This window comes from Streptomyces sp. NRRL F-4489 (genome assembly GCF_001509485.1).
Lineage (GTDB): Bacteria > Actinomycetota > Actinomycetes > Streptomycetales > Streptomycetaceae > Streptomyces.
Genome location: NZ_LLZI01000226.1, coordinates 1 through 56014, shown reverse-complemented (window position 1 = coordinate 56014; position 56014 = coordinate 1). Strand labels below are relative to the sequence as shown.

At 73.5% G+C, this 56014-nt stretch carries 52 protein-coding genes and 1 pseudogene (1 of these 53 cut by a window edge); 26 read left to right on the top strand and 27 right to left on the bottom strand.

Annotated features, from left to right (window positions below; genetic code table 11):
- Positions 1-41: the 5' portion of an Acg family FMN-binding oxidoreductase gene (locus ADL22_RS18480; RefSeq protein ID WP_066980462.1), read on the bottom strand. The gene continues 964 nt to the left of window position 1, outside the view; the window shows 41 of its 1005 coding nt (coding positions 1-41); the start codon lies at positions 39-41; the stop codon falls past the left edge of the window.
- 403 nt (positions 42-444) lie between these two features.
- Here ADL22_RS18480 and ADL22_RS18475 point away from each other — a divergent pair, with 403 nt between their 5' ends.
- Positions 445-1155, top strand: coding sequence for a helix-turn-helix domain-containing protein (locus tag ADL22_RS18475; RefSeq protein WP_066980460.1), 711 nt, complete (start codon positions 445-447; stop codon positions 1153-1155).
- A gap of 156 nt (positions 1156-1311) precedes the next feature.
- Here ADL22_RS18475 and ADL22_RS18470 read toward each other — a convergent pair whose 3' ends face one another.
- A complete protein-coding gene (locus ADL22_RS18470) occupies positions 1312-2175 on the bottom strand; it encodes an LLM class flavin-dependent oxidoreductase (RefSeq protein WP_066980457.1) in 864 nt (287 codons plus the stop codon).
- Between the two features lie 205 nt (positions 2176-2380).
- Between ADL22_RS18470 and ADL22_RS18465 the strand changes: the two genes are divergently transcribed.
- Positions 2381-2926 (top strand): archease, encoded by a 546-nt coding sequence (locus ADL22_RS18465; RefSeq protein WP_079064245.1) that lies wholly within the window; start codon positions 2381-2383, stop codon positions 2924-2926.
- Positions 2927-3062: 136 nt separating this feature from the next.
- Here the strand turns inward: ADL22_RS18465 and ADL22_RS18460 are convergent, their stop codons facing one another.
- From ADL22_RS18460 to tsaD, 6 genes are all read right to left on the bottom strand, one after another.
- Positions 3063-4511, bottom strand: a complete 1449-nt coding sequence (locus tag ADL22_RS18460; RefSeq protein ID WP_079064248.1) for an RtcB family protein — start codon at positions 4509-4511, stop codon at positions 3063-3065.
- Between the two features lie 73 nt (positions 4512-4584).
- Positions 4585-5262 (bottom strand): HdeD family acid-resistance protein, encoded by a 678-nt coding sequence (locus tag ADL22_RS18455; protein WP_066980452.1) that lies wholly within the window; start codon positions 5260-5262, stop codon positions 4585-4587.
- A gap of 229 nt (positions 5263-5491) precedes the next feature.
- On the bottom strand, positions 5492-5839 hold the full coding sequence (locus tag ADL22_RS18450) for a DUF5134 domain-containing protein (protein WP_066980449.1): 348 nt from the start codon (positions 5837-5839) through the stop codon (positions 5492-5494).
- Positions 5836-7254 (bottom strand): PepSY-associated TM helix domain-containing protein, encoded by a 1419-nt coding sequence (locus tag ADL22_RS18445; RefSeq protein ID WP_066980446.1) that lies wholly within the window; start codon positions 7252-7254, stop codon positions 5836-5838. Before ADL22_RS18445 ends, ADL22_RS18450 begins: the two co-directional genes overlap by 4 nt.
- Positions 7255-7497: 243 nt before the next feature.
- Complete coding sequence (gene alaS, locus ADL22_RS18440; protein WP_066980443.1) at positions 7498-10143, bottom strand: alanine--tRNA ligase; 2646 nt, start codon at positions 10141-10143, stop codon at positions 7498-7500.
- Between the two features lie 54 nt (positions 10144-10197).
- Positions 10198-11262: a tRNA (adenosine(37)-N6)-threonylcarbamoyltransferase complex transferase subunit TsaD gene (gene tsaD / locus ADL22_RS18435; protein ID WP_066980440.1), complete on the bottom strand. Its 1065-nt coding sequence runs from the start codon at positions 11260-11262 to the stop codon at positions 10198-10200.
- A gap of 243 nt (positions 11263-11505) precedes the next feature.
- Between tsaD and ADL22_RS18430 the strand changes: the two genes are divergently transcribed.
- On the top strand, positions 11506-12924 hold the full coding sequence (locus tag ADL22_RS18430) for an amino acid permease (RefSeq protein ID WP_066980437.1): 1419 nt from the start codon (positions 11506-11508) through the stop codon (positions 12922-12924).
- A gap of 67 nt (positions 12925-12991) precedes the next feature.
- Here the strand turns inward: ADL22_RS18430 and ADL22_RS18425 are convergent, their stop codons facing one another.
- Together ADL22_RS18425 and ADL22_RS36295 are read right to left on the bottom strand one after the other, a co-directional pair.
- Positions 12992-14047, bottom strand: coding sequence for a hypothetical protein (locus ADL22_RS18425; RefSeq protein WP_079064244.1), 1056 nt, complete (start codon positions 14045-14047; stop codon positions 12992-12994).
- A 303-nt stretch (positions 14048-14350) separates the two neighbouring features.
- The gene (locus tag ADL22_RS36295; protein ID WP_420711573.1) at positions 14351-14632 is read right to left on the bottom strand and encodes a winged helix-turn-helix transcriptional regulator; all 282 of its coding nucleotides are present in this window, start codon (positions 14630-14632) and stop codon (positions 14351-14353) included.
- Between ADL22_RS36295 and ADL22_RS36290 the strand changes: the two are divergent.
- Positions 14546-14890 (top strand): annotated as a pseudogene (locus tag ADL22_RS36290) (NADP oxidoreductase); the annotation flags it as partial. The gene ADL22_RS36295 and the pseudogene ADL22_RS36290 sit on opposite strands and share 87 nt — an antisense overlap.
- Positions 14891-14958: 68 nt before the next feature.
- On the opposite strand, the gene sufU reads toward ADL22_RS36290, so the two are convergent.
- Genes sufU through ADL22_RS36285 form a run of 3 tightly spaced genes read right to left on the bottom strand, consistent with a single transcriptional unit; the run spans position 14959 to position 17410 of the window.
- Positions 14959-15396 (bottom strand): Fe-S cluster assembly sulfur transfer protein SufU, encoded by a 438-nt coding sequence (gene sufU / locus ADL22_RS18410; protein WP_066980431.1) that lies wholly within the window; start codon positions 15394-15396, stop codon positions 14959-14961.
- Positions 15387-16724 (bottom strand): cysteine desulfurase, encoded by a 1338-nt coding sequence (locus ADL22_RS18405; protein ID WP_234430760.1) that lies wholly within the window; start codon positions 16722-16724, stop codon positions 15387-15389. Before ADL22_RS18405 ends, sufU begins: the two co-directional genes overlap by 10 nt.
- Complete coding sequence (locus ADL22_RS36285; RefSeq protein ID WP_234430759.1) at positions 16721-17410, bottom strand: hypothetical protein; 690 nt, start codon at positions 17408-17410, stop codon at positions 16721-16723. Before ADL22_RS36285 ends, ADL22_RS18405 begins: the two co-directional genes overlap by 4 nt.
- A gap of 388 nt (positions 17411-17798) precedes the next feature.
- Between ADL22_RS36285 and ADL22_RS18395 the strand changes: the two genes are divergently transcribed.
- A complete protein-coding gene (locus ADL22_RS18395; protein WP_066980426.1) occupies positions 17799-18404 on the top strand; it encodes an HD domain-containing protein in 606 nt (201 codons plus the stop codon).
- A gap of 86 nt (positions 18405-18490) precedes the next feature.
- Entirely contained in the window at positions 18491-19351 is an 861-nt protein-coding gene (locus tag ADL22_RS18390; RefSeq protein ID WP_066980423.1) for a PhzF family phenazine biosynthesis protein, read from the top strand.
- Positions 19352-19436: 85 nt separating this feature from the next.
- Here the strand turns inward: ADL22_RS18390 and ADL22_RS18385 are convergent, their stop codons facing one another.
- Positions 19437-20681: an adenosine deaminase gene (locus tag ADL22_RS18385; RefSeq protein WP_079064247.1), complete on the bottom strand. Its 1245-nt coding sequence runs from the start codon at positions 20679-20681 to the stop codon at positions 19437-19439.
- Positions 20682-20979: 298 nt separating this feature from the next.
- On the opposite strand from ADL22_RS18385, the gene ADL22_RS18380 reads away from it, so the two are divergent.
- Positions 20980-22470: an MFS transporter gene (locus ADL22_RS18380; protein WP_234430758.1), complete on the top strand. Its 1491-nt coding sequence runs from the start codon at positions 20980-20982 to the stop codon at positions 22468-22470.
- 262 nt (positions 22471-22732) lie between these two features.
- A complete protein-coding gene (locus ADL22_RS18375) occupies positions 22733-24265 on the top strand; it encodes a chitinase (protein WP_066980418.1) in 1533 nt (510 codons plus the stop codon).
- Between the two features lie 159 nt (positions 24266-24424).
- On the opposite strand, the gene ADL22_RS18370 is transcribed toward ADL22_RS18375, so the two are convergent.
- Positions 24425-25006: a TetR family transcriptional regulator gene (locus tag ADL22_RS18370; protein ID WP_066980416.1), complete on the bottom strand. Its 582-nt coding sequence runs from the start codon at positions 25004-25006 to the stop codon at positions 24425-24427.
- Positions 25007-25172: 166 nt separating this feature from the next.
- Here ADL22_RS18370 and ADL22_RS18365 point away from each other — a divergent pair, with 166 nt between their 5' ends.
- Positions 25173-25523 carry an antibiotic biosynthesis monooxygenase family protein gene (locus tag ADL22_RS18365; protein ID WP_066980413.1) on the top strand — a complete coding sequence of 117 codons (351 nt, stop codon included), beginning with the start codon at positions 25173-25175 and terminating at the stop codon, positions 25521-25523.
- Positions 25524-25646: 123 nt separating this feature from the next.
- Positions 25647-26078 carry a DUF4267 domain-containing protein gene (locus ADL22_RS18360; RefSeq protein ID WP_066980411.1) on the top strand — a complete coding sequence of 144 codons (432 nt, stop codon included), beginning with the start codon at positions 25647-25649 and terminating at the stop codon, positions 26076-26078.
- On the opposite strand, the gene ADL22_RS18355 is transcribed toward ADL22_RS18360, so the two are convergent.
- Both ADL22_RS18355 and ADL22_RS18350 read right to left on the bottom strand, forming a co-directional pair.
- Positions 26075-27232, bottom strand: a complete 1158-nt coding sequence (locus tag ADL22_RS18355; RefSeq protein WP_267890187.1) for a Gfo/Idh/MocA family protein — start codon at positions 27230-27232, stop codon at positions 26075-26077. The genes ADL22_RS18360 and ADL22_RS18355 overlap by 4 nt on opposite strands.
- 233 nt (positions 27233-27465) lie before the next feature.
- Positions 27466-28296: a GntR family transcriptional regulator gene (locus ADL22_RS18350; protein ID WP_066980405.1), complete on the bottom strand. Its 831-nt coding sequence runs from the start codon at positions 28294-28296 to the stop codon at positions 27466-27468.
- Between the two features lie 368 nt (positions 28297-28664).
- Between ADL22_RS18350 and ADL22_RS18345 the strand changes: the two genes are divergently transcribed.
- The 3 genes from ADL22_RS18345 (at position 28665) to ADL22_RS18335 (ending at position 32547) form a co-directional block, all read left to right on the top strand.
- Complete coding sequence (locus ADL22_RS18345) at positions 28665-29681, top strand: nucleoside hydrolase (RefSeq protein ID WP_066980403.1); 1017 nt, start codon at positions 28665-28667, stop codon at positions 29679-29681.
- Complete coding sequence (locus ADL22_RS18340; RefSeq protein ID WP_066980400.1) at positions 29681-31153, top strand: MFS transporter; 1473 nt, start codon at positions 29681-29683, stop codon at positions 31151-31153. The genes ADL22_RS18345 and ADL22_RS18340 overlap by 1 nt, the downstream gene beginning before the upstream one ends.
- 281 nt (positions 31154-31434) lie before the next feature.
- A complete protein-coding gene (locus ADL22_RS18335; RefSeq protein ID WP_079064240.1) occupies positions 31435-32547 on the top strand; it encodes a methyltransferase in 1113 nt (370 codons plus the stop codon).
- A gap of 75 nt (positions 32548-32622) precedes the next feature.
- On the opposite strand, the gene ADL22_RS35785 is transcribed toward ADL22_RS18335, so the two are convergent.
- Positions 32623-32919, bottom strand: a complete 297-nt coding sequence (locus ADL22_RS35785) for a hypothetical protein (protein ID WP_066980398.1) — start codon at positions 32917-32919, stop codon at positions 32623-32625.
- 300 nt (positions 32920-33219) lie between these two features.
- On the opposite strand from ADL22_RS35785, the gene ADL22_RS18325 reads away from it, so the two are divergent.
- Entirely contained in the window at positions 33220-34113 is an 894-nt protein-coding gene (locus tag ADL22_RS18325; protein ID WP_066980396.1) for an RNA polymerase sigma factor SigF, read from the top strand.
- A gap of 100 nt (positions 34114-34213) precedes the next feature.
- Here ADL22_RS18325 and ADL22_RS18320 read toward each other — a convergent pair whose 3' ends face one another.
- Positions 34214-35581 (bottom strand): cryptochrome/photolyase family protein, encoded by a 1368-nt coding sequence (locus ADL22_RS18320; RefSeq protein ID WP_066980393.1) that lies wholly within the window; start codon positions 35579-35581, stop codon positions 34214-34216.
- Positions 35582-35609: 28 nt separating this feature from the next.
- Positions 35610-37136, bottom strand: coding sequence for an SDR family oxidoreductase (locus ADL22_RS18315; RefSeq protein WP_066980390.1), 1527 nt, complete (start codon positions 37134-37136; stop codon positions 35610-35612).
- A 365-nt stretch (positions 37137-37501) separates the two neighbouring features.
- On the opposite strand from ADL22_RS18315, the gene ADL22_RS18310 reads away from it, so the two are divergent.
- The 6 genes from ADL22_RS18310 to ADL22_RS18285 are packed head-to-tail and all read left to right on the top strand — an operon-like array spanning position 37502 to position 41395.
- On the top strand, positions 37502-37693 hold the full coding sequence (locus tag ADL22_RS18310; RefSeq protein ID WP_066980388.1) for a hypothetical protein: 192 nt from the start codon (positions 37502-37504) through the stop codon (positions 37691-37693).
- Entirely contained in the window at positions 37690-38163 is a 474-nt protein-coding gene (locus tag ADL22_RS18305; RefSeq protein ID WP_066980385.1) for a monovalent cation/H+ antiporter complex subunit F, read from the top strand. The genes ADL22_RS18310 and ADL22_RS18305 overlap by 4 nt, the downstream gene beginning before the upstream one ends.
- Before the next feature lie 16 nt (positions 38164-38179).
- Positions 38180-38446 (top strand): hydrogenase subunit MbhD domain-containing protein, encoded by a 267-nt coding sequence (locus tag ADL22_RS18300; protein WP_066980382.1) that lies wholly within the window; start codon positions 38180-38182, stop codon positions 38444-38446.
- Positions 38443-39201: an MnhB domain-containing protein gene (locus ADL22_RS18295; RefSeq protein WP_066980380.1), complete on the top strand. Its 759-nt coding sequence runs from the start codon at positions 38443-38445 to the stop codon at positions 39199-39201. The genes ADL22_RS18300 and ADL22_RS18295 overlap by 4 nt, the downstream gene beginning before the upstream one ends.
- 20 nt (positions 39202-39221) lie before the next feature.
- Entirely contained in the window at positions 39222-39569 is a 348-nt protein-coding gene (locus tag ADL22_RS18290) for a sodium:proton antiporter (RefSeq protein WP_066980473.1), read from the top strand.
- Positions 39566-41395 (top strand): complex I subunit 5 family protein, encoded by a 1830-nt coding sequence (locus tag ADL22_RS18285; RefSeq protein WP_066980377.1) that lies wholly within the window; start codon positions 39566-39568, stop codon positions 41393-41395. The genes ADL22_RS18290 and ADL22_RS18285 overlap by 4 nt, the downstream gene beginning before the upstream one ends.
- An 18-nt stretch (positions 41396-41413) precedes the next feature.
- Here ADL22_RS18285 and ADL22_RS18280 read toward each other — a convergent pair whose 3' ends face one another.
- A complete protein-coding gene (locus ADL22_RS18280; protein ID WP_066980374.1) occupies positions 41414-42034 on the bottom strand; it encodes an L-threonylcarbamoyladenylate synthase in 621 nt (206 codons plus the stop codon).
- Positions 42035-42103: 69 nt separating this feature from the next.
- Entirely contained in the window at positions 42104-42976 is an 873-nt protein-coding gene (locus ADL22_RS18275) for an endo alpha-1,4 polygalactosaminidase (RefSeq protein WP_066980371.1), read from the bottom strand.
- Between the two features lie 188 nt (positions 42977-43164).
- Between ADL22_RS18275 and ADL22_RS18270 the strand changes: the two genes are divergently transcribed.
- The 5 genes from ADL22_RS18270 to ADL22_RS18250 all read left to right on the top strand — a co-directional run bounded on the left by ADL22_RS18270 (position 43165) and on the right by ADL22_RS18250 (position 50663).
- Positions 43165-44418 (top strand): chitinase, encoded by a 1254-nt coding sequence (locus tag ADL22_RS18270; RefSeq protein WP_066980369.1) that lies wholly within the window; start codon positions 43165-43167, stop codon positions 44416-44418.
- Between the two features lie 111 nt (positions 44419-44529).
- Positions 44530-45471 carry an ornithine cyclodeaminase family protein gene (locus tag ADL22_RS18265; RefSeq protein WP_066980367.1) on the top strand — a complete coding sequence of 314 codons (942 nt, stop codon included), beginning with the start codon at positions 44530-44532 and terminating at the stop codon, positions 45469-45471.
- Positions 45472-45653: 182 nt separating this feature from the next.
- Positions 45654-47843 (top strand): FUSC family protein, encoded by a 2190-nt coding sequence (locus ADL22_RS18260; RefSeq protein ID WP_234430762.1) that lies wholly within the window; start codon positions 45654-45656, stop codon positions 47841-47843.
- A gap of 473 nt (positions 47844-48316) precedes the next feature.
- Complete coding sequence (gene asnB / locus ADL22_RS18255) at positions 48317-50161, top strand: asparagine synthase (glutamine-hydrolyzing) (RefSeq protein WP_066980362.1); 1845 nt, start codon at positions 48317-48319, stop codon at positions 50159-50161.
- Positions 50162-50234: 73 nt separating this feature from the next.
- On the top strand, positions 50235-50663 hold the full coding sequence (locus ADL22_RS18250) for a MarR family winged helix-turn-helix transcriptional regulator (RefSeq protein ID WP_066980359.1): 429 nt from the start codon (positions 50235-50237) through the stop codon (positions 50661-50663).
- 72 nt (positions 50664-50735) lie between these two features.
- Here the strand turns inward: ADL22_RS18250 and ADL22_RS18245 are convergent, their stop codons facing one another.
- Together ADL22_RS18245 and ADL22_RS18240 are read right to left on the bottom strand one after the other, a co-directional pair.
- Positions 50736-51302: a cupin domain-containing protein gene (locus ADL22_RS18245; RefSeq protein ID WP_066980355.1), complete on the bottom strand. Its 567-nt coding sequence runs from the start codon at positions 51300-51302 to the stop codon at positions 50736-50738.
- Between the two features lie 26 nt (positions 51303-51328).
- Complete coding sequence (locus ADL22_RS18240) at positions 51329-52012, bottom strand: TetR/AcrR family transcriptional regulator (protein WP_079064239.1); 684 nt, start codon at positions 52010-52012, stop codon at positions 51329-51331.
- 249 nt (positions 52013-52261) lie between these two features.
- Between ADL22_RS18240 and ADL22_RS18235 the strand changes: the two genes are divergently transcribed.
- Positions 52262-52678, top strand: coding sequence for a CBS domain-containing protein (locus ADL22_RS18235; protein WP_066980352.1), 417 nt, complete (start codon positions 52262-52264; stop codon positions 52676-52678).
- A 337-nt stretch (positions 52679-53015) separates the two neighbouring features.
- Here ADL22_RS18235 and ADL22_RS18230 read toward each other — a convergent pair whose 3' ends face one another.
- From ADL22_RS18230 to ADL22_RS18220, 3 genes are all read right to left on the bottom strand, one after another.
- Positions 53016-53387 carry a hypothetical protein gene (locus tag ADL22_RS18230; RefSeq protein ID WP_066980348.1) on the bottom strand — a complete coding sequence of 124 codons (372 nt, stop codon included), beginning with the start codon at positions 53385-53387 and terminating at the stop codon, positions 53016-53018.
- A gap of 76 nt (positions 53388-53463) precedes the next feature.
- The gene (locus ADL22_RS18225) at positions 53464-54105 is read right to left on the bottom strand and encodes a DUF6313 family protein (RefSeq protein ID WP_107116331.1); all 642 of its coding nucleotides are present in this window, start codon (positions 54103-54105) and stop codon (positions 53464-53466) included.
- A 285-nt stretch (positions 54106-54390) separates the two neighbouring features.
- A complete protein-coding gene (locus ADL22_RS18220; RefSeq protein ID WP_199836331.1) occupies positions 54391-55791 on the bottom strand; it encodes a DUF7507 domain-containing protein in 1401 nt (466 codons plus the stop codon).
- Between the last annotated feature and the right edge of the window lie 223 nt (positions 55792-56014).

Genomic DNA, 56014 nt, shown 5'->3' with positions numbered 1-56014 from the left:
ACGGCGGTGTCGTCGAGGGTGGCGTGGGCGTGGGTGAGCACCGGGACCTCCCGGGCGGATCGGACCGTCCACGGGCCCGGTCGCGAGCGCGGATACGGGCGCGGACGGCGGTCGGCAGGGTCCTTCCAGCGTGGCGGGGCGGGCGGTGCCGCGGCAGGGCCATCGGTCCCGGCCGGGCGGGCCTGGCGGGCGGGCTGTTCGGCCCTGTCGGCCTCCCGGGGCGGTCGCCCGGCGGCGGGGCCGGGAGCCAGGCGGCGCATGCCCCGACGCCTCCGGGCGAGCATGCTGGAGGGAGGCGGCCGTGACGGCGTACGAGGTGGGGGTGGCCGGGGCGGCGTACGGGACCGCGGCCCGGCCGGGAGGCGGAACCGGGGCGCGGGGCCAGGGAGCGGAGGAACGGCCGGCGGGCGGATGGCCCGTAGTACCGGAAGGACGGACCACGCGATGACCACCGACAAGCCCGCCGGAAACGGCGGCGACCCGGCGCCGCGGCTCAGCGGCGATCTCGGCCGGCGCGCCGCGCTGCGCCGGCAGCAGCTCGGCCTGACCCGCGAGGAGGTCGCGGCCCGGGCCGCCGCCTCGCCGGGCTACGTCCAGTACGTCGAGGAGAACCCCGCCCGCCCCGGCATCGGCTTCCTGCTGCGGCTGGCCGGTGCGCTGGACACCACGGTCGCCGAACTGGTCGGGAGCACCGCCGACCTGCCGCCCGGGTTGGGCGCCGCCGCCGTGCGGCCCGAGGTGCTGGCCCTGGGGCCGGGCGAGTGCCGGGAACTGCTCGGCAGCCACGGCGTGGGCCGGGTGGCGGTCGTCCTCGACGGCGTCCCCGCGGTCTTCCCCGTCAACTACACGGTGGACGGCGAGGTGATCGCCTACCGCACCCACACCGGTTCCGGCCCGGCCGCGGCGGCCGGCCGCGCGGCGGCCCTGGAGGTGGACCACCTCGACGAGGCGTTCAGCCAGGGCTGGAGCGTACTGGCCACCGGGCCCGCCGAGGCCGTCACCGCCTTCGACCGGATCCGGCGGCTGGAGGAGAACGCGTTCTCCGCCCCCTGGGTCGGCGGCGGCCACTACCAGTGGATCGCCATCCGGCCGACGCGCCTGACCGGCCGCCGGATCCGCGTCCCGGGCGCACCGGGGGCTCCGGCCGGGGGGTGACTGGGCGTTGAACGGGCGCCCGAGGGCCGGAATCGGGGCAGGGACCGGGGCAGGGACCGGGTCAGGGACCGCGTCCGGAAAGCGTCAAGGCGGCGGACACGGCGAGGAAGTAGCAGACGACGCCCGCGTTGGGGGCCGCACCGCCCTAGTCGGCGATCAGAGGCTGGGCGGCCCCGCCTCGATGCGGGACAGTACCGGCGCCAGGCGGTCCACGTCGGGGCCGTCCTCGATCTGCCGTTCGTCCCACCAGGTGGCGCCGGCGTCGTGCAGCGGGCCGATGACATCCCTGGCCTTGGCCGCGTCCGCAGGCGTGACACCGCCGAGTACGAGCTCGAAGGGCCGCCCGGACTCGGCCGGCCGGTGCTTGCGTACGTACCCGATCAGGTCGCGCACCTCCGCGGCGTCGGGTGGGTAGCCATGCCCGGCCGTCTCGAACAGCGGAACCGCGCCGTCCCACCGCGCGGCCCGCCGCATGGGCGCGCGACGCGGCCAGAACCCGCCGATCCACACCGGCGGCCCGGGCCGCTGCACGGTCGCGGGCACCAGCGTCACGTCCTGGACCTCGTAGTGCCGGCCGCGGTGGTCGACCGGCTCGCCGGACCAGAAGCGCCTGAGCAGGTCCAGCCCCTCGTCCAACCGCTCGGCGAGGACGCGGGGTTCGGCGGTGTCGCCGAAGCTGCGGTACTCGTCCTTGAGGGGACCGCCCAGGCCGGCGCCGAAGGTCACCCGGCCGTTGCTGAGGTTGTCCAGGGTGGCGACTTGGCGGGCGAGTTGCGGCAGGCGATAGCGCGGGACGGGCGTCAGCAGGGTGCCCAGCCGGATCCGGGATGTCGCCAGCGCGGCAGCGGTCAGCGCCATCCACGGGTCTCCGAACGGGCGGCCCTGATGCCCCCGGTACAGCACGTGGTCCCAGATGAAGAGCCCGTCCCAGCCTGCCTGTTCGGCGGCGGCCGCCACCGTCGCGACGTGGCGGGGGCCGGCGAAGTCACCGAAGTTCGGAATGTTGATGGAGAAACGCATCCCAGCAGAATGCGCGGCTGGTGGGGAGCGGGCAATGGTTTTGACGCCGGACGCGGATGCGGATACCGAGTCCGCGACGACAAGGGCGCGGCCGGTGCTGCGCGCTGCACGGTCCGCGCAACCTGCGGTACACAGCGGGTAAAAGCCGCATACTGGGAGCCTGGGTGGTGTGGCCGTGTAGGGCAGGGAAAGGCGGGCAGACGCGATGCGTTCGGACGACTCCAGGGGGCCTGATTCCCCGCGTCGCGGCGGGCCCGAACACAGCAGGCCCGAACCCTGCGGGCCCGAACCCGGCAGGTCGGACCCCGGCGGACCCCTTCCCGGTGAGCCGCCGCCCGGGGGGCACCGCGGGGTTCCGCACACCGCGGATCTGCGGGTGGAGGCGTGGGGGCCGACCCGGGAGGCGTGTCTGGCACACGCCGTGCGGGGCGCCTGCGAGTCCTTCGCGGACCTCGCGGCCGCGGCGAGCGCACCGCGCCGGGACGAGGAGGTCGTGGTGCGGGCGGACACGGACGAGGACCTGCTGGTGGCCCTGCTGGACGAGGTCGTCTACCGGCTCGACGCACAGGGCGAGGTGCCGGTGGAGGTGGAGGTGAGCGCCGTCCCCGGTGGCCTGCGGGCGCTGTTGGGGATGGCGGACATCGGGTCGCTTCCGGTGACGGGCGCCGCGCCGAAAGCGGTCACCCTGCACGGCCTGGCCTGCGCTCACGGACCGGACGGTTGGCGCTGCGCGGTCACGCTCGACGTGTGAGCGCCCCGATGGCCGCCCGATGCCCGATGGCCGCCCGGTGGCTGATGGCCGCCCGGTGGCTGCGGCTGGGCGCCCCAGCGCCATCACCCTTTGACGCCCCCAGCGCCCAGGCACCCTTTGGCCCTCCAGCGCCCCCTCACCCTTTGACGACGCCGAGCGGTATCAGGCGGGCGACCAGGCGGGCCAGTCCGGCCCCTTCGGTGGCGGCGGCGACCGCGTCGATGTCCTTGTACGCGGTGGGGGCCTCCTCCGCCAGGCCGCGCCAAGAGGAGGGCCGGACGGCGATGCCGCGCGACTCCAGCACATCCCGCAACTCCTCGCCGCGCACCTCGCGCAGCGCCCGGTGGCGGCTCCACACCCGTCCCGCACCGTGGCAGGTGGAGAAGAAAGCGTCGTTGCCGGGCAGCCCGACCATGACGTACGAGGCGGTGCCCATGGTGCCGGGGACGAGGACGGGCTGACCGGCCTCGGCGAGGTCGTCGGGCAGGTCCGCGTGGCCGGGCGGCAGCGCGAGCGTCGCCCCCTTGCGGTGGACGCACAGCCGGCGCGGCACCCCGTCCACCTCATGCGTCTCGATCTTGGCCATGTTGTGGGAGACGTCGTACACCAGGTCCACGTCCACACCGACGGCGGTGGCGAAGGCGCGGCGCGTGGAACGGGTGAGCAGTTGGCGGTTGGCGCGGCCGTAGTTGGCGGCGGCGGCCATCGCGCCCAGGTAGTCGCGGCCGGGTGGCGACACAACGGGCGCGCAGGCCAGTTGGCGGTCCGGGAGGTCGATGCCGTAGGCGCGCAGTGAACTGTCCATGACCCGGACGTGATCGGTGCACACCTGGTGGCCCAGCCCGCGCGAACCGCAGTGGATCATCACGCAGACCTGGCCGCCGCGCAGCCCGAACGCGCTCGCGGCGCGCTCGTCGTACACCCGGTCCACCGCCTGGACCTCCAGGAAGTGGTTGCCCGAACCGAGGCTGCCCACCTGCTGGAGTCCGCGCTCCACCGCCCGCTGCCCGACCTGCGCCGGGTCCGCTTCCGGCAGCGCCCCCTGGTCCTCGCAGCGGTCCAGGTCGCGCTGGACGCCGTGGCCGCTTTCGACGGCGTAGCGGGCGCCGCGGGTGAGCAGCTTCTCCATCTGCGTGCGTCCGGAGACCTTCCACAGGCCGCCGCGTCCGGCGCCGCGCGGGGTGGTGTCCCCCAGGATGTCCATCAACGCCCGCAGACGGGGCGCCAGTTCCTCCCGCTCGATGTCCGCGGCCAGCAGCCGGACGCCGCAGGAGATGTCGAAGCCGACACCGCCCGGTGAGACCACCCCGCCCGCCTCGATGTCCGTGGCGGCGACCCCGCCGATGGGGAAGCCGTACCCCCAGTGCACGTCCGGCATCGCGTAGGAGGCGCGGACGATACCGGGCAGCGTGGCGACGTTGACGACCTGTTCCAACGCGCCGTCACCGGATGCCTGGGGCAGCAGCTCCCGGCTGGCGTAGATGATGCCGGGGACCCGCATCGCACCGTGCGGCTCGATACGGAACCGGAACGGGCTCTCCTCCCGCACCTCGACATCCATGCCTCGGGCCCTGTCTGCGTCCATGCCCATGGCTGCGTCCCTGTCGGCGTCTGTGGAGTCCGCGCCCGGAGCCGGAAGGCCGTTGGAGGCGCGGCGGTCAGTGCTGCGGGTGCGGGTGGCCGTGGAACATCGACCACCGCTGCCCGGTGGTCGTTCCCTTGGCGTGGCGGCCGGCCGCGATACGCAGCTGAACGGCGTGGAACACCTCCGCGGCGCCCAGGACGATGGCCATGATGCCCGCGACGAGCGTGAGCACGGCTATCGAGCCGAACGGGAAGACGATCAGCACGATGCCGGCGAGCAGGGTCACGATCCCCAGGAACAATTGTCCGCCCCGGGCGGGTACATGGGGAGCCGAACCCGCGGCCGCCGTCATCATGATGCCGCGCATCAGCCAGCCGAAACCGATCCAGAGCGCGAGCAGCAGCAGCGATTGCAGAATGCCCCGGAAGCAGATGAGTCCGAGCAGGATGCTCACCGCGCCCGCGATGAAGTGCAGCGCCCGCAGGTGACCGGGAACGTGCGTACCGAACGCGGCGACGAGCTGGAAAACACCGCTGACCAGCAGATAGACGCCGAAAGCGATGCCGGTGACCCGCAGCGTCTCGCCCGGCCACGCCAGGACGACGACGCCCAGCGCGATCGAGGCCAGGCCGATGGTGATCAGGGCCTGCCAGCCGCGGTTCGCCAGGGCGCCCAGGGCTTGGCCCTCCGGCGAGGTGTCGTGGGGTTGCGGCGGCGGGGTGCCGCCCGGATACGCGGAGGACGAGGTCATGCCTCCCACCTCTCTCAACCTCTCTCAGGGAGCAGGCCGCTCCCGTGGAACAGCACGGTCGGAACGTGAGGGATCCGTCGCCTTCCATCGTCAGCCATCCCGCGCCTTCCTGCCTCCCGCCTCCCTCCTGCCTGCCGCGCCGACTCCATCACGCTCAGAGAGGGAACGGACACGTACCGCACAGAGTTCCCGCCGGCGCGGCCAACTCCTCATACCGGCAAGCAACTCCTCATACCGACAAGGCGCACATCACGGCCATGCCCAGCCCCATGGCCGCATGGCACGCCAGGCCGAGCGCGCCGTCCCCCTCCTTGCCCCGTACGGCAGCTTCCCCGTTCCGCACGGCGGCTCCTGATCCCCCGTCAGCCGCCGACCGGGCCGCGTCGAAGGCGCGCGCCAGCCCCATAACCCAGGGCCAGACCATCGCGACCATCAGCAGCCCCATCGCGGCGTGCAGTGCGTGGCCGACCCGGTCGGCGGCCGCCGTACCGCGCGCCACGGCCGCCCGCAGCGCGTAGAGGGCCGGCAGCTCGCAGAGCGCGGTGAGGAGCCAGCGCAGTCCGGGCGCGGCGATCATCCGGCCACCCGCTCCCGGCGCCGCCGTACGGCGCCCACCGCCGCGTCCACGGCGAGGAACGCCAGCAGCGGCAGCCCGAACAGCGGGAGGTAGCAGCCGACGACGGCGAGCAGGACCGCGGCCGGGGCCAGTACGCGGCCCGGCAGCCGGCGCCAGGCGCCGCGCGCGGGCGCCCGCCCGAAGGCGCCGCCGGACCTGGTGGGCCGGCGCAGCCACCACATCCGGTAGCCCCACAGGATCATGGCGATCAGGGCGAGCGCGAGGAGCGCCAGCGCGATCTGGTTGGCCAGCCCGAACAGCAGGCCCATATGGGCGTCGACGCCCCAGCGGGTGAGCTTGGCCAGGAGCGGGTAGTCGGCGAACGCCTGCTTCGCGGTCACCTTCCCGGTGGCGGGATCGACGGCCACCGCGTCCTGCCGCTCCGGCCAGGACCGGGTGTTCTCCTTCACCACGTACGCGGTTCCGGCCTTGGCGGGCGGGGTGATGACGACGAGTCCGCGCAGACCGGCGTCGTGCGCGGCGGCCGCGACGGCGTCGATGCCGACGTCCTTCGTACGGGCGCGCCCGGAGGGGGCGCCACCGGCGGCGGGCAGCGCGGTGGAGACGGCCGGGGTGGTGCCGCCGAGGGCGTCCTTGAGTTCGCCGATGCTCGCGCCGGCGTGCGCGGACCAGGTCAGGCCCGTGGCGGACAGCCCGAGCAGCCCGAGGGACGCCCACAGGCCCACCGCGCCGTGCCAGGACAGGGTGCGCCGCCGCCCCTCGGTCCCGCGGCGCGGCAGGAGGAGGCGGCGCAGCCGGCGCCGCGTACGGGGTGCGCCGATCCACAGGGCGAGTCCGCCCAGGACCTCCACCCACAGCCAACTCGCCGCCAGCTCACTGTAGTTGCGGCCGACATCGCCCAGGTGCAGGGTGCGGTGCAGGGTGTCGAGCCAGGCACGGACCGGCAGCCACTGGCCGTTGGTGCGCAGGGCGCCGAGCACCTTGTGGCCGTAGGGGTCGACGAACGCGGTGAGATTGGTGTCGGCGGGGAGTCCGGGCTTGCTGAAGACGACCCGGGTGCTGTCGGTGGGGCCGGGTCCCGGGCTGACCGACACCACCGTGCCGTCGGGCACCGCCCGGCGGGCCGCGGCGAGCTGGGCGGCGAGCGGGTCGGCGGAGCCCCTCGGGGTGACCTTCAGCTCGTGCTGGTAGAGGACCGACTCCAGTTGCGGGGCGGCCGTGTAGGCGAGGCCGGTCAGGGCCGCGACGAGGAGGAACGGGCCGATGAGGACGCCCGCGTAGAAGTGGAGCCGCAGCAGCAGGGGGCGCAGCCTGCTCCAGGTGCCTGGCGCGGCCGCCGGCCCCTCGTCCGGCGGCGCCTCCTGGGATGGCTCCGCTCCCTCCGGCGCGACGGGCGTACTGCGGCTTTCGGCCATGGTGACTCTTCTTCCTGCGGGTGCGTCGACCGGTGTCTGCGGTCCGTACGACCGGTGTCTACGGTCCGCGGGAGAAGTCGGGCCGCTGGTGAGGGCAGTTCCCGCCACCGCGACGTGACCCTCGCCACACCTCCGTCCCGCCGGGCAAGCAGGACGGCCGCAGGTCAGCCCTTGTCCGGAAATCGCCGCCCGCCGGGCCGGGCAACGGCCCAGGCATCACCCGTCAGGTCCGGCCCCGGCTCCTCAGCCCTCCCCCACCACCCGGGGCAGCTCCGCCAGCACCTCCCGCAGCCGCTCCCCCGGCACGCCCCCGCCCTGGGCCACCTCCGCCGCCCCGCCCCCGCGCCCGTTCAGCAGCCGCTTGACCAGCGCGGACGCGTTCCGACCAGCCTCCCGGGCCGCGGAGTTGACGGCGACGACGAGTACGCCGCCCTCGGCCGCGACCGCCACCACGCCGGGCCGTCCCGCCGGGAGCCGGTCGCGGACGGCCAGGGCCAGGGCGCGGGCGTCCCCGGCCGGGCCGTCCGCGGTCGCGGTGACGACCAGGGTGCCGTGGGCGTCGGCTCCGGTGGCCGCCAGCCGTTCGGCCCGCGCCGCGACCGCCTGGGCCTTGAGCCGGGCGTTCTCCCGGTCGGCGGCCTTCAGCCGGTCCAGCAGCCCGGCGATCCTCTCGGGCAACTCGGCACGCGGTGCGCCGAGTTGTTCGGCGATCCGGGTGACCAGGTCCCGTTCCCGGGCGAGATAGCCGAAGCCCTCGATACCCACCGCCGCCTCCAGCCGGCGCATTCCGGCGCCGACCGAGGACTCGCCGGTCAGGGCGAGGGTGCCGATCTGGGCGGCGTGTTCGACGTGGGTGCCGCCGCACAGCTCCCGCGACCAGGCCCCGCCGATCTCGACGACCCGCACCCGCTCCCCGTACGTCTCGTCGAAGAGCGCGAGCGCGCCGAGCTGCCGGGCCTCGGGCAGCGTCATCCAGCGCACGCCGACCGGCAGGTCCCGGCGCAGGGCGCGGTTGGCGGCCTCCTCGATCTCGCTGCGGACGGCGGGGCTCAGCGCGCCGCGCCAGGGGAAGTCCAGGCGCAGGTGGCCGGGCCGGTTGTAGGAGCCGGACTGGAGGGCGGTCGGGCCGAGGATCTCGCGCAGGGCCGCGTGCAGGACGTGGGTGCCGGAGTGTGCCTGGCGTGCGCCCAGCCGCCATTCGGGATCGACCGCCGCGACCACCGCGTCATCGACGGCCAACTCCCCTGCGGTGACGCGTACTTGGTGGGTGACGAGTCCGGGGAGCGGCCGCTGCACATCGAGCACCTCGGCCTCCGCGCCGGCGCCGGAAAGGCGGCCGGCGTCGCTTTCCTGGCCGCCGGACTCGGCGTAGAACGGCGAGCGGTCCAGGACGACGGTGACGATCTGCCCCTCGCGGGCGACGGCTACCGGCCCGGCCGCGCCCACCATCCCCAGCACCCGGGACTCGGTGGTCAGGGTGTCCCAGGCCCGCCAGTCGGTGGGCCCGTGCGCGTCCAGCAGGGCGCGGAGCGCGGAGGTGTCGGCGGTGCCGCCGGACTTGCGGGCGCGGGCGTCGGCGCGGGCCCGTTCGCGCTGCTCGTTCATCAGCGCGGTGAAGCCCTCCCGGTCGACCTCGACGCCCTGTTCGGCCGCCATCTCCAGGGTGAGGTCGAGGGGGAAGCCGTAGGTGTCGTGCAGCAGGAACGCCTGCGCGCCCGGCAGCGTGCGCGCGCCGTCCTTCTTCGCCCGGGCGACGGCGGTGTCCAGCACGGTGGTGCCCTGCCGCAGGGTGGCCCGGAAGGCGTCCTCCTCGCCCTGCGCCCGGTCGGCGATCCGCGGGTAGGCGTCCGCGACCTCGGGATAGCCGGGCGCCATGCAGTCCCGGGCCACCGCGAGGAGTTCCGGCAGGACGGGGTCCTCGTGGCCGAGGCTGCGCATCGAGCGGACGGCCCGGCGGATGATGCGGCGCAGGACGTACCCGCGGCCCTCGTTGCCGGGTGTCGTACCGTCCGCGAGCAGCATCAGCGCGGTGCGGACGTGGTCGGCGACGACCCGCAGCCGGACGTCGGACCGCGGGTCGGCGCCGTAGCGGACGCCGGCGAGTGCGGCGGCGCGGTCCAGGACGGGGCGGGTCTGGTCGATCTCGTAGAGGTTGTCCTTGCCCTGGAGGAGGGTGGCCATCCGTTCCAGGCCCAGGCCGGTGTCGATATGGGGCCGGGGCAGTTCGCCGGTGAGCGGGTAGCCGGACTTGCCGGGGCCCTCGCCGCGTTCGTACTGCATGAAGACGAGGTTCCAGAACTCCATGTAGCGGTCCTCGTCGACCGCCGGACCGCCCTCGCGGCCGAGCGCCGGGCCCCGGTCGTAGTACAGCTCCGAGCACGGGCCGCACGGGCCGGGCACGCCCATCGACCAGAAGTTGTCCTCGTCGCCGCGCGCCACGATCCGCTCGTGCGGCAGCCCGGCGACCGCGCGCCAGAGGCTGCGCGCCTCGCTGTCGGAGTGGTGGACCGTCACCCAGATCCGTTCCGGGTCCAGGCCGTAACCGCCGTCCGCGACCGGCGTCGTGGACAGCTCCCAGGCGAACGCGATGGCCTCCTCCTTGAAGTAGTCCCCGAAGGAGAAGTTGCCGTTCATCTGGAAGAACGAGCCGTGCCGGGTGGTCTTGCCCACCTCCTCGATGTCCAGCGTGCGGACGCACTTCTGCACGCTGGCCGCGCGCGGCCACGGCGCCTCCTGCTCGCCGGTCAGATACGGCTTGAACGGCACCATTCCGGCGTTGACGAAGAGCAGCGTCGGGTCCGGGGTGGGCAGCGGCGCGCTGGGCACCACGGTGTGGCCGCGGGCGGCGAAGAAGGAGAGGAAGCGGTCGCGGATCTCGGCGGTACGCACGGTGGGCTCCGAATCGTCGGCTCAGGGGGCATGCGGCCCAGGGGCGGGACCGGCTCAGGCGGCTCGGGCGGCGGCCGGGTGCAGGGCGGCGTACTCCAGCGGCGCGGACGGGTCGATGGACAGGTCGAGTGGGGCGGGGGCGGCTCCGGCGCGTACGAGGAGGTCCCCGACCGCGGCGATCATCGCCCCGTTGTCGGTGCACAGCGTCAGCGGCGGCACCCGCAGCGCCACCCCCGCGGCGGCGCACCGCTCCTCGGCCAGCGCCCGGATCCGGGAGTTGGCCGCGACGCCGCCCACCACCACCAGCGTCCGCACCTCGTACTCCGCGCAGGCGGCCAGCGCCTTGCGGGTCAGGACGTCGGCCACCGCCTCCTGGAGCGACGCGGCGCCGTCGGCCAGCGGAAGCGCGTCCCCGCGCAGGCGGTAGCCCTCGGCCCAGCGCGCCGCGGCGGTCTTCAGCCCGGAGAACGAGAACGCGTACGGATCGCTGCGCGCGCCGGTCAGCGGGCGGGGGAAGGCGACGGCGCACGGATTCCCGCCGCGCGCCGCCCGGTCGATCGCCGGGCCGCCCGGATAGGGCAGGCCCAGCACCCGGGCCACCTTGTCGAAGCACTCCCCCGCGGCGTCGTCGACGGTGTCGCCGAGGTGGACGATGGGGTCCCGCACGAGATCGCGCACCAGCAGCAGCGAGGTGTGGCCGCCGGAGACGATCAGCACCATGCAGGGGTCGGGCAGGGGGCCGTGCTCCAGGGTGTCGGCCGCCACATGCCCGGCCAGGTGGTGGACCCCGTACAGCGGCACCCCGGCCGCGTACGCCAGGCTCTTGGCGCCGGCGAGCCCCACCTGGAGCGCGCCCGACAGTCCCGGCCCGGTGGTGACGGCGACGGCGTCGAGGTCGCCCACCCGCAGCCCCGCCTGCTCCAGCGCCTCGCGCACCACCGGCTGGAGGGCGTGCACATGCGCCCGGGCGGCGATCTCCGGCACCACTCCGCCGAACCGCGCGTGCTCGTCCATGCTCGACGCCACCACATGCGCCAGCAGCCGCCCGTCGGACACGATCCCGGCCCCGGTCTCATCGCACGACGACTCGATCCCGAGCACGATCCGCCCTTGCGCCATGGCCACTCCTCGCTCACCCGCCACGCGGCCTCATCACGGCCTTCTTGCTCACCAATCCTAGTTGCAAATAACTCGCAATAAGCTCGCCGCCCCTCGCTCCGCACCGAAGAAGGGCGCACCGCCGCGTAGGCACCCTCCCACCCTCCGTGAGCACCGCGTCCGCATAACGGGCGTTCACGTCCTGTCAGCGGAATGGGTCGCAGACTCGACGGGCTCACTGATCGTCAAATGAACAGGCACGACATGACTCGGACCGTCCACCGGGCACCCCAGGGCTCCCCGCCGGCCGTGCAGGACGCGGCACCCGTGCTGTCTCACGGCCTCAAACGGCGCCATCTGTCGATGATCGCGCTCGGCGGGGTCATCGGCGCGGGCCTCTTCGTCGGCTCCGGCGTCGGCATCGCCGCCGCGGGCCCGGCCATCGTCCTGCTCTTCGCCGGCACCGGCGCGCTGGTCATGCTGATCATGCGGATGCTCGGCGAGATGTCCGCGGCCCGCCCCTCCACCGGCTCGTTCTCGGTGCACGCGGAGGAAGAGCTCGGCTCCTGGGCCGGCACGACCTCGGGCTGGATGTACTGGCTGATGCTCTGCGCGGGCGTGGCCGCCGAGGCCACCGCGGCGGGCACGATCATGCACACCTGGGTGCCGTTCCTCCCGGCGTACGGCTGGGTGGCGGTCTTCATGGTGTTCTTCTGCGCCAGCAATCTGACCGCGGTCAAGAATTTCGGCGAGTTCGAGTTCTGGTTCTCCGCGATCAAGGTCACCGTGATCGTCGCGTTCCTGGTACTGGGCGTGCTCGGCATCCTCGGGGTGTTCGGCGACCCGCCCGGCACCCGCCATCTGACCGGCCACGGCGGCTTCTTCCCGACCGGGGCGGCCGGTCTCGCCGCCGGACTGCTGACCACCATTTCCGGCTTCGCCGGCCTGGAGACCGTCACCATCGCCGCGGCCGAGTCCGACCGGCCGAGCCGCAACGTGGCGCGCGCCGTGCGCACCGCCGTCTGGCGCATCGCCGTCTTCTACATCGGCTCCATGGCCGTGGTCGTCACCCTCGTCCCGTGGAACGACCCGAAGGTCGCCACCGCCGGCCCGTACGTCGCCGTGCTGGACCGGCTCGGCATCCCGGCCGCCGGCACGATCATGCAGGCCGTGGTGCTGATCGCGCTGCTCTCCGCGATGAACGCCAATATCTACGGCTCGTCGCGGATGGCGTACTCCCTGGTCAGCCGGGGGCAGGGCCCGCGGTTCCTGAGCAAGGTCACCCGCGGTGTCCCGGCGGCGGCGGTGCTGGCGTCCTGCGTCTTCGGCTTCGCCGCCGTGGTCGCCGGGATCGTCTGGCCGACCACCGTCTTCGCCTGGCTGCTGAACATCGCCGGCTGCTCGGTGCTGGTCGTCTGGACCATCGTCTGCCTCACCCAGCTGCGGATGCGCCGCCGCCTGGAGCGCTCGGCGCCCGAGCTGCTGATGGTCCGCATGTGGGGCTTCCCGTACCTGACCTGGCTGGCCCTGGCCGCCATCCTCGGCGTCTTCGCCGTCATGGCCACCAGCCACGACGGCCGCCAGCAGCTCGCCGGCACGGCCGTCGCGGTGGCGGCGCTGATCGCCGCGGACCGGATCAGGCGGCGGAGGAGCCGGGGGGCGGAGGAACGGGCGCAGGGGTAGCCCCCACGGCGAGCCGGTCGGCCGGCCCCTGGGTGCGCCGGCCGTGGCCCGCGCACCCGCCCGGCCGTCAGCGGCGGGCCGGCCGGGAGAAATGCGGTGTCCGCTCCGGGCCGGCGTAGCGCAGCAGCGCCCCCAGGCCGTCCGCCAGCGCCAGTCGCTGCCGCGGTACGACGACCAGTCCCGCGCCGGTGCACACCGCGGCCCGGAGCACCGCGGCCCCGACCGGCCCCTCCCGGAAGCCGAGCAGGCCGTACGGCTCCGGCGCCGACTCCGGCAGCCCCTTCCCGGTCACCCAGGCACTCACGTGGTGGTGGGCCGGGAAGCGGAGCGGGACGTTGAGCAGCAGGGTGGCGACCTGCGAACGCTGGAGCGCGGCCACCACGCCGGCGATGCCCTCGACGGCGCCGTGCCCGCTGGGACGGCGTGCCTGGAACAGCTCCAGGCGCGCCTCGTCGGCGGTGCCGAGCCCGTCCCGGAAGACCTCGGCCAGTTCCCGTTCCATCAAGGCGCGGTCCGGGGCGGGGGCTGCCGCGGCCTGCGCGTGCGCATCCGGCATCCCGGCCGGGGCCGGTGCCGCCTGACCGTCGCCGCGCCCGTCGTCGTACCCCTCGCCGCAGCCGTCCCCGCCCCCGTCTCCGCCTCCGCTCAGCACGAGGCGCTTGCGCCAGCGTTCGACCAGCTGGTCGGCGAGCGCGTCGCGGGCCGGCTCGGCACCGCCGAGCACGATGACCTCGGCGCCGCTGCCCCGCGCCAGTGCGGTGACGCTGTCCGCGATCGGCCCGGCCGCGCTCAGCCGGCCCACGGCGGGACCGCGCATCCGGTAGCGGTCACCCGGCGCGACCGCACTGCTCGGCCACGTCCCGGCCTGGAACGCCACCTCGACCAGGTCCGGGGACTCGCCCGGCGCGCCGGTCAGGCCGTACGCACAGGCCGCCACATAGCGGATACCGGGCGCGTGCTGCACCGCCAGCGGCACCAGATCGGGCAGCGCGGTGACCGTGGCCTCATCGCGGGCCGGCGGCTCGGGCAGCTCCTCGGCGAGGAGGACCTGCCCGCGACTGGCGACGATCATCCGCCCGTGCCGCCCGGCGACCGCCCGCTCACCGTCCGCTGCCTGGCGCACGGCGTCGACCGTGGCCGCGTCGGCACCCTGTGCGGCGAGTGCCTGGCAGATCCGCTGACTGCGCGGCGCCCCCGGGCCGCCCGGCCCGCCGTCCGCACCGGTCGATACCGGACCCCGCGGCCTGCCGTCCTCACCCGACGTGTCGAGACAGGCACAGGCATAGGGTCCCCCGCTCGTGTACACCGCGTTGAGGAAGGCCAGCTCCACGATGCCTCCACGCACTACGAGGTTGTCCTGACATGGGTCCTGTCCATCCCTCCCAGTAGAGCCCGGTCACCACCGGCGCGCGCGCCGGGCGCCCGGTCACCACCCGGTGGCGGACCGCCCGTCGCCGCGCTCCTGCGCCGCCATCACCGCATCGCCGTGCGCGAAGGCCCAGGCACCGAACGCCTCGATATGCGGCAGCAGCGTCCGGCCCAACGCGGTGAGTTCGTAGTCGACACGGGGCGGTGCCCCGGTACGGGCCTGGCGTTCGAGCAGCCCGTTGAATTCCAGTCGGAGACCCGGGGCGGGCCCTCGGCCGCCGAGCGTCTGGCCGATGCCGCGCCCGGAGCCCGGGTGGTCAAGGCGTTCAACCTCTGCCACGAGAGTGTCTGGCGCCGCACCCCGCCCGTCTTCGACGGCCGCCCCCTGGCGGTCCCGCTGTGCGGGGAGCACGCCCCGGCGCTCGCCACCGTACGCCGCCTGGTACGGGACCTCGGCTGCCGGCCCCTCGACGCCGGCGGCCTCGACCGCGCCGCTCTGCTGGAAGCCACCGCCGCCCTGCTGATCGGCCTATGGGTCGGCGAATCCGCCGACGCCCAGGCCATCGCCCCCCCGCCGGCGTACGCCGGTGGGGGCTGACGGCACCCCGCGTCCCGGCCGCAGCCGGGGCCCGGACCGCTGGCGCGCGGACCGGGCCCCGGCCCGGCTCACGCCAGGGCCTTGCGCAGGGCCGTCCAGCCGAGCAGGACGCACTTGATGCGGGCCGGGTGGTGGGAGACGTCGCGGAAGGCGGCGGCGTCGCCCAGGCGGTCCGGCCAGGGGGCGGTCGCCTGGTCGCGGTCGCGGAGCAACGCGGCCAGGCTGTCGTGCAGTTCGGCGGCCCGCTCCACGGGGGCGCCGATGACCAGGTCCGCCATGACCGAGACGGATGCCTGGCTGATCGAGCAGCCGCGGACCTCGTAGGAGACGTCGTCCACGACGGTGCCGCCGTCACCGCTCAACACCCGTACGCGCAGGGTGAGTTCGTCCCCGCAGGTGGCGTTGGCGTGCCGGACCTCCGCGTCGTACGGGTCGCGCAGGCCGCTGTGGTGCGGGGAGCGGTAGTGGGCCAGGACGATCTCCTGGTTGGCCGGTGTCAGGCGCATGTGGCCGGCTCCTCCCGTGCCCCGCCGTCCGCCCGTCCGGCGGGCAGGCGGAAGACCCGCTGGGCCTCCTGGATGCCGGCCGTCAGGGCGCCGATCTCGGTGGCGTCGTTGTAGAGGTAGAAGCTGGCGCGCACGCTGGCCTGCACGCCGAGCCGGCGGTGCAGCGGCCAGGCGCAGTGGTGGCCGACCCGCACCGCCACGCCCCGCGCGTCCAGCACCTGCCCCACGTCGTGCGGGTGGACGCCGTCGACGACGAACGCCACGGTGCCGCCCCGGTCCACCGTGGTGGCGGGCCCCAGGACGCGCACCCCGTCGAGGCCGGCCAGCGCGGTGAGCGCGGTCTCGGTGAGGGCCCGCTCGTGGGCCGCGATCCGGTCCATGCCCACCGCCGAGAGGTAGCGCACCGCCGCGGCCAAGCCGACCGCCTGGGACGCCATCGGGACGCCCGCCTCGAACCGCTGGGGCGGCGGCGCGTAGGTGGACTCCGTCATCCGGACGGTCTCGATCATCGAGCCGCCGGTCAGGAACGGCGGCATCGCGGCCAGCAGGTCCGCCCGGCCGTACAGGACGCCGATCCCGAACGGGCCGAGCATCTTGTGCCCGCTGAAGACCGCGAAGTCCACACCGCAGCGGTGGAAGTCGACGGCGAAGTGCGGTACGGACTGGCAGGCGTCGAGGAGGGTGAGCGCCCCGACCTGCGCCGCGCGGGCGACGATCTCGCGTACGGGGTTGACGGTGCCGAGCACGTTCGACTGGTGGGCGAAGGCGACCAGCCGGGTGCGCGGGGTCACCACGGTGTCCAGTTGGGACAGGTCGAGCCGGCCGTCGTCGGTGAGGTCGAGCCAGCGCAGCGTCGCGCCCGTACGGCGGCACAGCTCCTGCCAGGGCACCAGGTTGGCGTGGTGCTCCATCGCGGTCACGGCGATCTCGTCGCCCGGGCCGATCCGGAACCGGGCCGCTTCCGGGCCGCTCGTGGCCGCGTTGCTCAGGGCGTACGCGACGAGGTTGATGCCCTCGGTGGCGTTCTTGGTGAAGACCACCTCCCCGGCGTCCGCGCCGATGAACTCCGCGACCTCGGCGCGGGCCCGCTCGTAGGCGTCGGTGGCCTCCTCGGAGAGCTGGTGCGCGCCCCGGTGGACGGCGGCGTGGCAGGTCTCCGAGAAGGCGCGTTCGGCGTCGAGGACGCCCGCGGGGCGCTGGGCGGTGGCGCCGGAGTCCAGGTAGACGAGGGGCCGGCCCTCCCCGACGGTGCGGCGCAGGATCGGGAAGTCGCGGCGGATCAGGGCCGGGTCGAGGGGCGGGTCCAGGGGCGGCGGCGCCCCGGTCACGCCCCGGCTCCCGCCGCGCCGGCGCCGAGGTCCGCCAGGACCTTGTGCGTCGTCTGCAGGCACAGGCCGCGGGCGCACACGGTGACGCGGTCGCTGTCCGCGCTGTCCGCCAGGTCCAGGAACTTCGGGTTGAAGCTCTCGATGCGCTTGGTGCGGACGCCCTCGGCGTAGTCCGCGGGCGCGGTCCAGCACAGGTCCTTGTAGGAGGAGGTGTGTTCGGGGATGACGGCGGGGTCCTTGAGCTCCAGGATGCCGCCGAACATCAGCAGAGGTTCGAAGAGCGGCTCGGGTGCCTCGGGGTCGTCGGTGGGCCGGTCGGCGACGTAGCTGAAGCCGGCCCCGATCATCGAGAACCGGCATTCGCCCAGCGGCTTCTCCCGGGTGGCGGCCTCCATGGCGGCCTCGCACCCCAGTTTGCGGGCCAGCAGGTCGCCGACCAGGTAGGGCAGCGCGGACGACGGGTCGGGGACGACCGCCCGGCGCTGCCGGTCCTCCGGGAAGCGGGCGACGGTCCGCAGGTCGTCCGCCCGCAGCTCGGTGAGGTGGACGGGTATGAGGTCCGCGGCCGCCTCCTGGACGCTCTCGGCATAACATCGGGCGAATTCCAGCGGCAGCATGCTGGTGGGCGTGCTGATGACATTCGGGTGGGTGGGGTTGCTGTCCGCGCGGCGGGTGCCGGTTAACACGCTCGGGCCGTTTTCGGTGTTCGCCAGGATCGTCAGCTGGAATACCGGCTGCCAGAGCGTTCCGGGGGCCAGGCATTCACGCAGCGTCGCCGGGCCGCGCGAGCGAAATCCCGTCAGAACGCCGTCCAGTTCCGATTCCGCATAGAATTTGGCCACAAGTTCCTCCTGAGTCGCCAGTTACGGGCGAGACGAAGCTACCTCCTTACGGTGAGTGAGTAAACGATCGTTTCCAGACCCCTGGTGACGCTGCGGAATGCTCCCTTCCAGCGAGAACGGCCGGGGCGTTCTGGCTGAAACCAGCGGTCCGGGAACGCGCCGGGCGTTAGGGTCCACGCGGCCCATCAGTCAACCGGTGGCGATATTTCACCAATAAACCAGGAGAGTCGGCATGAATGACCACCTTCGCGACAAATTGGATTTCATCTTCTTTACCGCCCGACTTCGGGAGGTGGAGCGCCACAACAACGCCACCGCCACCCGCAAGGAGAGCGTCGCCGAACACTCCTGGCATCTCGCGCTGATTACCTGGATCCTGCACCGCGATTTCGAACAGGAATATGGGTGCGCGCTGGATCTGGAGAAGATGCTCAAAATGTGCCTCATGCACGACCTGGTGGAAATCGAGGCGGGCGATCCGTCCGCCTGGAACGCCCATCAGCACGGCCAGGACAAGGCCCGGATCGAGGAAGAGGTCGCCCAGCGCCGCTTCGCACCGCTCCCCGGCGGCCTGGGCGCCGAGTTCCTCGCCCTCTGGCACGAATACGAGGCCGGCGAGACCAACGAGGCCCGGATCGTCCGGGGCGTCGACCGCCTCAACCCCGCCCTGATGCGCTTCCTGACCGGCCAGGGCTGGCAGGACGTCAACGCCGACGCCGACGCCCTCGACCGCCTCCAACTCCCCCGCGTCCAGGCCAGCGAGACCCTCACCGCCGTGTACGAGGAGATCCGCGACGCGGCCGTCAGGCAGGGGCTGCTGGCGGCGGCCACGTCGTAAGGCCGGTCCGGGTCCACGCCCGGACCGGGCCAGTCCTGACGGATTGGCCTTGGCGTCGGCCGGGACGCCTTCTCTACCGTGCTGACGTGCGTATTCATATCGTTGATGCCTTCACCGACCGTCCGTTCGCCGGGAATCCGGCGGCCGTCTGCCTGCTGCCGGCCGGGGCGTGGCCGGACGATGCCTGGATGCTGCGGGTCGCGGCCGAGATGAGGCACTCGGAGACGGCGTTCGCGCTGCCGCTGCCCGCCTCGGCGGAGGCCGACTGGGCCATCCGGTGGTTCACCCCGGTCGTCGAGGCGGCCTTGTGCGGTCACGGCACACTGGCCACGGCCCATGTGCTGCGCACGGAACACCAACTGACCGGCACCGTACGGTTTCTGAGCCGCTTTCATGGTGTGCTCACCACGACCGCGGACGCGGCGGGCGCCATCAGCCTGGACTTCCCGGCGACGGCCGCCGCGACCGCGCCCGCCCCGGAGGGGCTGTTGGCCGCGCTGGGGGCGGAGCCGGTGCGCACGCTGCGGTCCGAGGGGTTGAACGACCTCCTGGCGGTCCTGCCCGACGAGGCCGCCGTACGGGACCTGGCGCCCGATATGGCGGCGGTGGCCGCGCTGACGGAACGGGAGGGCCTGCGCAGTCTCATCGTCACGGCGCCGGCGACCGGGCCCGGCCCGGAATACGACTTCGTCTCGCGGTTCTTCGCGCCGGCCCGGGGCATTCCCGAGGACCCGGTCACCGGCAGCGCCCACACCGTGCTCGCCCCGTACTGGTCGGCGCGACTGGGCCGCGCCGAACTCACCGGACTGCAGGCATCCGCGCGCACCGGCCTGATCCGCACGGCCGTGCGCGGTGACCGGGTGCACCTCACCGGACGCGCTGTCACCGTGCTGGATGGGACCTTGCGTATTCCCGTGGCAGGTGACGGCTCGGGCGCGGGCTCGTAACCGAGTCCCGCGAGCGGGGCCGGGACCGGGGCCGGCAAGCCCGGTCCCGGCCCCGGTCGCGGATGCCGTCCGCCGTACGGGAGGGTTACGCCGCGGCCGCGGCGCCACCTCCGCGTACCGGCACCCGGCTCAGGTCCCCGGCGCGCAGCCGCGCGTAGCCGGGGCGGATCACCTCGTTGATGAGCGCGGTGCGCTCGTCGTAGGGGAGGAAGGCGGCCTTGGCCGCGTTGAGGGTGAGGGCCTCCAGCTCGTTGGCGCCGTAGCCGAACGTGTCGGCCAGGTGCTGGAATTCCTGGGTCATCGTGGTGCCGCTGACCAGGCGGTTGTCGGTGTTCAGGCAGACCCGGAAGCCCAGTCGGCGCAGCAGGTCGATGGGGTGGTCCGGGTAGCTGGTGGCGGCGCCGGTCTGGAGGTTGGAGGTGGGGCAGACCTCCAGGGCGATGCGCATATCGCGGACGTAGGACGCCAGCCGGCCCAGGCGGACGGTGCCGTCGGGCTCGATGGTGAGGTCGTCGGTGATGCGGACGCCGTGGCCGATGCGGTGCGCGCCGCAGCGCAGGACCGCCTGGTGGATGGATTCCATGCCCACCGCCTCACCGGCGTGGATGGTGATCCGGGCGCCCTGGCTGCGCAGGTAGTCGAAGGCGTCGGCGTGCCGGGAGGCGGGGTTGCCGATCTCGCCGCCGGCGATGTCGAAGCCGGCCACGCCGCGGTCCCGGTGGGCGACGGCCAGTTCGGCGATCTCGCGGGCCCGGTCGGCGTGGCGCATGGCGCACAGCAGGGTGCCCACGCGGATGCGGTGGCCGGCGGCCGCGGCCCGGCGTTCGCCCGCCCGGAAGCCGGCGTTGACCGTCTCCACGACCTCGTCCAGGCTCAGCCCGCCCGACAGGTGCTGCTCGGGCGCGTAGCGGACCTCGGCGTAGACGACGCCGTCGGCGGCCAGGTCCTCGGCGCACTCCGAGGCGATCCGGAACAGCGCCTCGCCGGTCTGCATCACGGCGCAGGTGTGCGCGAACGTCTCGAGGTACCGCTCCAGCGAACCGGAATCGGCGGCCTGGCGGAACCACACCGCCAGCTCGGCCGGGTCGGTGGACGGCAGCTGCCGGTATCCGATGGCCTCGGCCAGCTCGATGATCGTCTGCGGCCGCAGCCCGCCGTCGAGGTGGTCGTGCAGCAGGACCTTGGGCGCCCGGCGGACCTCCTCCCGGTCCAGCAGGCGAGCGGCCCCGGCAACGGCGGCTCCCGGAGCGGGAGTCGGCGCGGCCTGCGGGGTGGCGGGCGAGGGGGAGGACGAGGGGGTGGGGTGCGGAAGCTTGTCTGACAAGGTCATGGAGCCGGAGTATGGCACGTCCCCGGACCGGCGGGCGACCGGGTCCCAGTCGCTGGACGGGCGGGACACCGGGACGCGAGGGGCACTCGTCAGGCCGACCTCCAACCCAACCACCGGCACACCCCCTCCAAGGATCGGCAAAGGACCATTGACAGTTTGTTGAGCGCCATATAGACCGGTGCGAACGGCGCGAGCTTGTCCGACAAGCCAGACCGTTCGTTCGTGATGCGCCGAACGCCCCTGGCGTTGCCGCCGCCAGTACCCCTTCCCCTTCTCAGCCGGAGGAGCCGTCATGCCCATGACGAGCCGTGAGCGCCCCCGTACGGCGCGGAGCACCAATCCGCGCTTCATGCTGCCGGCCCTGGTACTGGCCGTACTCGGGTATCAGATCAACGCCACCATGCTCAGCCCCGCCCTGCCGGACGTCGTCCACCGGCTGCACACCACCAGCGGGCTGGTCGGCCTCTCCCAGACACTGTTCTTCCTGCTCGCGGCGGTCGGTCAGGTCACCCTGGCGCGGCTGAGCGACTACCGCGGCCGCAAGCCGATGATCCTGGTGTGCCTGGGCCTGCTGATCATCGGCAGCCTGGCCTGCGCCCTGGCGCCGAACATCGCCGTCTTCGTCGCCGGACGCGTCCTGCAAGGCATCTCGGCCGCGACGTTCTCGCTGGCCTTCCTCACCCTCAACGACGTCCTCGACCCGGCCGCCTTCGGCCGCGCGGCCGGCATCATCAGCGCGGTCAACGGCGGCTTCGCGGGCGTGGACGCGATCGCGGGCGGCTGGCTGGCGGACACCGTCGGCTTCCGCGCGATCTTCTTCGGCAGCCTGCTGCTGTCGGTGATCGGCACGTTCGCCGTGCTGCGCGGTGTGCCTGCCGTGCCCCCGCGCTCCGAGGGCCGGATGGACTGGCTGGGCGCCGGCCTGCTCGCCCTGGGCCTGACCGGCCTGCTCGTGGGCCTGTCCCAGGGCGCCTCCTGGGGCTGGATCTCACTCCCCACCGCGATCGCCCTGCTCGGCGGACTGGCCGCGCTGATCGTCTTCGTCCTCGTCCAGCGCACCCGCGGCGGCGACCGGGCACGACCCGGTACGGCCGCCACCGCGGTGATCGACATCCGGCTGCTGGCGTCCCGGCGTGCCTGGCCGCTGCTGCTGACCGTCACCCTCACCCTCGCCGGGGCGTTCGGCGCGCTGGCCCTGACCATCCCGCTGTTCACCCAGGACCCGCACGCCGGGTACGGGCTGTCCGCCACCCACTCGGCGCTCATGTACGCCACGCCGGCGTCCGCGATCGGCGTCGTCGGGGCGCCACTCGCCGGCTACCTGGGCCCGCGGTTCGGCTGGCGGCGCATCGCGCTGATCGGTTCGGCCGGCTCGCTGCTGGCCTTCGCGGTCGCCGTGGCGTTCATGAACAGTGCCTGGGTGCTGCTGGTCGCGCTCACCGTCCTCGGCCTCACCTACAACGGGATCAGCATCACCGCCCTCAACGGCCTGGCCGTGGTCTCGGCCCCCAAGGACCAGCAGGGCGCGCTCACCGGCCTGACCGGCGCCTGCTTCGGCATCGGCGCCTCGCTCGGCACCGCGCTCGCGTCCGGACTCATCACCGCGGCGGGCGCGGTCGGCGCGGTCGGCCCTGGGATGTACGCCGGGGCCCTGTACGCCTCGCTGGCCCTCCTCGCGGTCGCACTGGGAACCGCGTTCGCCATCAGGCCGGTGCCCGGCAACACGAACCAGGACGGGAACGGGAACGGCGGCCGGAACGGTGCGGTTCCGGTGCCCGCCCACCTCTGAGCCCGCGGCCACGCGGCGGCTCCGCGCGGCGCCGAACCGCGGCGCCCCGGCCGCCGCGTGGCCCACTGGTACGGCCGGCCGCGCGGTCCCTGGGCAGGGGCGTCCCGGCCCCACGCCCGAATTGGTCTAGTCCTCTCTTGGTCCAGTCCATTGACATGCCCTTGATGGCAGAGCTATCCCCTTTACGCGACACCTTTCCCGAACTCCCCCTCACAGCAACGAAGTTCACCGCCCTCCCCACTCCTCCTCCCCCGGGACAGACATGAGACGCCCGAAACCCCATCACTCCTTACGCGCCGCGCTCACCGCCGCCGTCACCACCATCGCCGCCCTCGGCCTGACCGCGCTCGGCGGCGGAACGGCCCAGGCCGCGAACCCGCTCCCCTCCCACGTCTTCGCCCCCTACTTCGAATCCTGGACGGGCGAGAGCCCCGCCGCGCTCTCCGCCCAGTCCGGCGCCAGGCACCTGACCATGGCGTTCCTCCAGACAGCCGCCAAGGGCTCGTGCACCGCGTACTGGAACGGCAGCACCGATACGCCCGTCTCCCCCGCCTCCTTCGGCAGCGACATCAAGACCATCCAGGGCAAGGGCGGCGATGTCATCCCGTCGTTCGGCGGCTACACCGCCGACACCACAGGCACCGAGATCGCGGACAGCTGCACCGACGTCAACCAGATCGCCGCGGTGTACGAGAAGGTCATCACGACGTACGACGTGGCCCGGCTCGACATGGACATCGAGGCCGATTCGCTGGACAACGCCGCCGCCGTCGACCGCCGCAACAAGGCCATCAAACTCGTCCAGGACTGGGCGGCGGCCAACGGCCGCACGGTCGAGATCTCCTACACCCTGCCCACCACGACCCAGGGCCTGACCGACAGCGGCCTGGCCGTACTGCGGAACGCGGTGCGCAACGGCGCCCGGGCGGACGTCACCAACATCATGACGTTCGACTACTACGACAACGCCACCCACGACATGGCCAAGGACACCCAGACCGCGGCCCAGGGACTGTACGACCAACTCGCGCCGCTCTACCCGGGCAAGACCCCGGCCCAGCTCTGGGGCATGATCGGGATCATCGAGATGCCTGGTATCGACGACTTCGGTCCGGCCGAGACCTTCAGCCTGGCCAACGCCCGGCAGGTCTACGACTGGGCGGTCGCCAAGGGCATCAACACCCTGTCCTTCTGGGCCCTCCAGCGGGACAACGGCAGCTGCCCGGGCGGCCCGTCCACCGACAGCTGCTCCGGAATCGCCCAGAACACCTGGGACTTCACCCACCTCTTCGCGCCGTTCACCGGCGGCGGCACCGCACCGGCCGACGACTTCTCCGTCACCGCCACCCCGGCCGCCGGAACGGTGACCGCCGGCGCCCGCACCAGCGCGACCGTACGCACCGCGGTCACGGCCGGCTCGGCCCAGACCGTCCAACTCACCGTCACCGGCGCACCCGCCGGCGTCACCGTGTCGCTGAGCCCGGCTTCGGTCACGGCCGGCTCCACCTCCACGCTCACCCTGTCCACGACCCAGGCAACCGCCTCCGGCACGTACCACCTCTCCGTCACCGGTACGGGCACCACCGGCACGCACACCGCGGCGTACGACCTGACCGTCACCGGCGGCAGCGGCCACGTATGCACCGCCACGCCGTGGGCCGCCGCCACGGTCTACACCGCCGGCCAGCAGGTCTCGCACCAGGGCCACACCTGGAAGGCCAAGTGGTGGACCACCGGCGAGGAGCCCGGCACCACCGGTGAGTGGGGCGTCTGGCAGGACCTCGGCACCTGCTGAAACCCGCACCGAGGACCGGCGGTTGCGCAATCGCACCGCCGGTCTTCCGGCCGTTCGGCCGCCTGGTCGGGCCTGCCCGGCGCCAAGCGCCACCGCAGGCAGACCGTGCGGACACCCGCCGCGATCGAAAGTCGCAACGGGCGCTCCTCAACGCGTTCTTCAGGGAGCCGGTGCGGTGAGATACCGCTGGATGGTGGGTCCCACCCAGTCCACGATCTCCTCGACGCCGAGTTCCCTGCTCGCCGGGAACCGCAGCACGTAGCGCGTCAGCGCGAGCCCGAGCACGGTCGAGGCGCACAGTGCCGCCCGCGCCGGCGCCTGCTCCGGCTCGGGGCCCACCCGGCGGGCCAGCGGGATCAACTGCTCGCGCAGCACGCTCTGCATGCGCTCGGCGGCGGCCGGGTCGGTGGCGCCGACCCGCATCAGCGCGGTGAGCTCCTCGTTCTCCTCCCACAGATTGAGGAAGTGGCGCACCAGCGTACGGCCGATCTCCTCGCGCGGTTCGACGGGCAGGCCGGGCAGCCCGGGGTCGACCGCGACGGCCGCCGCGAACAGGCCCGCCTTGTTGCCGTAGTACCGCATCACCATCGACGGGTCGATCTTCGCGTCGCGCGCGATGGCCCGGATGGTCGCCTTCTCGTAGCCGTCCGCCGCGAACCGCTCGCGGGCCGCGGCGAGGATCGTGGCGCGGGTGGCGTCGGAACGCCGGGCGGCCTGCTGGTTCTCCGTGGTGCCGGTCATGCCAACAAGCGTAGACCAACACGTGTTGACACCCCGGAGTCGCGGCTCTACCTTTGCCAACAAGCGTTGGCCAACACCCGTTGGCAAGGTCGCGATCCGTCCGTACGACGGTGGCCGGGTGGCCTCGACACCGCGAGACAACCAAGAGCGAGAGGAAGTACCCAAGATGGCCGAGCTGCAGAGCCTGGACCCGACCACGCCGATGTTCGCGCAGTTCAAGGAGGAGACGGGGCCCATCGTCCTGGCCAACACCTTCGTCGTCCCGAAGGAGCGGACCGAAGCGTTCCTGGCCCTCTTCCGGAGGCAGGCGGAGTTCATGAGGGCCCAGCCGGGATTCGTCTCCTCGCAGCTGCACAAGGGAACGGCGGGCAGTCAGCTGCTGATGAACGTCGCGGTCTGGGAGTCGACCGAGGCGCTCGCCACGGCGTTCGGCAGCCCGGAGTTCCAGCGCATGGCGGCCGAGTTCCCCGACGACATCGTGTCCTACCCGCACATCTTCGAGCAGATCGACGCATGACACGGCCGGCCAGGCCGGACGCCGCGATCCCGGCACGGGCGGCCACCGCCGGAGCCGGCGAGCACGACGCCCTCATGGCGACCGGGCTCACCGAGCCCACGATGTCCCGCAAGGAGAAGAGCGATGTCACTGAAGAAGCTCAACACCGTCCTGGCCGCCGCCTTCGTCCTCTTCATCCTCTGGTTCGGGCTGGAGTTCATCCTGAGCCCGGAGACGACGGCGCCGGGCTTCGGCCTGCCGAACCGGCCCCCCGGCGACGGCGGCGGCTTCCTCACCATCAAGGGAATCCGCGACGTCGTCCTGGCCCTGGTCCTGGGCATCTTGCTGTTGACGGGCCACCGCCGGGCGCTGGCCTGGGTGCTGCTGGTGGAGGCCCTGGCCGCGTACGGCGACATGACCACCGTGCTCGCCCACCACGGCTCCGCCTCCACCGCGCTCGGCGTCCACGGCCTGACCGCGACACTGATGGCGGCCAACGGCCTGCTGATGCTGCACGAGACCCGCAGGGCCGCGCCCACGCGATCGACGCCCGCCCCGCAGCCCGCTGGCTTCTAGTGGGTACCGAAGTAGCTGGTCAGTTGGGGTGGGAGGGCGGGGACGTCGATCGGGATGCCGTCGGCGCGTAGGGAGGCGGTCGCGGCGCAGCCGGCTGCTACCGCTTGGCGGGCGGCGATCGGGGAGGTCAGGGTGGGAACGCCGTCCCGGACGAAGGCGATGAACTCCGTGAGCAGCCGGGGGTCGGCGCCGCCGTGGCCGCCGGTGTCAGCGGGGACGGCGATCTCCAGGTCGGCGTCCGCGCGGTAGCCGCTGCGGCGGCTGTGCCAGACCTTCACCACCGCGCCCTGGGTGTCGCCGAAGTTCTCCATCCGGCCGTGCGTGCCGATGACCGTGTAGTTGCGCCAGTAGTCGGGGGTGTAGTGGCACTGCTGGTAGGTGGCGTAGACGCCGTTGTCCAGGCGCATCGTCATCATGGAGAGGTCTTCGACGTCGATGACGTCGTGCAGGCCGGTCAGGGAGGTGGGCGGCCAGTTGGCGTCCGGGTCGAGCCAGTCGCCCATCAGCCGCTCGCCCTGGCCGCCGCGGGCCGCGAGGTCGCCGTAGACGGTCAGTGCGCCCATCGCCTGGGCGCGGACGGTGTAGCCGCCGGCCAGCCAGTGGATCACGTCGAGGTCGTGCGCGCCCTTCTGGAGCAGCAGGCCGGTGGTCCGGCGGCGGTCGGCGTGCCAGTCCTTGAAGTAGAAGTCGCCGCCGTGGCCGACGAAATGCCGGCACCAGATCGCCTTGACCTGCCCGATGGTGCCCTGCGCGAGGAGGTCCCGCAGGGTGCGGATGACGGGCATATGGCGCATGTTGTGGCCGACGTAGAGGGGCGTGCCGGTGCGGCGCGCGGTGTCCAGTACACGGTCGCAGCCCTCCGTGGTGATGGCCAGCGGCTTCTCCGCGAACACCGCGACGCCGGCCTCCAGGAAGGCCACGGCCAGTTCCTCGTGGGTGTCGTCCGGGGTCGTCAGGAGTACGGCGTCCAGGCGGGCGTCGAGGAGCGAGCGGTGGTCGGCGTACGCGGTCGCCTCGGGGTACATGGTGCGGGCGCGTTCCCGGCGGGCGGCGATCGGATCGCACACCGCGACCACCCGCGCCGGCAGGCCCCGGTCGGCGATGTGGCGGGCGAGGCCCGCGCGCATACCGAGACCGACTACGCCCAGGCGCAGGGGCTTTCCCTGTTCGGGGGTGCCTGCAGTTGTGTCGGTGTCCGGGGCGGAGTTGGTGCCTGGGGGCGTGTGCGGGTCAGTCACCGGGGGGTGCCCTTCTGTGGCCGGGCGAGGCCACCGGCCGCGCCTGCTCATGCGCTCGCGTACTCGCCTCATGATTCTCACTGTAGTGAGGGGGCTCAAGGGGGGTGGGTCCGGCCTCAGTTACCGGGTGCCTGGCGTTCGCCGGGCGCTCAGCCCCGGGAGGCCAGGGACAGCAGCGGCGCCCCGGCCGGGAAGAGGTACTTGGCGGCCAGGAGGGGGCGGCCGGCGGCCCAGACGGTCTGGGTGAGGAGCAGGGCCGGGGTCTCCGGCGGGCGGGCGATGGCGGCGCCGCGTTCGGTGCCGAGCATGGTGGCGCCGAGGGTGCCGCGGGCGGTGTAGTGGCGGCCGGAGCCGGCGTCCAGGAACGCGGCGAGCATCGTGCCGGCCGGTTCGGCGGAGTCGGAGGCCGGGGCGGGGGCCGGCCCGGAGCCGGTGGCCGGCCCTCCCTCCGCTCCGGTGGCCGGCGGGTCCGCGAGTGAGGCGCGGAGGACGGCGGCCAGCTCGGGGCCGACGAGGGCGCGCAGGACCTTCTCGTCCGCGGCCCACTCGTGGGCGAAGCACGCCGGTTCGCCGTCCACCTCGACGACGGTCTCCCAGAAGCAGGCGCGTTCCGCCGGGGCCAGGCGCAGGTGGTAGCCGGAGAAGTCGGTGGGTTCCTCCAGTTCGGTGGCGAGCCGGCGGCAGCGTACGGTGCCGGGGCCCAGCAGCGCCTCGACCGGCAGCAGGCGCTCCAGGCCGGGGGCCGGCGGGGGTTGGTTGACCGTACTGCCGGCGCCCTGGCGGCGGGTGATCACGCCGTCCTCCTGGAGCAGGATCAGCACCTCGCGCAGTCCCGACCGGCTCACGCCCAGCTGCGCCGCCAGCTCCGGCTCGGGCGGCAGCTTGGCCCCCGGCGGGAACGTGCCGTCGTCGATGGCGGCCACGATGCGCTGGTACAGCTCGACACGCGAGGAGTGCCGGCGTGCTCCCGGGCGGGGCATGAGGGCTCCTGGAGGGGTTGGCGAGAACGGAACCGCCGGGGCGGTTGGCCGATTGGTCGGACATTCGCTGGGGGTCCGGTAGTGCCCTTGTCATGGCGCCGCACCCCGGCCCTGGCCGTACCCCAGATTATCCCGCGGCCGCCGGCCCGGTGGCCGCGGCTCTGACCTCAGCCGCTTCCGGCGCCGGACGCAGGCCCGCCGTACGACTGTGACGTCACCCATGGCCTCTTGTGCGGGGGCGAGCCGATGGCTAACCTCCCGGCAAAGATTGTCCGACAATCTCCGAGCGTTCTGCTCTCGTCGCGCCATCCTCGATCCGGAAGTGCCCGCCCATGTCTGCCATACCTGATACGCCCGATACGCCGGCCATGCCCGCCACGCGCCCCACGCCCCCTTCGGCATCCCCGTCCTCCGCCACCGCCCGCCCCCTGCTCATGGACTGCGACACCGGTATCGATGACGCGGTGGCGCTGCTCTACCTGTGCCTGACGCCCGGTGTGGAGCTGCGCGCGGTCACCACCGTCGCCGGGAACACCAGCGCCGAGCGGGCCGCGCGCAACACCCTCCAGGTGCTGGAGGTCGCCGGGCGGACGGACATTCCCGTCGCCGCGGGCGCCGGTGCCACGCTGCGCGGGGAGACCCGGCCCGAGGCCGCGTTCGTGCACGGGGAGGGCGGTCTCGGCGGGGTCGCGCTGCCCGCGCCCACCGCGGCCCTGGATCCGCGGCACGCGGCCGACCTCATCATCGACACCGCCCGGGCGGCCGGCGGCGACCTGGAGATCCTGGCCACCGCCCCGCTGACCAACCTGGCGCTCGCGCTGCGCAAGGAGCCCCGCCTGCCCGAACTCGTCCGGCGCGTCACGGTGATGGGCGGCGCCGTCCACCACCCCGGCAACATCAGCCCCGTCGCCGAGGCCAATATCGGCAACGACCCGGAGGCGGCCGCGCTGGTGCTCGCCGCGGGCTGGGACCTCACCCTCGTACCGCTGGACGTCACCATGCGGGAGAACCTCACCGAGGCGCACCGGCAGCGGCTGCTGGCCGCCGGCTCCCCGGTCGCGCGACTGGCCGGCGAGATCCTCGACTTCTACTTCGCCTTTCACGAGGAGACCGCGCTGCCGTTCCGCGGCTCGGCGCTGCACGACCCGCTGGCCGCCGGGATCGCCGCCGGCGAGGTCGTCCCGGTGTCCGCGCCCCGGCTGTCGGTGACCGTCGACACGGCCGAGGGCGCCGCGCGGGGCGCGCTGGTCGCCGACACCCGGGGCATGTACCTCGGCTATCCCGCACAGCCCGGCGCCAACGCCACCGTGGTGCTGGAGACCGACCGCACCTTCCCCGAGCTGCTGGTCGACCGGCTGTGCCGGGGTGCCGGGCGGGACGCGTGATGAGCCGCTCCCGCGCGCCGCGTACCGGGCGGACGACGGCCGGGACCGCGGCGATGATGACGGCGCTGCTGGCCGCCTGTATCGCGTTCCAGCTCAACGCCAGCATGCTCAGCCCGGCCCTGGTCACCATGGCTCGCGAACTGCACACCGACGAGGCCGGCACCGGGCTGTCGCAGACCGCGTTCTTCACCGCGTGCGCGATGTTCTCGCTGTTCCTGCCGCGGTTCAGCGATATCGCCGGCCGGCGGCGGGTGCTGCTGGGCATGCTGGTGGTCCTCACCGGCGGCACGGTGCTCGCCGCGCTCGCCACGGACATCGTGGTGCTGGACATCGCCCGCGTCATCCAGGGCGTCTCCGGGCCGGTCGTGCAGATCTCGCTGCTGACGCTGCGGTCGGAGGTGACCGAGCCGAAGCGGTTCGGCACCCTGATGGGAGTGGTCACCGCGGTCAACGGCGGTATCGCGGGCGTGGACGCGCTGGCGGGCGGCTGGCTGGCGAGCCACTTCGGCTTCCGCAGCGTCTTCTGGGTGATCGCGGCCGTCGCGGTGCTGGCGGCGGTGGCCGTCGCGGCCGGCTGCCCCGAATCCCGGCCGTCCGCCGGTACGCCGATGGACTGGGCGGGGGTGGCACCACTGGTGGTCAGCGCCGCGGCGCTGCTGCTCGCCGTGGACCAGGCGGAGAAGCTGGGCGCGGCCAACTGGCCGCTGGCGGCCGGGCTGGTGGCGGTCGGCGGACTGGCGTTCGCGGTGTTCTGGAAGATCGAGGCGGGCAGCCGCCATCCGCTGGTACGCGTCACCGACCTCCGCCAACGCGCCACCTGGGCGCCGCTGGTGACGACGCTGCTCACGCTCATCGGCGTCTTCGCGGTCGTCAACGGCGTGCTGATGTCGTTCGTGCAGAACGAGCGGGCCGGCTTCGGCATGGGGGCCGGTCTCGCCTCGGTCGTCTTCCTGACCCCGTTCGCGCTGGTGGGGTGGCTGGTGGGTCCGTTCACCGGGCGACTGGCACCGGTTATCGGCTACGGGCGGATGCTGCGCTGCGGGCTGCTGGGCAGTGCGCTGGTCCTGGGGGTGATGGCGCTGGTGGGGGTGCGTTCGCTGCCGGTCATGATCGGGTGCACGGTGCTGCTCGGCGTCACCTACGCGGGCATCGCCAACATCGTCCTCAACCTCCTCGGCGTCGTTCTCGCGCCCAAGGACCATCCGGGCTTCCTGCCCGGCCTGGTCTCGGCGGCGTTCGGGCTCGGCGCGGGACTGAGCTTCGCCCTGCTGACGGCCGTACAGGTCGCCGGCGGCCCGCCAGACGGTTCCTCGACGGGCGGGTACGTGGCCGCCATCCTCACCGGGACCGGGGTGACGGCGGCGGCGTTCGCCGCGTCGTTCCTGATCCCCCGGCCGCGGACGGCGGAGGTGGCCGGGGAGCCGGCCGGGGGGCCGGTCGGCGCGTCGCCGGCTGGTGGCTCGCCGGTGTGAGGGGTACGCGGGTGGGGCGGGTGGACGTCGTGCCGCCGCGCGCGGGTGGTGCCGTCCGCCTGGCCCGTCCGCCCCGTCCGGTCCCACCAGGACCGCACCCGCCCCCCGGTCGCCCGCCGACACCCCCTCCTCCCATCCGACGAGCCGGTCTCGGCCGCCCCGTCCACCGGCCCTAAGCCGGAAGGCCCAGTCGAAGATCATCACTTGGACGGTGCCGCGGGCGGGGCGGCGCCGCCACAGTGAACGGAGCAGGTACTCGACTCACCAGCCGGAGGCCGACGGTGGACACCCCCAACCCGACCGACCACCCGAACCCGACCGACCGCGCCAACCCGACCGCCCCGCCGCACCCGACCGAGCACACCACAGCCTCCGACGCCGCCACCGCGACGCACGCGGTCGCCGCGCAGCTGATAGAGCAGTCGCTCGGCCACCTCTACTCGGCGGCCTTACGGACCGCCGCCCTCCTCCACCTCGCCGACCACCTGGCCGGCGGCCCCCGCACCGCCGCCGAACTGGCCCAACTCACCGGCACCGACGCGGTGTTCCTGCGCCGCTGCCTGCGCTATCTGGCCGGACGCGGCGTCTTCAGCGAGGACGGCAACGCCGCCTTCCACCTGACACCGGCCGCGCAGTTCCTGCGTACCGGAGTGCCGGGATCGCTGCGCGACGCGGTGCTGATGCTCACCGACGACATCTTCGTACGCTCGTCGGCCGCGCTCGACGAAACCGTGCGGACCGGGGCCCCGGCCTTCCCCAAGGTCTTCGGCGCCCCGTTCTTCGAGTACCTCAAGGACCACAGCGCCACCCGCGCCCTCTTCGACACCGGCATGGCGGCGTTCTCCGAGCCGGTCGACGATCTGGTGGCCGGGGCGTACCCCTTCCCGGGCGAGGGCACCGTGGTGGATGTCGGCGGCGGGCGGGGCGGGTTGCTGCGCCATGTGCTGCTGCGCCACCCGGGCCTGTCGGGGGTCCTGTTCGACCAGGAGCCGGCGCTGCGGGACCACGTCCTGGACACCGCCGAGCTGGCCGGCCGCTGGCGCACCGAACCGGGCGACTTCTTCGCCGCCGTCCCGGACGGCGGCGACGTCTACCTCCTCAAGCACGTCCTGCACGACTGGGAGGACGAGGCGGCCGTACGGATATTGAGATCCTGCCGGCGCGGCCTGGCGCCCGGCGGGAAGGTCCTGGTCATCGACTCCGTTCCGGCGCCCGGCAACGCCCCGCACCCGGGCCGGGCACTGGACGTGGCGATGATGACCCTCGTGACGGGCAAGGAACGCGGCCCGAAGGAACTGGACGACCTCTTCGCGCGAAGCGGACTGCGCCGTACGCGGATCCTGCCCACTCCCACCTTCGCCTCGATCGTGGAGGCCGAGGCGGCGCCGGAGTAGGGGCACCGCGCGGGCCCGGTCCGGTGCCGAACCACGGGACCGGTCCGGTACGCATCGATCCCGAACCGGCCCGCCTCAGAAGCGGTCCGGGTACTTCACCGCGAGCACCAGCAGGCCGACCAGCGACACCGCCACCAGGATCCCCACCACGCGCTCCGCGCTCATACCGCCCCCGCCACGGGTCTCGTCCTCACGATGGGCGCTCTCCTCGTTCTCGCCGTGCTGCGGCCCCCGTCCGGCACCACCGTGGCGCGCGGCGGGGTGCCGTACGAGGACCCCGCCCGCTTCCTTGACGGAATCCGAACGCCCCGGCATCCGAACGGCCCGGGGCGCGAAGTCGCCGGCCCCGAACGCACCGGCGGGCAGCGCCATCGCGTCGCCGCACGCCCCCAACCACCCCCCGGAACAAGCCATCGCGCGCCCCCGCGAGCAGCACCGGCGGGCGACGGGCAACGGGGGGCGCGGAGGATAACGCCGTACCGCGCCGAGTGCCGGGCCCGGTCCGCGTCGCGTCACACATTCCGCACCACGTGCACCGCCTCGGCGCACCACACCGCCCTCCCCCTGTCAAGGTTCTGGCTGGCGAGAAACCGGCGTTGGATGTTTTGGCGCCTGGGCACCGGGCAGACGCCGCTTACCGGACCATGATCCAAATTATGGGAGGGCAGCGTGATGACGGCAGTGACGGCGCAGACCGGAGTGCGGCAGGTCCAGCACCGGGACGACGACCGGGCGGTGAGCTCCGGGACCGGCGGGCTGCCGCACATCACGGACGGTTCCAAGATCGCGCCGAAGGACGCCAAGGCGCTGTCGCGGCCGTTCTTCGAGCGGCTGGCCGAGCTGGAGGAGGGCACCCACGCGTACCAGTACGTGCGGAACACCCTCGTCGAGATGAACCTCTCCCTGGTGCGGTTCGCCGCCGGCCGGTTCCGGCACCGCGGTTCCGACCCGGCGGAGATGGAGGACATCATCCAGGTCGGCACCATCGGGCTGATCAAGGCGATCGACCGGTTCGACCTGTCCCGGGAGGTGGAGTTCACCACCTTCGCGGTGCCCTACATCGTGGGCGAGATCAAGCGGTTCTTCCGCGACTCGACGTGGGCGGTGCACGTACCGCGGCGGCTGCAGGAGCTGCGGATCGAGATCGCGCAGGCCAAGGAGCGGCTGTTCGTCCGCCTGGACCGGGACCCCACGGTCTCCGAACTCGCCGAGGAGCTCAAGCTCTCCGAGGAAGAGGTGATCGACGGTCTGATCGCCGGCAACGGCTACACCGCCGGCTCCCTGGACCAGCCCACCGACCCGGCGGAGGACGAGCCGAGCCGCTCGCTCGCCGACGCGCTCGGTGACGAGGACCCCCGGCTCCAGCTCGCCGAGGACCTGCACGCGCTGTCGCCGCTGGTCCGGAAGCTGGACCGGCGCGACCGGCGGATCCTCACCCTGCGGTTCGTCCACGAGAAGACCCAGTCCGAGATCGGCAAGGAGCTGGGCGTCTCGCAGATGCATGTGTCCCGGCTGCTCGCCCGGATCCTGGGCCGGCTGCGGACGGGGCTGCTCGGCCAGCACTGACCCCGGCGGGCAACGGGCACGGCGACGGCCAGGCACCGCCACGCACAGGCCCGCTGCCGGCCAGGCACCGCGTCAGCCGGGCACCGCGACGACTCGCCCCTCACCCCCGCCCCCGCCTGAACCGCTCCGCCCCCTCCCCCAGTTCCACCAACCGCTCGGGATAGGCACAGCGGGCGCGTTCGGTGGCGGGCAGGCGCCAGGGCTCGTGGACGGCCGGTCCGGGCAGCCCCGCGAGTTCGGGGACCCAGCGGCGGACGTAGGCGCCGTCCGGGTCGTAGCGCCTGGCCTGGCGGACGGGGTTGAGGACGCGGTTGGGGCGGGTGTCGGTGCCCGTGCCCGCCACCCACTGCCAGTTGAGCTGGTTGTTGGCGAGGTCGCCGTCGACCAGCCAGTCCAGGAAGTGCCGGGCGCCGACCCGCCAGTCCACGTACAGCGTCTTGGTGAGGAAGCAGGCGGTGAGCAGCCGGCCGCGGTTGTGCATCCAGCCCTCGTGGCGCAGTTGGCGCATGGCCGCGTCGATCACGGGATAGCCGGTGCGGCCGGCTTTCCAGGCGGCGATCTCGTCCGCCGCCGTTTCCCCGGTGCGCCAGTGGTCGTGCCGGGTGCGGTAGTCGCCGGCGGCGGCGCCGGGCCGGGCGGCGAGGACCTGGTGGTGGAAGTCGCGCCAGGCGAGCTGGCGGACGAACGCTTCGGCGCCGGGTCCGCCGCGCCGCCGGGCCCGCTGGACGACCTCGACGGGTGACAGCGTGCCGAAGTGCAGGTGCGGGGAGAGCCGCGAGGTGGCGTCGCCGGCCAGGTCGTCATGGCGGTCCGCGTAGGCCGCCGCATCGCCGCGCAGCCAGGCGGCCAGGCGTTTGCGGCCCACCGCCTCCCCGCCCGGCGCCAGTCCCGGCGAGACCCCGGGGACGTCGGCGGACGACGGGACGGGGTCCGAGCGGATGTGCGCGGGCACCGGGACGGTCCGGGGCGCCGGCAGTACGTCCCGCAGCGGGTGCCCGGCCCAGTGCCGGTGGTACGGGGTGAAGACCGCGAAGTGGTCGGAGGACGCCGGGGTGAGCGCGCCGGGCGGCACCGCCGTGGTCACGGCGTCGTGGACGCGCAGCTTGCGCCCGTCGGCCGCCAGGGCGCGGCGCAGCCGTTCCTCGCGGCGGGTGGCGTAGCCGCTGACGCCGGCCGCCAGATGCACCTCGCCGGCGTCCGCCTCGGCGGCCACCCGGCACACCTCGGCGACCACCTCGCCGGACCGGATCACCAGGCGTCCGCCGCGGGCGCGCAGCCCGGCGTCGAGCGCGGTGAGGCAGTCGGCGAGGAACGCCCGCCGGTTGGGGGCGTCGAAGCCGACCGCGGTGATCGCGCGGTCGCGGACGAAGAGCGGTACGACGGTGCCCGCGGCGCGGAGTGCGGCGCGCAGCGGCGGGTGGTCGTGCAGCCGCAGGTCGGCGGTGAACAGGACGACGGCGGTGGGCATTGCTCCCGTAACTCCCTTCAGTAAAAGGCTAGTTGGACGCATCGGACCGTGCGGCGGCCGCGGCCGCCTCGGCGATGTTGCGGGCCATCCCGCCGAAGACGACGGCGTGGAACGGGGACACGCTCCACCAGTAGGCGTGGCCGAGGAGTCCGCGCGGGTGGAAGACGGCGCGCTGGTGGTAGCGGGAGCGGCCGCCGGCCGCCGGTTCGGCGCGCATCTCCAGCCAGGCGAGGCCGGGCAGCCGCATCTCGGCGCGCAGCCGCAGCAGCCGTCCGGGCTCCAGCTCCTCCACCCGCCAGAAGTCCAGTGAGTCGCCGGCCCGCAGCCGTCCGGCGTCGCGCCGGCCGCGGCGCAGTCCGACCCCGCCGGCCAGCCGGTCGAGCCAGCCGCGGACGGCCCAGGCGAGCGGGAAGGAGTACCAGCCGTGCTCGCCGCCGATGCCCTCGATGACCCGCCAGAGCACCTCGGGCGGGGCGTCCACCCGCTGGTCGCGGCAGTCGGTGTAGAGGCTGCCGCCGGCCCAGTCGGGGTCGGTGGGCAGCGGGTCGCTGGGCGCGCCGGGGAGTGCGGCGGAGCACCAGCGGGTGGTGACCTGGGCGTCCCGGATGCGTTGGAGCGCCAGGGTGACCGCGGTGCCGAAGTCGAGCGGATGGCCCGGCGGGTCGGGCAGGTAGCGGGCGAGGTCGCGTTCCCGGCAGACGACCTCGTGGCGCAGCGACTCGGTGAGCGGGCGGGCGATCGCCGAGGGCACGGGGGTGACCAGGCCGACCCAGAGGCTGGAGAGGCGCGGGGTGAGGACGGGGACGGGCAGCACCAGCCGGGGCGGCAGTCCGGCGGTCCGGGCGTAGCGGCGCATCATCTCGCGGTACGTCAGGACCTCGGGGCCGCCGATGTCGAAGGCGCGGCTGACGTCCGCCGGCAGCCGCGCGCAGCCGGTCAGGAGGCGCAGCACGTCGCGGACCGCGATCGGCTGGGTGCGGGTGCGCACCCAGCTGGGGGTGAGCATGACCGGGAGGCGTTCGGTGAGGTAGCGCAGCATCTCGAACGAGGCCGAACCCGAGCCGATGATCACCGCGGCCCGCAGCACCGCGGTGGGCACACCGGATTCCAGCAGGACGCGGCCCACTTCGGCGCGCGACCGCAGATGCGGGGAGAGGGCGGCCTCGGGGACGCCGGCGGGGGTGAGTCCGCCGAGGTAGACGATGCGGCGGACGCCGGCGGCCCGGGCCCGGTCGCCGAAGATCCGGGCGGCCCGGCGGTCGGTCTCCTCGAAGTCCTTGCCGCTGCCCAGGGCGTGCACCAGGTAGTAGGCGACGTCGATACCGCGCAGGGCCGCGCCGACCGACGCGGCGTCGGTGACATCGCCGCGCACCACCTCCACCTCGCCGGCCCAGGGGTGGTCGCGGAGTTTCTCCGGGGAGCGGGCCAGGCAGCGGACGGTGTGCCCGGCGGCCAGGAGTTCGGGGACCAGCCGGCCGCCGATGTACCCGGTGGCGCCGGTGACCAGGCAGGCCAGGCCGGGGCCGTCGTGGGGGTCCGTCTCCCGGTCGTGCATGCTGCCGCCACCGCCTCGCGTCGTCGGATGCCTGCCGCCCCGCGCTCCTGGCACCGAGCACCGAGCACCGAGCACACTGAGTCCCCACCATCACATCCGGTCGGAGCGCTCGCCGGCCCGCGCCACGCCGTCCACCGCGCCGTACGGGCGCGGGGCGCGGGCCCTGCCGCGGCCCGTCAGAAAACCGGTTATCGCGGGCGGCCCACCGGGCAGGCGGGGGGACAGGACACGCGGCACGGCAAGAGCACCGGGCCCCGGCCCCGCCCCCCGTCGGAGTAACCCCCGGCGCGGTGCCCCGGTGGCCCGTCGCGCGCGTGTGAGCCTGGGGCGGGCGGAGCCGAGGCGGTTCGGCGGGAGGTGTGCGGATGACGCGCCGGAAGGCGGTCGCGGTACTCGCTGCGGGTGCCGAACTCCTGGCCTGGTGGGCGGTGTTGACCGGGCTGTGGATGGTGCTGATCTCCAGCGTCGACACCCTGGAAGGGGTGGTGGGCGGGCTCTGCGCGCTGCTCGCCGCGTTCGCCGCCCGCGGCACCCGGCGCGCCTCCGGCGAACCGTGAACGGCTGGACGGCCGCGGGCACGGCGCTGCTGGTGTGCGGTGCCGTCCCGGCCGGCTGGGGCGTGGCCACCGGCCCGGTGCGGCGCCGGGTGGTCGCCCAGAACGCCATGACCACCCTGCTCAGCCTGGTCTTCCTGCTGCTGTCCCAGGGGTTCGGCCGGCCCGCGTACCAGGACACCGCGCTGGTGCTGTCGGTACTGGGCCCGGCGGGGACGCTGCTGTACATCCGGCTGCTGGTGGACCGGCTGGCGGCCGGCCCGCCGCTGTCCCGCGCGCTGGCGGCCGTGACACCGCTCAACTACGTCGCGGTCCTGGTGGTCGTGGTGCCGCTGGCGGCGGTCACCGACCCGGGCAGGGCGCTGCTGAAGCTGCTGGTCATCGGGGTGCTGCTGGCGCTGGGCAGCGCGGTGGCGGGGCGGGCCGTGACGGTCGCGGTGGACGCCGGGCACGGGCCGCGGGGCCATATCTGACGAGAGGGGAGACGCCGTGTCCGAACTGCCGGTGCTGCTGGGGCTGCTGTTCGTGGCGGTCGCCGCGACCGCGACCGTGCTGGTCCGGGACCCGGTCCGGCAGTCGTTCGTGCTCTCGGTCCTCGGGCTGTCGCTGGCGCTGCTGTTCCTGCTGCTCCAGGCGCCGGACGTGGCGCTGTCGCAGCTGGCGGTCGGTTCGGCGCTGACGCCGCTGATGGTGCTGCTGTCGGTGCGCAAGGTCCGCCGGCGGGCCCGCGACGAGCGGCGGGAGGAGCGGGCGTGACCCGGCGGGTGCGGGCCTGGGTGCTGGTCCTGGGCGGCCTGGGTTTCGCGGCGCTGTTCGCGCTGGCGTGCGGCGGGCTGCCGCGGTTCGGCGGTGACTGGCACCCGTACGGCGACCGGGCGGTGCGGGCCGCGCTGTCGCGGCACACCGCCAACTCGGTCGCCTCGGTCAACTTCGACCAGCGGGCCTTCGACACCCTCGGCGAGGAGTCGATCCTGTTCGGCTCGGTGCTGGGCACGGTGGTGCTGCTGCGCCAGACCCGCGACGAGAACCGCCGCGCGCCCGCCCCCGCGCCCGTCTCCGCGCCGGTGCGCCGCTACGCCCGGCTCGCGCTGCCCGTCACCCTGCTGATCGGCCTCTACGTCGTGGCGCACGGCCAGCTCAGCCCGGGCGGCGGCTTCCAGGGCGGGGTGGTGGTCGCCACCGCGCTGCACCTGCTCTATATCGCGGTGGACTACCGCGCGCTGGAGCGGATCCGCCCGGTGGGGCTGTACGAGGTCGGGGACGCGGCGGGCGAGGCGGCGTACCTGCTGGTGGGGACGGGCGCGCTGGCGGCCGGTGCGGCGTTCCTGGCCAACGTGCTGCCGTTCGGCACGTTCAACACCCTCTCCTCCGGCGGCACCGTGCCGGTGCTGAACGCCGCGATCGGGGTGGAGGTGGCCTGCGGGGTGGTGGTGCTGCTGGCCCGCTTCCTGGACCAGGCGGTGGAGATCGAGGACCCAGGGCAGGACGCGCGGGACGGGGCCGCGCAGTGAACGCGATCGGGGAGAACGCGATGGGAGTGCTGCCGTACGCGGTGGCCGGCTGGCTGTTCCTGATGGGCTGCTACGGGCTGGCGACCAGCCGCAATCTGATCCACGCGGTGGGGTGCCTGGCGGTGTGCCAGGCATCGACGTATGTGCTGCTGCTGGCGGTCGGCTACCGGCGGGGCGGCACGGCGCCGGTCTTCTCCGATCTCCGGCCCGGTTCCCGGCCGGTGGTCGATCCGGTCGTCCAGGCACTGGTGCTGACCGACATCGTCATCGGTGCCACGGTGACCGCGCTGCTGCTCTCCCTGGTGATCCAGATCGCCAAGCGGCACCGCACGGTCGATCCGGACGAGTTGTCGGAGCTGCGGGGGTGAGCGTCGCGCGGCTGCTGCCGCTGATCGTGGCCGTGCCCCTGCTGGGCGCGGCGGTGCTGGTGGGCGCGGGCCGCCGGCTGCCGCGCCATGCCGCGGAGGTGCTGGGGTGCCTGTTCTCCGCCGCGGGGGCGGCGCCGGCGCTGGGCGCCCTGGCGGCCACCCCGGGCGCCGCCCCGCGCCCGGCCGAGTGGGTGGGCGGCTGGCGCCCGCACCACGGCGCGGGGGTGGGCATCGTCCTGGTCGGCGACCCGGTCGGGCTGGGGCTGGCGGCGCTGGTGTCCGTGCTGGTGCTGGCGTCGCTGGCGTACGCCTGGCGGTACTTCGACGAACCGCCGCCCCGGCACGCCGGCTCGTACCCGGGTCTGGTGCTGCTGTTCCAGGCGGGTATGTGCGGTTTCGCGCTGACCGGGGACCTGTTCAACGCGTTCGTCTTCTTCGAGCTGATGGGTGTGGTGGCGTACGCGCTCACCGGCTACCGCGTGGAGGAGGCCCGGCCGGTCCAGGGCGCGCTGATCTTCGCGCTGGTCAACTCGCTGGGCGGGTACGCCGCGCTGCTCGGCATCGGGCTGCTGTACGCGCGCACCGGCGAACTGGGGCTGGCGCAGATCGGCGCCCGGCTGGACGCGCGTCCGGGCAGCCCGGGGCCGCTGCTGATCGCCGCGTTCGCGCTGGTCGCCGCCGGGCTGCTGGTCAAGGCGGCGGCGGTGCCGTTCCACTTCTGGCTCGCGGACGCGCACGCGGTGGCCCCGACGCCGGTGTGCATGCTGCTGTCCGGGGTCATGGTCGAGCTGGGGCTGTACGGCACGGCGCGGGTGTACTGGACGGTGTTCGCCGGGCCGGGCGGGCTGCCGTCCGCCGGGGTGCACCGGGCGCTGCTGGTGCTGGGGGTGCTGACGGCGCTGCTGGGCGCGGTGATGTGCTGGCTGCAGCGCCATCTGAAGCGGCTGCTGGCCTACTCCACGGTCGCGCACACCGGTCTGTTCCTGGTCGGCCTGGCGACGCTCGGGGCGCGCGGCACCGGCGGGGTGGTGCTGTACGTGCTGGGGCACGCGGGGGTGAAGGCGGCGCTGTTCGCCTGTACGGGCGTACTGCTGGACCGGTACGGCAGCGTGGACGAGCACCAGCTGCACGGCCGGGCGCGCGAACTGCCGTGGGTGGGCGGGCTGTTCGCGGTGGGCGGGCTGGCGCTGGCCGGGTTGCCGCCGTTCGGGACGGCGCTGGGCAAGGCGGTGGTGGAGGAGGCGGCCGGCGGCTGGGCGACGGCGCTGTGCGTGGTGGTGTCGGCGGCGACCGGCGGTGCGGTGCTGCGCGCCGCGGCCCGGGTGTTCCTGGGACTGGGCAGCCGGCACCCGTCCGACGCGCCCGCGCCGGGCGAGGAGTCCGGGGCGGAGACGGCCGGGACGGACGAGGAGCCGGAGACCCGGGGCGGGCTGCTGTCCCGGATTCCCGACACCATGCGGGTGGTGCCGGCGGTGCTGCTGGCCGGGGCGCTGGCGGCCGGGCTGGTGCCCGGGCTGCGGACGGCCGCCGGCCGGGCCGCGGCCGCCTTCACCGACCACGCCGGCTACACCGCGTCGCTACTGCACGGCGCCCCGGCGCCGCCGGCCGCGGTGGCCCCGCCGGACTGGTCGGTGTCCGGTGTGCTGTGGGGCCTGCTGGCCACCGCGCTGGCCGCGGCGTTCGCGCTGGCGGCCGTCCGGCGGCCGGTGCGCCGGGAGGCGGCCCGCTGGACGGTGCCGCTGCGCCGCCTGCACTCGGGCCATGCCGGGGACTACGTGGCGTGGTTCCTGGCCGGGGTGACCGTACTGGCGGCGCTGGTGGTGTGAGGGGCGCCGCCGGGCCGGTCACTCGAAGCGGGACGGGTCGCCCGCGCCGCGCCGGACGATCTCGGGGACGTCGCCGGAGAAGTCCACGACGGTGGTGGGCTCGGTGCCGCAGTCGCCGGAGTCGACCACCGCGTCGATGACGTGGTCCAGGCGTTCCTTGATCTCCCAGCCCTGGGTCAGCGGCTCGGCCTCGTCGGGCAGCAGCAGGGTGCTGGAGAGCAGCGGTTCGCCCAGTTCGGCGAGGAGGGCCTGGGTGACGGTGTGGTCGGGGATGCGGACGCCGACGGTCTTCTTCCGGGGGTGGAGGAGCTGGCGCGGGACTTCCTTGGTCGCGGGCAGGATGAAGGTGTAGCGGCCGGGGGTGGCGGCCCGGATGGCGCGGAAGACGTCGTTGTCGATGTGCACGAACTGGCCCAGCTGGGCGAAGTTCTGGCACACCAGGGTGAAGTGGTGGCGGTCGTCGAGGTCGCGGATCGCGCGGATGCGGTCCAGTCCGTCGCGGCTGCCCAGCCGGCAGCCCAGGGCGAAGCAGGAGTCCGTCGGGTAGGCGATGAGCCCGCCGGAGCGGATGGTGTCGGCCACGGTCCCGATGGTGCGGCGCTGGGGATTGTCGGGGTGAACGTCGAAGTACTTGGCCATTTTCGCGAGTCTAGGGGATGGGCGTCCGGGACGCGTTCCGGCGCGGTCGCGGGATTTTGTGACGGGGCGTCAGCAGGTGGCGCGTACGTAGCCCCGGTCGCCGGGGCGGCCGACATCGCGGTCGCGCAGGACGAGGGAGAGGCGGTGGCCCCAGGTGCGGCAGGCGGTGTCGAGGTCCTGGCGGCGGTATTCGATGTCGTAGACCCGGCCGCCGTAGGCGTCGGCGTAGTCGGCGCACTCGCGGTAGCGGCCGCACTCCTCGGTGACGGCGAAGTCGAATCCGGCCCGGCGGCGTTCGGGGAGCAGGTCGCCGGCGTTCTTCTGGGCGGCGGCCAGACCGCGGTCGTGCGCCCGGCGGGTCAGCAGGGCGGCGAAGGCCAGCGCGTCGTTCTTGGTCAGCAGGCCGTCGGAGCGTTCGTAGGAGTCGAGGTTGTCCGGTTCGACGGCGTCGTGGCCGGAGGCGGCGCAGCCGTCGATCCAGGGGCCGACCACGCCGAGGAGCGCCTGGCGTTTGGCGGCGGTGGAGATGTCGAGCAGCGGCTCGTCCCAGTCCTCGTCGATGACGAGGTCGCCGTCCCGGCCGCGCAGCAGGAGGTCGGGGTGGTGCCGCTGCCACCACCGGGCGGCCTCGGCGCCGGGCTGGGCCTGGAAGGCGTTGACGTAGCAGATGGTGTAGCGGCCGGGCGCGGGGGGCGCGGTGCGGTCGCGGGAGACGATCCGGACGTCGCGGGCCGGCGGGTAGGCGCCGCCGATCTGGTAGTCGAAGGCGGCGCCGGCGGCGGGCAGCCGGACGCCGTGCGGGGCGGTGGCCGGGGCGCTGGGGTGGTCGCGGTCGGCCGGGGGCGCGGACGGGGCGCAGCCGGCGAGCGGCAGGGCGGCGAGCGCGAGGACTCCGGCGGCGCGGCGCAGCGGCAGCGGCAGCGGCAGCGGTATGCGGGACATAGCGGACGTAGGAGACACAGCTCGTCACCTTAACGGGCCGGGGCGGGAGTTGATCACTCGACGGAGGCCGGGGGCGCGCCTTCCCGCGGCCGCACATTGGTCCAGTCCAAAGCCTTGACGTGCCCACGGCGGCAGGCTCACCCTGTGGGCAATTGGTCTGGACCACCCCCTCGGTTCCTGGAGGACCTGTGCCACCTCGTCACCTCAGAGCCCTCGCGGCGGCCGTCTCGGCGGCCGCCCTCGCGCTCACCGCGGCCGGTACGGCGCTCGCCACCGGCCACCGCACCGCCCAGGCGCCGCCCGCCGCCTCCGCGGCCGCGGCCCCCACCGCCCTGGGCAGCAACTGGTACGCGGCCGCGCCCTACTTGATGCCGCTCGACAACGACCCGCCGGACGCCGGCGCGGTGATGGACGCCACCGGCCTCAAGGCGTTCCAGCTCGCCTTCATCCTGGCGCCCAACGGCGGCGGCTGCTCGCCGACCTGGGACGGCCTGCACCCGGTGGCGTCCGACACCGCGGTGGCCGGGGTGATCTCCAGGATCCGCGCCAAGGGCGGCGACGTCTCGGTGTCGATCGGCGGCTACAACGGCACCAAGCTGGGGCAGGCGTGCGGGACGCCGGAGGCGACCGCCGCCGCGTACCAGCAGGTCATCGACAAGTACGGCCTCAAGGCGCTCGACTTCGACCTGGAGGAGCCGGAGTACGAGAACTCCGCGGCGATCCACAACGAGATCGGCGCCGCCAAGATCCTCCAGCAGAAGAACCCCGGCCTCTACCTCTCCGTCACCACCGCCGGCACCGCCGACGGCACCGGGTGGTTCGGCAAGCAGATGCTGAACGAGGCCAAGGCGCAGTCCTTCGTCCCGGACAACTTCTCCATCATGCCGTTCGACGGCGGCTTCAGCGGCGCGGCCGCCCAGACCTCCGCGCTGACCAACTTCAACGCCGTACTGCGCTCCGCCTTCGGCTGGGACGAGGCCACCGCCTACGCCCACGAGGGCGTCTCGCAGATGAACGGCCGCAGCGACACCGGGGAGTTCTTCACCCAGGCGGACTTCCGGACCGTGCTGGACTACGCCACCTCGCACCACATGGCGCGCTTCACCAACTGGTCGGTCAACCGCGACCGCCAGTGCACCCCGCCGGACAACAACGGCCGCACCTCCGGCACCTGCAGCAGCGTGCCGCAGGGTGCCTGGGACTTCACCAAGTTCTCGGTGCTCTTCGCCGGCGCCACCCCGCCCACCACGCCTCCCACCACGCCGCCCACCACTCCCCCGGGCGGCAGCTGCACCGCGAGCCCGTACAGCGCGGGCACGGTCTACGTGGGCGGCGACACCGTCGCGTACCAGGGCCGCACCTGGAAGGCCAAGTGGTGGACGCAGGGCGAGGCGCCCTCCACCGGCGGCTCGGGGGTCTGGCAGGACCTGGGCGCCTGCTGACCGGGCGGGCGGGGGCGTTCCACCGGACGCGCCCGCCCGGCTCGTCCGCCCCGGGACGCCTTCCGGGGCGGCGCGGATATCCGCCCGCCGGCCCGGGGCAGACTCGCCGGTATGCACCCCACGTCACCGCCGCCCCCGCCCCGCACCCTCGACGCCGCGACCCTGCTGCGCACCCTGCCGATGGCCGCTGCCGTCGACGCGCTCCGCGCCGCCCTGCGCACCGGCGCGGACCCCGAGGCCGATCCGCCGCGCACCGTGCTGCCGGTCGCCCGCGGCCAGCTGCTCCTGATGCCCGCGCACCGCGACCGGTACGCGGGCGTCAAGATCGCCACCGTCGCCCCGGACAACCCGGCCGCCGGACTCCCCCGCGTCCAGGGCCAGTACCTCCTCTTCGACGCCGCGACGCTGGCCCCGCTCGCGCTGCTCGACGGGATCGCGCTGACCACCGTCCGCACCGCCGCGCTCTCCGCCCTCGCCGCCGACCTGCTCGCCGTCCCCGACGCCGGCCATCTGGTGCTCTTCGGCACCGGCCCGCAGGCCCGCGGCCACCTCGACGCGCTGCGCGCGGTGCGCCCGCTCACCCGCGTCACCGTCGTGGGCCGCACCCCGGCCCACGTCGAACGGTTCGTCAGCCAGGCGCGCGCCGACACCGGCCTGGCCGTCGCGGCCGGAGAACCGTCCGCCGTCGCCGAGGCCGACCTCGTCGCCTGCTGCACCACCGCCACCCGCCCGCTGTTCGACGGCGCGCTGCTCCCGCCGCACGCCACGGTGACCGCGGTCGGCTCCCACGAGCGCGGCAGCCGCGAGGTGGACGGCACCACCGTCCGCCGCTCCACGGTCGTGGTCGAGTCGCGGGCCGCCGCCGCGCGCGAGGCCGGCGACCTCATCCCGGAGCTGGAGAGCGGCCGGCTCGCTCCGGAAGCGATGATTCCGCTCGTCGCGCTGGCCACCGGTGCGGCCACCGCGGACCCCGGCCGGCCCCGGCTCTTCAAGAGCGTCGGCATGGCCTGGGAGGACCTCGCGGTGGCCGGCGCCGCGTACGAAGCCGCCTGACGGCGCACGCGAGGGCCGTTCCGGCGGTCCTCATGCGATGCTGGGGGCGCCCGGCCGGGGCGCCTGACCTCGGCCGATGCCAAGGATGGGGAGCGTACGGCAGCGTGAAGGCAGTGATACGACGGACCGGTACGGGCATCTGGGACCGCTTCGCGGCCTCCGACCCCGGGCTGCTGCGGCTGATGGCCGGACTGCGGACGGTGAGCGCGATCGTCCTCACCCTCGTCGTCCTGGCCCTGCTCGGCACGCCCGTGCCGCTCATGGTCGCGGGAGCCATGACGGCGATGGTGTCCACGTTCGCCATCCGGGAGAAGGAGGTGCGCGGCCAGGCCGTCACCCTCGCCCTGGGCCTGCCGGTCGCGCTGGCCGCGGTGGCGCTGGGGGCGCTGCTGCACAGCCGGATCATCGCCGGCGACCTCTTCTTCCTCGCGCTGATCTTCGGCGCAGCCTACGCCCGCCGGTTCGGCGACCGCGGCACCGCGCTCGGCCTGATCGGCTTTCAGGTCTACTTCATCTCGCTGTTCGTGCACGCCACGGTGGCCACGCTGCCGCCGCTGTGCCTGACGCTGGCCATCGCGTTCGCGTGCAGCGCCACGGTCCGCTTCGCGCTCGTCCCGGACACCCCGGAACGGACCCTGAGCCGGCTGCGGGAGGCGTTCCGGGCCCGGCTCGCCCAGCTGGTGGCCACCCACCGGGAGCTGGTGGACGCCGGCCCCGAGGAGCTGGACGGCGTCCTGGACGATCTGCGCCGGCACACCGCCCGGCTGCACGAGACCGCGCTGATGATCCAGGGGCGGCTGGAGGAGGGCACTCGCGACGCGGCCACCGCGGCGCTGCTCCAGCGCCGCATCGCGGACGCCGAGATCGCCGCCGAACGGCTGGGCATGACCCTGCTCAACGCCCGCAGCGCCGAACGCACCGACACCCTGACCCTGCATCTGCCGCACGCGCCGGTGCCGGCCACCGGCAACCGCATGCACTCCGAGGGCGACGCGGTGGCGACGCTGCGCCGGGACCTCGACGCGCTGGGCCTGCTGGTGGCCCGGCGCGCGCCCGGCGACCGCGGCACCGCGCTGGCGCACGTCCGCAACCGGCTGCTCGGCTACCGCGAGGAGGACAACCTCCCGCGCGGTTCGGCCGCCGTCCAGGACACCTTCCGGGCGCTCGGCGAGGCCGCCCGCGCGGTGCTGGGCCTGCGGATCGCGCTGGACGGCCCGCAGGACGAGTCCGCGGACACCTCGGCCACCGCCCGCTCCCGCGAGGAGATCGACGCCGAGGACCTGTCGATCACCGGCGCCGAACCGGAGCCGGCGGAGGACGGGCCCACCGGCCTCCAGCGGCCCACCACCCGGGCCGCCTTCCAGGTCGCGGCGGGCTCCGCGCTGGCCATCGTCGGCGGCGAGTTCCTGTCCACCCAGCGCTGGTACTGGGCGGTGCTGACCTGCTGGGTCGTCTTCCTCAACACCTCGTCCACGGGTGAGGTGCTGGTCAAGGGCTACCGCCGGCTGGTGGGCACGGTGCTGGGCGTGGTCGCGGGGGTGGCGCTGGCCGGGCTGGTCGGCAACCACACCTGGACGGCGTTCGCGCTGGTGCTGCTCTGCGTCTTCGGGATGTTCTTCACCGCGCCGCTGTCGTACGCGCTGATGTCGTTCTTCGTCACCGCGATGCTCGGCCTGCTCTACACCCTGCTCAACACCTACAGCGTGGCCACCCTCGTCCTGCGCATCGAGGAGACCGCGCTGGGCGCGGTGTGCGGGATCGTCGCGGCGGCGCTGGTGCTGCCGGTGCACACCGACCGCCGGACCGACGAGCACCTGGGGACGGTCCTGGACCGGCTCCAGGACGCGGTGTCGGCGTCGGTCGAGCAGCTCTCCGGCGGACCGGCCGAGGATCTGCTGACCCGGGCCCGCGATCTGGACACCGCGCTGAACGACCTGCGCGGTTCGACCCAGCCGCTGGTCCATCCGATCACCCCGCTGCGGGTCCGCCGGCAGACCGCCCGCTATCTGGTGGCGCTCCTGGAGACCTGCGCGTACCACGCCCGTTCGCTGGCGGCGACGGCCGAACTCCTGCCCGCCAGCCGGTCGGTGGCGGCCGACCCCCGGCTGGCCCGGGCGGGCCGGCGGATCGCCCGCAACATCGACCTGATCACCGCCCGGGTCAACGACCGGCCCGCGGACGGCGAGGTGGAGGCCGGGGCCAGTATCGCCTCGCTGCTGGAGGCGGACGGTTCGCCGGTGCCGCCGTCGCACACCGTCACGTTCCGGGTGCTGCGCCACCTCCAGCGGCTGGACGAGGGCGTGGTGGGTATCGCGCGGGCGCTGGACGTGCCGGTGGCGGGGCGCGGGGGCGGCGGCCGGAAGAAGGGGTGAGGGTCCGGGGGCGCGCCACTGGTCCGCGCGCCCCCCGGCGTAGCCCTGCACGCCCCCGCCCGTACGCCCGGCGCACGCCCTCACACCCCGTACCGCTCCCCCGCCACTCCGTCACCTCCCGGTAAAACCTTCCTTACGTTCCCGTATGGTCCGCCCCCGGCCGCCCGCCGCCGGCACTCCCGCACCCGGCCGCGAACCCGCAGGTCACCGCCCCGCCGCCGCCCCTCCCCCACGCCTTCCGCACACCCCGGCGCATCCCCGTGCGCCCCTTCCCGCGTTACGCCACGGTTGACGTGACGGGGACCCGAGGAACACTCTCGTTACATAGGTGCTCGATACAACTGACTCTGGCGGAGCCGGTCGGGCAGCGCCGTAACGGCGCCTTGCCCGCGGCTCCCGGACCCCGGTCCACGCGGCGCTTCCCGCGGCACCGCGACGCCGGCGGCCCCAGGGTCGAGGCAGGAGGACATGGCATGTGTGGCATCACCGGCTGGATTTCCTTCGACCGCGATCTGCGCTCCGAGCAGGAGACGGTGGACGCGATGACCGAGACGATGTCCTGCCGCGGACCGGATGACCGCGGCACCTGGGTCCAGGGCCCGGCCGCGCTCGGCCACCGGCGGCTCGCGATCATCGATCTGCCCGGCGGCCGCCAGCCGATGACCGCCGAACGGCCGGACGGCAGCAAGGTCGTCATCGTCTACTCCGGCGAGACCTACAACTTCGGCGAACTCCGCACCGAACTCGCCGGCCGCGGCCACCGGTTCACCACCGACTCCGACACCGAAGTGGTGCTCCGCGGCTACCTGGAGTGGGGCGAGGCGGTCGCCGAACGCCTCAACGGCATGTTCGCCTTCGCGATATGGGACGAGCAGCGCCGGCGCCTGGTGATGATCCGCGACCGGATGGGCATCAAGCCGTTCTACTACTACCCCACCGCCGACGGCGTGCTGTTCGGCTCCGAGCCCAAAGCGATCCTGGCCAACCCGCTGGCCCGGCGCCAGGTCGGCCTGGACGGCCTGCGTGAACTCTTCGCGTTCGTGAAGACGCCCGGGCACGCCATCTGGGACGGCATGGCCGAGGTCGAACCGGGCACCGTCGTCACCGTCGACACCGAGGGCGTGCGCCGGCACGTCTACTGGTCGCTGCGCACCCAGGCGCACCAGGACGACCGCGAGACCTCGATCGCCCACGTCCGGACCCTGCTGGACGATATCGTCCGCCGCCAGCTGGTCTCCGACGTCCCGCGCTGCACCCTGCTGTCCGGCGGGCTGGACTCCTCGGCGATGACCGCGCTGGCGGCCCGTCAGCTCGCCGAGGCCGGCGAGACGGTACGCAGCTTCGCCGTCGACTTCGTCGGCCAGACCGAGAACTTCGTCGCCGACGAGCTGCGCGCCACCCCCGACACCCCCTTCGTCCACGACGTGGCCCGGCAGTCCGGCACCGAGCACCAGGACATCGTGCTGGACTCGGCGTCCCTGGCCGATCTCGACGTGCGCCGCAAGGTCCTGCGCGCCCGCGATCTGCCGCTGGGCCTGGGCGATATGGACTCCTCGCTGTACCTGCTGTTCAAGGCGATCCGGCAGCACTCGACGGTGGCGCTGTCGGGCGAGTCGGCGGACGAGGTCTTCGGCGGGTACAAGCAGTTCTTCGACGAGGAGGCCCGCCGCGCCGACACCTTCCCCTGGCTGGTGCGCTACGCCGAGCACTTCGGCGACGACGGCAACATCCTCACCCCCGGCGTCACCGGCGCCCTGGACCTGCCGGGCTACGTCCAGGACAACTACGACCGGGCCGTCAAGGACGTCGAACGGCTCGACGGCGAGAGCGACTTCGAGTACCGGATGCGGAAGATCTGCTATCTGCACCTGACGCGGTTCGTCCGGATCCTGCTGGACCGCAAGGACCGCGCGAGCATGGCCGTGGGCCTGGAGGTGCGGGTGCCGTTCTGCGACCACCGGCTCGTCGAGTACGTCTACAACGCCCCCTGGTCCCTGAAGTCCTTCGACGGCCGGGAGAAGAGCCTGCTGCGCGAGGCCACCGCCGATGTGCTGCCCAAGTCGGTGTACGACCGGGTGAAGAGCCCGTACCCGTCCACCCAGGACCCGCAGTACGCGGTCGCGCTCCAGGGGCACGCCAAGGATCTGCTGGCCCGCCCGTCGCACCAGGTGTTCGACCTCGTGGACCGCGACTGGCTGCGCCGCGCCGCGGAGCGCGACACCCCGCAGATCACCCAGGCGTCGCGGCGCGGTCTCGAACGGACTCTGGACCTGGCGCTCTGGTTGGAGATGTACTCCCCCGCCATTACGCTCTCCTGATCAACGGCCGGGCCCCGGCAGCCCCGGGGCCCGGACGCGGACCCGGTCCGGTACGGCAGGCGGTGGGTGAGCGATGACGATCGGTGACGAGACGGTACTGGAGCTGGTGATCTCGCTGCACCGGCTCACCCGCAGCCTGCGCAGGTCCGCCACCGCCGGCAGCATCCAGCTGACCCACATCTCGGTACTGGCCCTGCTCTCCCAGCGCGGCCCGTCCCGGATCGGGGAGATCGCGCAGTGGGTGCCCTGCTCCCAGCCGACCGCCACCGCCGCGGTCCTGGGGCTGGAGTCGGCGGGCCTGGTACGCCGGGAGGCCGACCCGGACGACCGGCGGGCCAGCCGCGTCCTGGTCACCGAACAGGGCATCGCCGCCCTGGCGGACGTCGCCCGTGGCGAGGCGCAGGTCCTGGCCCGGCGGCTGGCAGCGCTGCGCCCGGAGGAGGCCCGCCGACTGGCCGCGGTGGAGCCCCTGCTGCGCCGGCTCGCGGAAGCCGGGGACTGACGGCCGCGGCCCGTCTCTCCGGCTGTCCGTCTCTCTGCCCTGCCTGTCCGGCTGTCTGTCAGCGGCTCTCCCTCACCGCGTCCTGAACGACTTCCGCAGCGCCGCCCGGTCCTCCCAGGAATCCGCCCCCGGACCCTTGGCCATATCCGCGAAAAAGCTGTCGTGCCGGACGAAGAACTCCGCGCGCTCCTCATCGCTCATCCCCGCGACCTGCTCAAGCCCCTCGAAATAGCCCTCACGGGCGGCACCGGGCGCGAACAGCATCAGGAATTCCGCCGGCTCCCCCGAGATGTTCCCGAACGAATGCACCCCGCCCGGCGGAATGTAGAGGTAATCGCCCCGGCTCGCGTCGAACCACCGCTCGCCGTCGAAGACATGGATCTCCCCCGACAGCACATAGAACGCCTCCGACATCGTCTTGTGGAAATGCGGACTGGTCCCGCCGACCGCCGGCCCCATCCGGTTCTGGTAGAGGCCGAACATCCCGTCCGTGCTCAGCCGCGTGGACAGGTAGTGGTACGTGTCCCCCTTGCTGTTGGTGAAGTCCGGCGGCGTCCCGGCCGGCCGGAAGGACGCGCTGACCTCCCCCTCGTCCCGCGTGTAGCGGATCTCCGGATAGTCCGGCGACAGAAACGTCATGGCCTGTGCTCCTTCGTGTCACGTACTCAGTTCGAACGGGTGGCGTACAGCCGCAGAAAGGCACTGACACCCTCGGTGACGATCTCCTCAACCACCGCTTCCGGCAGCGGAATCGCCCCGTAGAAGGACCGGATCAGAACGTCGTTCATGGTCAGCGTATTGAGCCGGTTGGCGGCCTTCTCCGCGTCGTCGAACTCCAGCAGCCCCCGGTCGGCGATCCGCTGGAGATACGGCGCCAGCCGCTGATGGGCGGACGGCGGTCCGTGCGCCATCCACTTCTCCAGTACGGGCGCGGGCAGCCGGGTCACCTCGGCGTGAATGGCGCGGACGAGCGCGAAATGCTCGGGGAATTCGGTCACCGCCTTCGCCCGGTCCCGGCAGAAGGCGGTCAAATCCTCCTCCAGGTCCACGATTTTGCGCAGGTGACGCTCCATCAGCTCGCGTACCGCGTCGGTGACCGCGTCGGCGCCTTCCACCGCGACCGCCAGGAACAACTGCTCCTTGTCCGCGAAGTGGTTGTAGATCGTGCGCTTGGAGACGTTGGCCTCGGCCGCGATCACATCGACGCCGGCCCGGGTGTACCCCTCCCGCCCGAACACCACTCGGGCGGCCCGGCAGATCGCCCGACGCTTGTCGGGCAGGCCACGGTGGCGTTCGGCTGCGGTGACGGACGTATGGCCGGTGACGGACGTATAGCCGGTGTCGGACATAGGGAACTCCTCCTTTCGGCGCGGACCAACACCCCGCCCGCGACGGGGAGTTGGTGGTGCCATCGCAAGATTACACTCACGAGTGCACCCCCTCAACCACTCAGTACACCTTCTGCACTCACCAGTGCACCAGCGGAGGGACCCACCTCCACGCCACGCCGACCGCCCACAGTGCTTGGCCCGTTCCCGCCCCATGCGGTGAACTCATCGCCACCGGCCGCACACCCGGCGCGGAGAGGGAGACGGCAGATGACGAGCGCGAGAGAGCTGATGACGGCCGGTGCGGACTGCGTCGGCGCGGACGAGAGCGTGGTGCTGGCGGCCAAGCGGATGGCCGACCTGGGGGTGAGCGCGCTGCCGATCCGCGGCGGCGACAACCGCATCCAGGGCATGCTCACCTATCGGGACATCGTGGTGAACGTCCTGGCCAGGGAACGGGACCCGGCCACGACCAAGGCGGGCGAACTGTCCCAGGAGGAGCTGGTGGCGGTGGACGTGGACGACGACGCCCATCACGTCCTGCGCATCATGGCCGCGAACGGGGTGCACCGCCTGCCGGTCCTCGACGGCACCGAACTGGTCGGCACGATCGGCCGCGCCGAGGTCGCCCGCGCCCTGCCGGATCCCCAGGTCGGCGAACTGCTCGACGCGCTGTCCCGGGACTGAGGGACTGCCCCGCGTCCACGCGGCAGCGGGTCCGTCCGCCGGCTCCAGAGCGGGCGGTCCCTTCGGAGCCGCTCTCGCTCCGGCGTGCGGACAGGCCCCGGGGACACTCCGCCGCCCTCCCCGCGCGGACTGCACGCCATCGACCACCATGAGGGCGTTGCCACCCGCCCGGCACCGGGCGGGCCACCGCGACCGGCGGCGCGACCACCGCCGAGAAAGGGCGGGCGGACGATGCGGGTCGAGGACACCGTACGAACCGTACGGAGGTCCTCGCCGCCCGCCCCCAGTCCTTCACCCTCAGTGAGGCCCGCCGCGTCCTCGACACCCCCGCCGGCACCTAATCCGATACGAACCCCCGGCCGCCCCCGAACCGCCGCCGCCTGGGTCCCGCCGGCGGACGCGGCACATACGGCAGCTCGTCCCGCGTGGCGCTCGTCTGACTCCAGGCCCGGCTGGCCGCCGGCTCCACCCGCGTACCGTCGGGCCGGGGCGCCCGGGCGGCCATGAACTCCTGCGGGTCCTGCTGGGCCACCTCCATGAGGTCGTACAGCATCCGCTCGGCGAGGTCCGGTTCCAGTTGCTCGCCCACGCCCTCGGAGCCCCAGCGCAGCACGACTTCCGCCGCCCGGGTCAGCCCCTCGTCGGTGGCGGTCGGAAACGCCAGGGCCAGCGACGCCCGCACGATCTCCGCCGCGCTCTCCGCCTGCATCAGCAGTCACCCTCCAGATAACGCATCATCCCGCTGCCCACCCTGCCTGTCACCCCCTCGCACGGCCCGCTGCCCGTTAAGGCTTCCGGGCCACACAGACCAGGCACAGCCCCACCAGTGCGGGCGGCCGGGCGTGGATGCGGGTCACGTCCTGCGCCTGCCGCAGGCACTCGTGCCGGTCCAGTTTGGCGAACTGCTGGGTGCTCATCGTGTCGCGGATGAGCACCTCCCAGTGGTCCTGCGCCATGTTCCAGTCGTTGCGGTGCGCGACACGTACGAACGCGTCCACAAACTCCTGCTCCGCGAGGGTCCCGTGGAAGTACGCGCCCAGGTAGTCGATCCGCGACGGCGGGCGCAGCCGTGCACCCCAACCGCGCCGCCTGAAGAGCGCGCTGGTGGACATCGCCTTCACGCTCTGGATCCGGGTCGCGATCACATGACCGGCCACCCCACCGATGACCGCAGGCACCGCCAGCCACCCCACCACCGACGCGATCCACAGCAGCACATGCTCCGGGGCGTCGATGAGGGTGAGCGTCCGGTACACCGCGCTCGGACTGGTCGTCCGCGCGGCGAGCCCGTACAGCACGGTGATCACCGCGGAGAACGGTATGCCCCAGTCGATGACCCACTGCGTGAGGCCGGCCAGCGCCTTCCTGGACCGCCACAGCCGTCGCAGCCGTCCCCTGGGGCGCACCGGCGGCAGAGCCAGATCCATGGGTATCGGGATCGGGTTGTTCAACTAGACCCCCGTCGTCTCGCAGACCTTGCGGTACGGGACACTACCGCCTCCCGCACGCGGAGGAATCCAGCAACCTCCTCTCCCGCCAACGCCACCAACGGCCTTGCCTTTCCGCACTGTTGAGTACGGCGAACCACGGCCGTCCGCACGCCGGCTGCGGTGCTACGCCCCAGCGCCCCGCCGGCCAACGGGCCGACAGGGCGCTGGGACATAGCGCCGCAGCGATGCAGCGGCGCGCAGTGGCGTGCCCGAGCCCGGACATCACCCCCCGGCGCAGGGATCGCAGCACGACGGCGCGGCCTCCACGCACACAGCGACGCTGTCGGAGTTGTTGGCGGGGTTGGGATCCTTCTCCTCCCCAGTCGCAGTGGCGCTGTTGGTGATCAGACCGGCCTTGGTCGCCTTGCCCCGCAGAGTGAGGGTCGCCGTGCCGCCGACCGGCAGATCGCCCACGGCCCACTGCCCACCGACCGCGTCGTACGCCCCCGAAGAGGCGTCGGCGGACAGGAAGACAAGATTGTCCGGGAACTGGTCGGACACCCGCACACCCGTGGCGTCGCTGGGACCGCTGTTGGAGACCGTGATGCGATAGGTCACCGTCTGGCCGACGGTCACGGTAGTCGCGTCGGCGGACTTCGCCACGGCCAGGTCGGCGGCCGGTTCGACCTCCGTGACCGCCTCGTCGGACGTGGCCGTCAGCGGCTCCGGCGTGTCGCCGAGCCGGTTCTCGTAGTAGGCGGTGGCGGTGTTGCGGATCTCCTTGCCGGCGCTGGCCAGGTCGATGGTGACCCGGTACTCCACCGTGGTGCCCTCGGGCAGCGTCTCGGTGTTGGGCAGGCTGCCGCCCTCCGCGGCGGAGGCCCCGTTGCCGAGCCGGAAGACGACCGCGTTGTTCTCCGGGTCGTACTGTGCCTGGTCGTCACCGGGCGCGTCCGTCTTCGGCCCCGTGTTGGGACCCTCGACGATCCGCAGCGAACCAGGCAGATACGTCGTACCGTCCGGAACGGCGTCGCTCACGGTGAGGGATTCCGCCGCACCGCCGCCTTCGTTCCGTGCCGTGATGCGGTACGTGACGACATCGCCCACCTCCAGCGGGCCGGTGGGGATGGCCGTCTTGGTCAGCACGATATGGGGCGCGGTGCCGAAGAAGATGCCGTCCAGGAAGTTGCCGATGCTGCGGTTGCCACCGGCGGCGGAGACGGAGCGGAACGCGAAGCGGGTGACCGTCTGGCCGGCCGGGACGGTGTACGTGCCGGTGTAGTAGCCCCAGGCGGTGTTGCCGTCGGTGAACCGGCGCTGCTCCACCGCGGCGCCCGGTGCCCCGATGTCCAGCGCCATGGTGTCCTGCCCTTGGCGGCCGCGGTGGTAGAGCCGCCAGTACAGCGTCGTACCGGGCGTGGTCGCCAGATCCTGGTAGAGCGTGGAGACCTCGTTGGCGTTGAGCTCGGCGAACTGGGCGCCCTCGGCCGAGGGAACGCCGTTGAAGCCCGACCGCCACAGTTCGATCATGTGGTCCGAGGCGGTGGTGAGCCAGCCCGGGACCCGGCGGGGTGCCTGGGTCTGGGAGGCGTCCGGCAGGAACTCCAGACTGGCGATGGCGGGCTCTTCGAAACTGCCGTTGACGAGGGCGATGCGGAGTGGAACGGAAGGAGGCGTGCTCACAGTGGTCCCCTTGGAGTTGGCGCTGCTGGGATGTTCCGCCGGCCGACCGCGTCGTCCGAGCCGTGGGCGGGGCCGAAGCCACCCGTAGAGCAGCGCATATGCCGCCGGCCGTAAAGCAGCGATCGGCCGGGACCGGCCAACCCGTCCCGACACGTTTGCCGGACGCCCGCCCGTACACCCCCCGGCGTGTCGCCCCCCACCCCCCGGCCAGCACCTGACGCAC

Coding starts and splice junctions, on each gene's coding strand:
- ADL22_RS18475 (WP_066980460.1), top strand. CDS start 445: ATGACCACCGACAAGCCCGCCGGAAACGGCGGCGACCCGGCGCCGCGG.
- ADL22_RS18470 (WP_066980457.1), bottom strand. CDS start 2,175: ATGCGTTTCTCCATCAACATTCCGAACTTCGGTGACTTCGCCGGCCCC.
- ADL22_RS18465 (WP_079064245.1), top strand. CDS start 2,381: ATGCGTTCGGACGACTCCAGGGGGCCTGATTCCCCGCGTCGCGGCGGG.
- ADL22_RS18460 (WP_079064248.1), bottom strand. CDS start 4,511: ATGGACGCAGACAGGGCCCGAGGCATGGATGTCGAGGTGCGGGAGGAG.
- ADL22_RS18455 (WP_066980452.1), bottom strand. CDS start 5,262: ATGACCTCGTCCTCCGCGTATCCGGGCGGCACCCCGCCGCCGCAACCC.
- ADL22_RS18450 (WP_066980449.1), bottom strand. CDS start 5,839: ATGATCGCCGCGCCCGGACTGCGCTGGCTCCTCACCGCGCTCTGCGAG.
- ADL22_RS18445 (WP_066980446.1), bottom strand. CDS start 7,254: ATGGCCGAAAGCCGCAGTACGCCCGTCGCGCCGGAGGGAGCGGAGCCA.
- tsaD (WP_066980440.1), bottom strand. CDS start 11,262: ATGGCGCAAGGGCGGATCGTGCTCGGGATCGAGTCGTCGTGCGATGAG.
- ADL22_RS18430 (WP_066980437.1), top strand. CDS start 11,506: ATGACTCGGACCGTCCACCGGGCACCCCAGGGCTCCCCGCCGGCCGTG.
- sufU (WP_066980431.1), bottom strand. CDS start 15,396: ATGCGCCTGACACCGGCCAACCAGGAGATCGTCCTGGCCCACTACCGC.
- ADL22_RS18395 (WP_066980426.1), top strand. CDS start 17,799: ATGAATGACCACCTTCGCGACAAATTGGATTTCATCTTCTTTACCGCC.
- ADL22_RS18385 (WP_079064247.1), bottom strand. CDS start 20,681: ATGACCTTGTCAGACAAGCTTCCGCACCCCACCCCCTCGTCCTCCCCC.
- ADL22_RS18380 (WP_234430758.1), top strand. CDS start 20,980: ATGACGAGCCGTGAGCGCCCCCGTACGGCGCGGAGCACCAATCCGCGC.
- ADL22_RS18375 (WP_066980418.1), top strand. CDS start 22,733: ATGAGACGCCCGAAACCCCATCACTCCTTACGCGCCGCGCTCACCGCC.
- ADL22_RS18370 (WP_066980416.1), bottom strand. CDS start 25,006: ATGACCGGCACCACGGAGAACCAGCAGGCCGCCCGGCGTTCCGACGCC.
- ADL22_RS18365 (WP_066980413.1), top strand. CDS start 25,173: ATGGCCGAGCTGCAGAGCCTGGACCCGACCACGCCGATGTTCGCGCAG.
- ADL22_RS18360 (WP_066980411.1), top strand. CDS start 25,647: ATGTCACTGAAGAAGCTCAACACCGTCCTGGCCGCCGCCTTCGTCCTC.
- ADL22_RS18350 (WP_066980405.1), bottom strand. CDS start 28,296: ATGCCCCGCCCGGGAGCACGCCGGCACTCCTCGCGTGTCGAGCTGTAC.
- ADL22_RS18345 (WP_066980403.1), top strand. CDS start 28,665: ATGCCCGCCACGCGCCCCACGCCCCCTTCGGCATCCCCGTCCTCCGCC.
- ADL22_RS18340 (WP_066980400.1), top strand. CDS start 29,681: ATGAGCCGCTCCCGCGCGCCGCGTACCGGGCGGACGACGGCCGGGACC.
- ADL22_RS35785 (WP_066980398.1), bottom strand. CDS start 32,919: ATGGCGCTGCCCGCCGGTGCGTTCGGGGCCGGCGACTTCGCGCCCCGG.
- ADL22_RS18325 (WP_066980396.1), top strand. CDS start 33,220: ATGACGGCAGTGACGGCGCAGACCGGAGTGCGGCAGGTCCAGCACCGG.
- ADL22_RS18320 (WP_066980393.1), bottom strand. CDS start 35,581: ATGCCCACCGCCGTCGTCCTGTTCACCGCCGACCTGCGGCTGCACGAC.
- ADL22_RS18315 (WP_066980390.1), bottom strand. CDS start 37,136: ATGCACGACCGGGAGACGGACCCCCACGACGGCCCCGGCCTGGCCTGC.
- ADL22_RS18310 (WP_066980388.1), top strand. CDS start 37,502: ATGACGCGCCGGAAGGCGGTCGCGGTACTCGCTGCGGGTGCCGAACTC.
- ADL22_RS18290 (WP_066980473.1), top strand. CDS start 39,222: ATGGGAGTGCTGCCGTACGCGGTGGCCGGCTGGCTGTTCCTGATGGGC.
- ADL22_RS18280 (WP_066980374.1), bottom strand. CDS start 42,034: ATGGCCAAGTACTTCGACGTTCACCCCGACAATCCCCAGCGCCGCACC.
- ADL22_RS18275 (WP_066980371.1), bottom strand. CDS start 42,976: ATGTCCCGCATACCGCTGCCGCTGCCGCTGCCGCTGCGCCGCGCCGCC.
- ADL22_RS18265 (WP_066980367.1), top strand. CDS start 44,530: ATGCACCCCACGTCACCGCCGCCCCCGCCCCGCACCCTCGACGCCGCG.
- ADL22_RS18260 (WP_234430762.1), top strand. CDS start 45,654: ATGGCCGGACTGCGGACGGTGAGCGCGATCGTCCTCACCCTCGTCGTC.
- asnB (WP_066980362.1), top strand. CDS start 48,317: ATGTGTGGCATCACCGGCTGGATTTCCTTCGACCGCGATCTGCGCTCC.
- ADL22_RS18250 (WP_066980359.1), top strand. CDS start 50,235: ATGACGATCGGTGACGAGACGGTACTGGAGCTGGTGATCTCGCTGCAC.
- ADL22_RS18245 (WP_066980355.1), bottom strand. CDS start 51,302: ATGACGTTTCTGTCGCCGGACTATCCGGAGATCCGCTACACGCGGGAC.
- ADL22_RS18240 (WP_079064239.1), bottom strand. CDS start 52,012: ATGTCCGACACCGGCTATACGTCCGTCACCGGCCATACGTCCGTCACC.
- ADL22_RS18235 (WP_066980352.1), top strand. CDS start 52,262: ATGACGAGCGCGAGAGAGCTGATGACGGCCGGTGCGGACTGCGTCGGC.
- ADL22_RS18230 (WP_066980348.1), bottom strand. CDS start 53,387: ATGCAGGCGGAGAGCGCGGCGGAGATCGTGCGGGCGTCGCTGGCCCTG.
- ADL22_RS18225 (WP_107116331.1), bottom strand. CDS start 54,105: ATGGATCTGGCTCTGCCGCCGGTGCGCCCCAGGGGACGGCTGCGACGG.